At 73.4% G+C, this 57468-nt stretch carries 47 protein-coding genes, 1 pseudogene and 1 riboswitch (2 of these 49 cut by a window edge); of the genes and pseudogenes, 15 read left to right on the top strand and 33 right to left on the bottom strand.

All coding sequences use genetic code 11. The features are described 5' to 3' along the window. Positions 1–1017, top strand: partial view of an AAA family ATPase gene (locus ACSUPT_RS22905; protein WP_436945397.1) — the final stretch only. 1710 nt of this gene lie to the left of the window's left edge; only the last 1017 of its 2727 coding nucleotides appear in the window; its start codon lies beyond the left edge, outside the window; the stop codon is at positions 1015–1017. 238 nt (positions 1018–1255) lie between these two features. Here ACSUPT_RS22905 and ACSUPT_RS22900 read toward each other — a convergent pair whose 3' ends face one another. The 3 genes from ACSUPT_RS22900 to ACSUPT_RS22890 all read right to left on the bottom strand — a co-directional run bounded on the left by ACSUPT_RS22900 (position 1256) and on the right by ACSUPT_RS22890 (position 4516). Further along, positions 1256–1822, bottom strand: a complete 567-nt coding sequence (locus ACSUPT_RS22900) for an ester cyclase (protein ID WP_399219413.1) — start codon at positions 1820–1822, stop codon at positions 1256–1258. A 56-nt stretch (positions 1823–1878) separates the two neighbouring features. Beyond that, positions 1879–3360, bottom strand: coding sequence for an alpha/beta fold hydrolase (locus tag ACSUPT_RS22895; RefSeq protein ID WP_436945396.1), 1482 nt, complete (start codon positions 3358–3360; stop codon positions 1879–1881). Positions 3361–3484: 124 nt separating this feature from the next. Beyond that, entirely contained in the window at positions 3485–4516 is a 1032-nt protein-coding gene (locus tag ACSUPT_RS22890) for a medium chain dehydrogenase/reductase family protein (RefSeq protein ID WP_436945395.1), read from the bottom strand. Positions 4517–4694: 178 nt separating this feature from the next. Here ACSUPT_RS22890 and ACSUPT_RS22885 point away from each other — a divergent pair, with 178 nt between their 5' ends. After that, entirely contained in the window at positions 4695–5351 is a 657-nt protein-coding gene (locus ACSUPT_RS22885) for a TetR/AcrR family transcriptional regulator (protein ID WP_399219410.1), read from the top strand. 352 nt (positions 5352–5703) lie between these two features. On the opposite strand, the gene ACSUPT_RS22880 is transcribed toward ACSUPT_RS22885, so the two are convergent. Beyond that, the gene (locus tag ACSUPT_RS22880; protein WP_361662514.1) at positions 5704–7038 is read right to left on the bottom strand and encodes a class I SAM-dependent RNA methyltransferase; all 1335 of its coding nucleotides are present in this window, start codon (positions 7036–7038) and stop codon (positions 5704–5706) included. Between the two features lie 104 nt (positions 7039–7142). Beyond that, entirely contained in the window at positions 7143–9200 is a 2058-nt protein-coding gene (locus ACSUPT_RS22875; RefSeq protein ID WP_351964998.1) for an APC family permease, read from the bottom strand. Positions 9201–9418: 218 nt separating this feature from the next. Here ACSUPT_RS22875 and ACSUPT_RS22870 point away from each other — a divergent pair, with 218 nt between their 5' ends. Beyond that, a complete protein-coding gene (locus tag ACSUPT_RS22870; RefSeq protein ID WP_315878813.1) occupies positions 9419–10087 on the top strand; it encodes a potassium channel family protein in 669 nt (222 codons plus the stop codon). Beyond that, positions 10087–10767, top strand: a complete 681-nt coding sequence (locus tag ACSUPT_RS22865) for a potassium channel family protein (RefSeq protein ID WP_351964999.1) — start codon at positions 10087–10089, stop codon at positions 10765–10767. The genes ACSUPT_RS22870 and ACSUPT_RS22865 overlap by 1 nt, the downstream gene beginning before the upstream one ends. A 331-nt stretch (positions 10768–11098) precedes the next feature. Here ACSUPT_RS22865 and ACSUPT_RS22860 read toward each other — a convergent pair whose 3' ends face one another. The 7 genes from ACSUPT_RS22860 to ACSUPT_RS22830 all read right to left on the bottom strand — a co-directional run bounded on the left by ACSUPT_RS22860 (position 11099) and on the right by ACSUPT_RS22830 (position 17954). Then, positions 11099–11965: a DUF3159 domain-containing protein gene (locus ACSUPT_RS22860; RefSeq protein ID WP_436945394.1), complete on the bottom strand. Its 867-nt coding sequence runs from the start codon at positions 11963–11965 to the stop codon at positions 11099–11101. A 3-nt stretch (positions 11966–11968) separates the two neighbouring features. Further along, the gene (locus tag ACSUPT_RS22855) at positions 11969–12370 is read right to left on the bottom strand and encodes an OB-fold nucleic acid binding domain-containing protein (protein WP_351965000.1); all 402 of its coding nucleotides are present in this window, start codon (positions 12368–12370) and stop codon (positions 11969–11971) included. 108 nt (positions 12371–12478) lie between these two features. Then, positions 12479–13162: a response regulator gene (locus tag ACSUPT_RS22850; protein WP_351965001.1), complete on the bottom strand. Its 684-nt coding sequence runs from the start codon at positions 13160–13162 to the stop codon at positions 12479–12481. Then, positions 13159–15933, bottom strand: a complete 2775-nt coding sequence (locus ACSUPT_RS22845) for an ATP-binding protein (protein ID WP_436945393.1) — start codon at positions 15931–15933, stop codon at positions 13159–13161. The genes ACSUPT_RS22850 and ACSUPT_RS22845 overlap by 4 nt, the downstream gene beginning before the upstream one ends. Before the next feature lie 161 nt (positions 15934–16094). Continuing rightward, a complete protein-coding gene (locus tag ACSUPT_RS22840) occupies positions 16095–16865 on the bottom strand; it encodes a DUF3710 domain-containing protein (RefSeq protein WP_351965003.1) in 771 nt (256 codons plus the stop codon). A 1-nt stretch (position 16866) separates the two neighbouring features. Continuing rightward, a complete protein-coding gene (dut, locus tag ACSUPT_RS22835; RefSeq protein ID WP_023586127.1) occupies positions 16867–17379 on the bottom strand; it encodes a dUTP diphosphatase in 513 nt (170 codons plus the stop codon). Beyond that, positions 17379–17954 (bottom strand): PaaI family thioesterase, encoded by a 576-nt coding sequence (locus tag ACSUPT_RS22830; protein ID WP_351965005.1) that lies wholly within the window; start codon positions 17952–17954, stop codon positions 17379–17381. Before ACSUPT_RS22830 ends, dut begins: the two co-directional genes overlap by 1 nt. 58 nt (positions 17955–18012) lie before the next feature. On the opposite strand from ACSUPT_RS22830, the gene ACSUPT_RS22825 reads away from it, so the two are divergent. Then, entirely contained in the window at positions 18013–18495 is a 483-nt protein-coding gene (locus tag ACSUPT_RS22825; RefSeq protein WP_351965006.1) for a DUF3093 domain-containing protein, read from the top strand. A gap of 233 nt (positions 18496–18728) precedes the next feature. Here the strand turns inward: ACSUPT_RS22825 and ACSUPT_RS22820 are convergent, their stop codons facing one another. From ACSUPT_RS22820 to ACSUPT_RS22805, 4 genes are all read right to left on the bottom strand, one after another. Then, positions 18729–19637 carry a hypothetical protein gene (locus tag ACSUPT_RS22820; RefSeq protein WP_351965007.1) on the bottom strand — a complete coding sequence of 303 codons (909 nt, stop codon included), beginning with the start codon at positions 19635–19637 and terminating at the stop codon, positions 18729–18731. A 13-nt stretch (positions 19638–19650) separates the two neighbouring features. Beyond that, positions 19651–19947 carry a DUF4193 domain-containing protein gene (locus tag ACSUPT_RS22815; protein ID WP_010471668.1) on the bottom strand — a complete coding sequence of 99 codons (297 nt, stop codon included), beginning with the start codon at positions 19945–19947 and terminating at the stop codon, positions 19651–19653. A 394-nt stretch (positions 19948–20341) separates the two neighbouring features. Further along, complete coding sequence (locus ACSUPT_RS22810; RefSeq protein WP_351965008.1) at positions 20342–21580, bottom strand: sensor histidine kinase; 1239 nt, start codon at positions 21578–21580, stop codon at positions 20342–20344. A gap of 2 nt (positions 21581–21582) precedes the next feature. After that, positions 21583–22236 carry a response regulator transcription factor gene (locus ACSUPT_RS22805; RefSeq protein WP_023586132.1) on the bottom strand — a complete coding sequence of 218 codons (654 nt, stop codon included), beginning with the start codon at positions 22234–22236 and terminating at the stop codon, positions 21583–21585. Positions 22237–22574: 338 nt separating this feature from the next. On the opposite strand from ACSUPT_RS22805, the gene ACSUPT_RS22800 reads away from it, so the two are divergent. Beyond that, positions 22575–22742, top strand: coding sequence for a hypothetical protein (locus ACSUPT_RS22800; protein ID WP_351965009.1), 168 nt, complete (start codon positions 22575–22577; stop codon positions 22740–22742). A gap of 146 nt (positions 22743–22888) precedes the next feature. Here ACSUPT_RS22800 and ACSUPT_RS22795 read toward each other — a convergent pair whose 3' ends face one another. After that, on the bottom strand, positions 22889–23716 hold the full coding sequence (locus tag ACSUPT_RS22795) for an inositol monophosphatase family protein (RefSeq protein ID WP_351965010.1): 828 nt from the start codon (positions 23714–23716) through the stop codon (positions 22889–22891). A 9-nt stretch (positions 23717–23725) separates the two neighbouring features. Further along, entirely contained in the window at positions 23726–24853 is a 1128-nt protein-coding gene (locus ACSUPT_RS22790) for a ferrochelatase (protein ID WP_399219485.1), read from the bottom strand. 164 nt (positions 24854–25017) lie between these two features. Here ACSUPT_RS22790 and ACSUPT_RS22785 point away from each other — a divergent pair, with 164 nt between their 5' ends. From ACSUPT_RS22785 to ACSUPT_RS22770, 4 genes are all read left to right on the top strand, one after another. Then, the gene (locus ACSUPT_RS22785) at positions 25018–26340 is read left to right on the top strand and encodes an MFS transporter (RefSeq protein WP_351965011.1); all 1323 of its coding nucleotides are present in this window, start codon (positions 25018–25020) and stop codon (positions 26338–26340) included. Continuing rightward, positions 26297–27619, top strand: coding sequence for a D-arabinono-1,4-lactone oxidase (locus ACSUPT_RS22780; RefSeq protein ID WP_399219484.1), 1323 nt, complete (start codon positions 26297–26299; stop codon positions 27617–27619). Before ACSUPT_RS22785 ends, ACSUPT_RS22780 begins: the two co-directional genes overlap by 44 nt. A gap of 428 nt (positions 27620–28047) precedes the next feature. Then, a complete protein-coding gene (gene sepH / locus ACSUPT_RS22775; protein WP_351965012.1) occupies positions 28048–29112 on the top strand; it encodes a septation protein SepH in 1065 nt (354 codons plus the stop codon). Between the two features lie 75 nt (positions 29113–29187). Beyond that, positions 29188–29691: a GNAT family N-acetyltransferase gene (locus tag ACSUPT_RS22770; protein ID WP_436945392.1), complete on the top strand. Its 504-nt coding sequence runs from the start codon at positions 29188–29190 to the stop codon at positions 29689–29691. A gap of 126 nt (positions 29692–29817) precedes the next feature. Here ACSUPT_RS22770 and ACSUPT_RS22765 read toward each other — a convergent pair whose 3' ends face one another. Further along, entirely contained in the window at positions 29818–30681 is an 864-nt protein-coding gene (locus ACSUPT_RS22765; protein WP_436945391.1) for a sulfurtransferase, read from the bottom strand. Between the two features lie 237 nt (positions 30682–30918). On the opposite strand from ACSUPT_RS22765, the gene ACSUPT_RS22760 reads away from it, so the two are divergent. Continuing rightward, on the top strand, positions 30919–31692 hold the full coding sequence (locus tag ACSUPT_RS22760; RefSeq protein ID WP_436945390.1) for a VOC family protein: 774 nt from the start codon (positions 30919–30921) through the stop codon (positions 31690–31692). A gap of 260 nt (positions 31693–31952) precedes the next feature. Here the strand turns inward: ACSUPT_RS22760 and ACSUPT_RS22755 are convergent, their stop codons facing one another. From ACSUPT_RS22755 to ACSUPT_RS22740, 4 genes are all read right to left on the bottom strand, one after another. Beyond that, positions 31953–32615: a thymidine kinase gene (locus ACSUPT_RS22755; RefSeq protein WP_351965016.1), complete on the bottom strand. Its 663-nt coding sequence runs from the start codon at positions 32613–32615 to the stop codon at positions 31953–31955. A gap of 70 nt (positions 32616–32685) precedes the next feature. Beyond that, positions 32686–33891 carry an alkaline phosphatase family protein gene (locus ACSUPT_RS22750; protein ID WP_351965017.1) on the bottom strand — a complete coding sequence of 402 codons (1206 nt, stop codon included), beginning with the start codon at positions 33889–33891 and terminating at the stop codon, positions 32686–32688. Continuing rightward, the gene (locus ACSUPT_RS22745) at positions 33891–34475 is read right to left on the bottom strand and encodes a DUF5998 family protein (protein WP_351965018.1); all 585 of its coding nucleotides are present in this window, start codon (positions 34473–34475) and stop codon (positions 33891–33893) included. Before ACSUPT_RS22745 ends, ACSUPT_RS22750 begins: the two co-directional genes overlap by 1 nt. A gap of 291 nt (positions 34476–34766) precedes the next feature. Continuing rightward, the gene (locus ACSUPT_RS22740; RefSeq protein WP_436945389.1) at positions 34767–37766 is read right to left on the bottom strand and encodes a bifunctional acetate--CoA ligase family protein/GNAT family N-acetyltransferase; all 3000 of its coding nucleotides are present in this window, start codon (positions 37764–37766) and stop codon (positions 34767–34769) included. Between the two features lie 85 nt (positions 37767–37851). On the opposite strand from ACSUPT_RS22740, the gene ACSUPT_RS22735 reads away from it, so the two are divergent. Beyond that, positions 37852–38133, top strand: coding sequence for an HPr family phosphocarrier protein (locus ACSUPT_RS22735; RefSeq protein WP_028963724.1), 282 nt, complete (start codon positions 37852–37854; stop codon positions 38131–38133). Positions 38134–38506: 373 nt separating this feature from the next. On the opposite strand, the gene ACSUPT_RS22730 is transcribed toward ACSUPT_RS22735, so the two are convergent. From ACSUPT_RS22730 to ACSUPT_RS22715, 4 genes are all read right to left on the bottom strand, one after another. Further along, complete coding sequence (locus ACSUPT_RS22730) at positions 38507–39184, bottom strand: GntR family transcriptional regulator (protein WP_436945388.1); 678 nt, start codon at positions 39182–39184, stop codon at positions 38507–38509. Positions 39185–39406: 222 nt separating this feature from the next. Continuing rightward, the gene (locus tag ACSUPT_RS22725) at positions 39407–40180 is read right to left on the bottom strand and encodes a M23 family metallopeptidase (RefSeq protein WP_351965022.1); all 774 of its coding nucleotides are present in this window, start codon (positions 40178–40180) and stop codon (positions 39407–39409) included. Positions 40181–40193: 13 nt separating this feature from the next. Further along, positions 40194–40358: riboswitch (cyclic di-AMP (ydaO/yuaA leader) on the bottom strand. A 211-nt stretch (positions 40359–40569) separates the two neighbouring features. Further along, positions 40570–41937, bottom strand: a complete 1368-nt coding sequence (locus ACSUPT_RS22720; RefSeq protein ID WP_351965097.1) for a M16 family metallopeptidase — start codon at positions 41935–41937, stop codon at positions 40570–40572. 26 nt (positions 41938–41963) lie between these two features. Beyond that, on the bottom strand, positions 41964–43313 hold the full coding sequence (locus ACSUPT_RS22715) for a M16 family metallopeptidase (RefSeq protein ID WP_436946254.1): 1350 nt from the start codon (positions 43311–43313) through the stop codon (positions 41964–41966). A gap of 186 nt (positions 43314–43499) precedes the next feature. Here ACSUPT_RS22715 and ACSUPT_RS22710 point away from each other — a divergent pair, with 186 nt between their 5' ends. After that, positions 43500–45953, top strand: coding sequence for a DNA gyrase/topoisomerase IV subunit A (locus ACSUPT_RS22710; RefSeq protein WP_361657719.1), 2454 nt, complete (start codon positions 43500–43502; stop codon positions 45951–45953). 395 nt (positions 45954–46348) lie between these two features. Here the strand turns inward: ACSUPT_RS22710 and ACSUPT_RS22705 are convergent. After that, positions 46349–47419: pseudogene (locus ACSUPT_RS22705) on the bottom strand (CobW family GTP-binding protein); the annotation flags it as partial. 329 nt (positions 47420–47748) lie between these two features. On the opposite strand from ACSUPT_RS22705, the gene ACSUPT_RS22700 reads away from it, so the two are divergent. Continuing rightward, positions 47749–49479: a sensor histidine kinase gene (locus tag ACSUPT_RS22700; RefSeq protein WP_436945387.1), complete on the top strand. Its 1731-nt coding sequence runs from the start codon at positions 47749–47751 to the stop codon at positions 49477–49479. 64 nt (positions 49480–49543) lie between these two features. On the opposite strand, the gene ACSUPT_RS22695 is transcribed toward ACSUPT_RS22700, so the two are convergent. The 3 genes from ACSUPT_RS22695 to ACSUPT_RS22685 all read right to left on the bottom strand — a co-directional run bounded on the left by ACSUPT_RS22695 (position 49544) and on the right by ACSUPT_RS22685 (position 54233). Further along, positions 49544–51223: a solute symporter family protein gene (locus ACSUPT_RS22695; protein WP_436945386.1), complete on the bottom strand. Its 1680-nt coding sequence runs from the start codon at positions 51221–51223 to the stop codon at positions 49544–49546. Beyond that, positions 51213–51677 (bottom strand): DUF485 domain-containing protein, encoded by a 465-nt coding sequence (locus ACSUPT_RS22690; RefSeq protein ID WP_436946253.1) that lies wholly within the window; start codon positions 51675–51677, stop codon positions 51213–51215. The genes ACSUPT_RS22695 and ACSUPT_RS22690 overlap by 11 nt, the downstream gene beginning before the upstream one ends. Before the next feature lie 438 nt (positions 51678–52115). Continuing rightward, complete coding sequence (locus ACSUPT_RS22685) at positions 52116–54233, bottom strand: DNA gyrase/topoisomerase IV subunit B (protein ID WP_361657731.1); 2118 nt, start codon at positions 54231–54233, stop codon at positions 52116–52118. 438 nt (positions 54234–54671) lie between these two features. Between ACSUPT_RS22685 and ACSUPT_RS22680 the strand changes: the two genes are divergently transcribed. After that, positions 54672–54902 carry a DUF7455 domain-containing protein gene (locus ACSUPT_RS22680; RefSeq protein ID WP_023586158.1) on the top strand — a complete coding sequence of 77 codons (231 nt, stop codon included), beginning with the start codon at positions 54672–54674 and terminating at the stop codon, positions 54900–54902. Between the two features lie 225 nt (positions 54903–55127). Here ACSUPT_RS22680 and ACSUPT_RS22675 read toward each other — a convergent pair whose 3' ends face one another. Both ACSUPT_RS22675 and ACSUPT_RS22670 read right to left on the bottom strand, forming a co-directional pair. Then, positions 55128–55958 carry a S1 family serine peptidase gene (locus ACSUPT_RS22675; protein WP_351965028.1) on the bottom strand — a complete coding sequence of 277 codons (831 nt, stop codon included), beginning with the start codon at positions 55956–55958 and terminating at the stop codon, positions 55128–55130. Positions 55959–56120: 162 nt separating this feature from the next. After that, positions 56121–57468, bottom strand: the 3' portion of a protein-coding gene (locus ACSUPT_RS22670) for an RNA polymerase sigma factor (RefSeq protein ID WP_351965029.1). Its footprint extends 206 nt past the window's final position; 1348 of the gene's 1554 nt are visible here — the last part of the coding sequence; its start codon lies off the right edge, out of view — the gene reads right to left on this strand; it ends in the stop codon at positions 56121–56123.

Here is a 57468-nt window from a genome sequence, read left to right as displayed (position 1 = left end):
ACGCTCCTGCTGCCCCTGCTCGTCCAGGCCCAGCGGGCCGGGGACGCCGAGGGCACCGTGGACATCCTGCGCGGCCTCGCCGAGGTGGAGGTCCGGGCCGGACGGTGCGCCGGGGCCCTCGACTACGCCGCCCGTGCCCGGGCGCTCACCGACAGCGCCGGACTGCCGACCGGACCCGTCTGCTACACCTCCGCCCTCGTCGAGGGCACCGCCTCACGCGCCGACTCCGCCCTCGCCCTCGCCCGCCGCGGAGTCGACGCGTCCCGGCAGGAGGACAACCGGGTCTTCCTCTCCCGCAACCTCTTCGCCCTCGGCCATCTCCTCCTGGTCACCGGCCGCCCCAAGGAAGCCCTGGAGGCGCTGGAGGAGGTACGCGCCCTGGAGGAGCTCCAGCGGGTGCGCGACCCGTCCGTCCTGCGCTGGCACGCCGACCTGGCCGAATGCCTCGTCACGCTGGGCCGCTTCGAGCAGGCCCGCGAACTGCTGACCGGCACCCGGCGTACCGCGACCGAGCTCGGCAGAGACTCCGTCCTCCCGTCCCTCGCGCGCGTCCACGCCCTCCTGGACGCCGCACAGGGCGACTACGACACGGCCGCGCGCCGGCTCACCGACGCGGCCGACCGCCTCGCCCACCTCCCGATCGAACGGGGCCGCACCCTGCTGGCGCTCAGCCACACCGAACGACGCGGACGCCGGCGCGCGAGCGCCCGTGAGGCGGCGCAGGGCGCCGCCGACCTCTTCACCGCCCACGAGGCACACCCCTGGGCCGAGGCCGCCGCGGAGACCCTCGACCGGCTGGAGGGCAGCCCTCCGGACAGGAGCGCCCACCCCGGCCTGACCCGGGCCGAGGAGCGCTGCGCCCGACTCGCCGCCGGCGGAGCGAGCAACCGCGACATCGCCGCGGCCCTCTCCGTCAGCGTCAAGACGGTCGAGGCGACCCTCACCCGCGTCTACCGGAAACTCGACCTGCACTCCCGCGTCCAGCTGGCCCACGCGGTCACCCCGGCCCACGAGTGACACCAGAGGCCCCACGACGGCGCCGCCAAGCCACCCGCCGGCAGCCCTGGGCCCTCTTGTTGTCCGACGACAAGCGGTGGTGGACATCGGACGCCGCGTGCGTCACCCGGCACATGCCGCCAGAGCGTGGCAGGGCTCGGGACCCGACGAGGCCGAGTGCACTGCCGATGTACAGCGCCCCGCCGCCGTCGCCGGCCATGTGGTCGGTGAGGGCGGCGGGGCAGCGGGCGGGTGGTGCTTACAGTGCGTGGAGCTGGGTGAGGAGCTGGAGGGTGTCGGAGTTGAGCCAGTACTCGACGAACTTGCCGTCTTTTATGCGGAGGGTGTCGGTGCCGGTGAAGGTGACGGTGGTGCCGGGCTGGGCTTTGGCGCCGGGGAAGCCGCCGGCGTAGGTGCCGGTGGCCGTCCAGCGCACGGAGGCGCCGTTTCCGGCGATCAGGGGGTCGGTCTGGAGGGAGAAGTGCAGGTCGGGGAAGGCTGCGCGGGTCTGGGCGATCCAGGCCACGAGGCCGTCGGCGCCGCGGATGCCGCTGCCGTCGCCTCCGTCGAGGAGAGCTGCGTGGACGGTGAAGTCCGGGGAGATGATGCCGGGTGCCTGGGTGTAGTCGCCGTTCCAGAGGCGCAGCCAGGCGTCGAGCATCGTCTTGGGGCTCTTGGCGGGCGCCTGGTGGCCCGGTGAGGTGACCGGGTGAGCGGCAGGGGCGGCGGACGAGGTGGATGCTACGGCCGTTGTCGCGGTGACTGCCAGGGCGGCCACGGCGGCGGGGAGGAGCAGGCGGATCCGGGGGCGGCCGGTGGTGGTCATGGCGGTTCCTCGCCTATCTGTGTGAGGGAGAACGGTGGCGGTGGCCGGCTGTGGTGTCAGTCGGTGCAGGTGGTGCCGGGTGCGGGCAGGCGGCGGCTGGTCAGGTAGCGGTTGGTGGCGTCGCGCACGCACTGGGAGAGCAGGAACATGCTGTAGTCGTCGCCTTCGCGGCTGAGGACGACGCTGCCGGGCAGTTGTGCCGCCATGGCGAAGCCCGCGCTGTGCGGGGCGAGCGCCTGGCGGGTGGACTGCACGATCAGGGCGGGGGGCGCGCCGTGGACGGGGGTCCCGGCCGCGATGGGGCGGGCGGGGACGGGCCAGCCGAGGCAGCCGGTGAGGGCAGTCCAGGAGCGCACGGCGCCGCCGAGGTGCGGGGAGATCCGTGCCAGGTCCTTGCGCAGGCGGGTGAGCTGGTCGAACGTCGTCGCCGGGCGGGGGCTGTCCAGGCAGGCGGGGACCTGCACCTGAACGGGGTCGAGGGTGTCGTCGGGTTCGTCGGTGAGGTCGCTCGCATCGCCCGCCTTGGCCCTGACGACGGCTTGGGCGAGGGCCGGCCAGGTGACGCCGGAGAGGGTCAGGTAGTCCTGGGTGGCGGTGCGGATGTCCTCCCCGTTCAGGGCCGGGCCGTCGGCGGTGGGGATCGGTGTGCGGTCGGCGCGGGCGACGAGGGCGTCGTACTCGGCCGCGGCATCCTTGCCGTGCAGGGCACAGTCCGCTGTCGCGGCGCACCAGGCGGAGAAGCGGTTGAACGCCTCTTCCGCCGTGGCCGCTTCGCGGCGGATCCTCTCGGTGGGTGTGGTGGTGTCGTCCAGCGCCGTGTCCAGGACCATGGTGCGCAGGCGACCGGGGTACAGGTCGGCGTAGGTGCGCCCGAGCAGGGTGCTGTAGTGGATGCCGTACCAGTTCAGCTGCTTCTCGCCCAGGCCGGTGCGTACGGCTTCGAAGTCCCGTGCCGTGCTGGTCAGGTCGACGTGGGCGACCAGGGGGCCGTTCTCACTCAGGCAGCGCTGGGCGAAAGCGCGGTTGTGGGCGACGAGCGCGTCGAACTGCCGCCGGTTGCGCGGAAAGTGGGTGACGGCGGCCGGCTTGAGGGGTGTCGTACAGCGGATCGGCGTGCTGTGGCCCACGCCGCGCGGGTCGACGGCGACCAGGTCGAAGTTCCGGCTCATGGCGCCCGCGAACGACGGGAAGCCGATGCGCATCGCCAGGCGGAGCTGTTCGATCGACGATCCGCCGGCTCCGTCGTTCAGCAGGAGGGTGCCCTGGCGATGGGGCTGGTCGTCGGCGGGACGGCGGACCAGGGCGAGGCTGAGGCTGCCGGCGCGGGGGTGGGCGTAGTCGACCGGGACCCGGAGGGTGCCGCACTGCATGCCCTGGAATTCCGTGTCGGAGCAAGCGCTCCAGTTGATCCGGCTCGTGGGGGCGGTGGTCTGGGGCTGTGCGGGGGCGGCGACTGCCGGGGTGGCGAGGGTGGCCGTGGCGACGAGAACGGCGGTCAGAGTACGCGGGACATGTGTCCGCAGGCTGGATCTGGGCATGACGGGATGCTCCTGAGGCTGTTGGCGCCGTGGCGCGGCGCGGAAGCGATGCGGGGAGAGCGCGGCAGGTGCGCGAACGCTGCGAGCGTCGACCATGCGTGGATGCGGGTTTCCGCATGAGGGGTCAGGCGTACAGGACGATCTTTCCGGCGACGGTGCCGGACTCGGCCAGCCGCATCGCCTCGGCAGCCTGGGCCAGGGGCAGTTCGGCGGCGATGTGGGCGGTGATGTCACCGCGGCGCAGGGCTTCGAAGACCTCGGTGAGGTCGGCGTGCAGCCTGGCCTGGAAACGGCCGCGGTTCAGGGCTCGGCCGGCCCAGACGTTGAAGAAGTAGGCGCGGCGGCGGTTGGGCAGCGCGTTCCACAGCCACACCCGCCCGAGGAGCTTGAGGACGGGCCACTGCCTGGAGCCCTCGTCGTCGCGGGTGGAAGCGCTGCCGTAGGAGACGAGCGTGCCGCCGGGGGCGAGCAGGCGCCAGGAGTCGACGATGCCGCGGCCGCCGACGTGGTCGAAGACGGCGTCCACCCCCCGCGGGGCGAGTTCACGGACGCGGGCCGGGATGTTCTCCGTGCGGTAGTCGATCGGGGTCACGCCCTGTTCCTTCAGCACGGCGTGGTGACGCGCGGAGGCGGTGCCGATCACCTGGGCGCCCGCGGCCCGGGCGAGCTGGACCAGGACCGATCCCACTCCCCCGTTGGCTCCGTGCACCAGGACGGTCTGCCCGGCGCGGACACGGGCCTTGCGGTGCAGCATCTGCCAGGCCGTGATGCCGTTGATCACCACCGTCTCCGCCTGCGACGCGCCGACGCCGTCCGGGACCGGCACCAGGTCCGCGGCGTCGACGACGACGTGACTGGCCCAGCCGCCGACCTTCAGCAGCGCGGCCACCCGCGTCCCGACCAGCCCCGCGTCGACCCCCTCACCGGTCGCCGCCACGGTGCCGACCAGGTCGTATCCGGGGACGAAGGGGAAGGGCGGCTGGTCGTAGTAGCGGCCCCGGCGCATCTGCTGCTCCGCGAAGGAGACGCCGGTGGCTTCCATGCGAACCACGACCTGGCCCGCCCGGGCGCTCGGGACAACACCCTGCCGCACCTGAAGCCCCTCCGGCTCGACCTTGCCCGGCAGCACGACCTCGACCATCGCTGCGGCGTTCATGGTGTCCCTCCCTCGACAGGCACCAGCCCCGTTAGCGGCTGGCGCGTTCGTTAGAAGTTATAACTACACCGGCGAGTGACAGTCAAGTGCGTTCGTAATAGGGTCTAACTAAAGCGGTTGACCAGCCGCTCCGCCGACTCCCGAAAGCCGGCGGACATGACAGGGAAGGGATGAGCCCATGGCCATCGCGGGGAAAGAGACACCGCGCGAGCGCTACCGCGCCCAACTGCGGGCCGAGATCAAGCAGCGCGCCTGGGAACAGATCGCCGCCGCCGGGGCAGCCGGGCTCTCCCTGAACGCCATCGCCAAACAGATGGGGATGAGCGGCCCCGCGCTCTACCGGTACTTCGCCAGCCGGGACGAGTTGATCACCGAGCTGATCCGGGACGCCTACCGCAGTCTCGCCGGCACCCTGCGCACCGCCGCGGCATCGGGTGCCGATCTCGCCGGACTCGGGCACGCGCTGCGCGCATGGGCACTGGACGACCCCCAGCGCTACTTCCTCATCTACGGCACACCCGTCCCCGGCTACCACGCCCCCGACGACATCACCATGATCGCCTCGGAGATCATGGACGCCCTCCTGGACGCCGCCCGGGCGACCGCAGACTCTGCCCCGGCCGCGGTGCAGGACACTTCGCTCGAATCCCACCTTGCCGAACACCGGCAGTGGGCCGGCGATCACCCCGCCTCCCCAACGGCCCTACGCCTCGCTCTGCACTTCTGGACCCGCCTGCACGGCGCCCTCTCCCTGGAGCTGGCAGGCCACTTCACCGGCATGGGATTCGACCCCGACGAGCTGTACGAGAACGAACTGCGGCACCTGACACAGTGAGGGGACGACCACGGCGATCACCCAGAGCCGCAGGCCGCATGTGACGACCACGGCAGCCGCGGGGCTGAGCCGCCCCCCTCCTCGGTTGGTCGCACCGCCCTTCGGGCAACCGGTCCAAGCAGCCGGCGTACGCTCAGCGTCTCGAACCGGCCGCTCACAGGGGCCCCCAGACCTCGGACCGCTGGTGCAGCTGACGCTGTACCAGCGCCACGGACGCCGGGGTCGGGCACGCGACCGGCACGGTCGGCCAGGTGACGCATCATCAGAACGAGCGTCAAATGAGCGTCACTTCAGCGTCGAGACATCGCCCCCAACGCCACACCCGCATAGGGCGCACCCGCGCAACCCCAGGTCAGGCGTCCTTCTTCACCGGCTCCAGGATCGCCACGCACTCCACGTGGTGGGTCATCGGGAAAAGGTCGAACGCCCGCAGCGTGCGCGGCTTGTAGCCGGCCTCGTGGAAGTACGCCAGGTCGCGGGCGAGGGCGGCCGGGTCGCAGGCGACGTACGCGATGCGGCGGGCGCCCAGGGCCGCGAGGTGGCGGACGACCTGCTTGCCGGCGCCCGCGCGGGGCGGGTCCAGGACGATCAGGTCGACGTCCGTGATGCCCGTGCGCGGCAGGACCTGGTCGACCTTGCCCTGCTCGATGCGTACCCGGTCGAAGCCCTGCAGGTTGTGGCGGGCGTCCTCGACGGCGCGCTTGCCCGACTCGATGCCGAGCACCGCGCCCTTGTCGCCGACGCGGTCCGCGAGGGCGCCCGCGAAGAGGCCGACGCCGCAGTACAGGTCCAGGGCCGTGTCGCCCTTGCGGGGCAGCAGGCCCTGCATGACGGCGCGGACCAGGGTGTCGGCGGCCTTCGGGTGGACCTGCCAGAAGCCGCCGTTGCCGACGCGGTACGTGCGGTCGTCGGCGCGCTCCCGGACGAACGGGCGGCCGTGCACCCGGTGGACGCCGCCGTCCTTCTCCTCCACGCGCAGCACCGACACCGGCTTGTCGAGCTCGACCAGCGGCAGCCGGGCGCCGGGGCGCGGGGTGAGGATGACCTGGCGGTCCTGCGACCCGGTCGCGGCGATCGCCTCCACGGACGCCATGCCCGGCCACTCGCGCTTCTCGACGCCCAGTTCGCTCACGCCCTCGGCGGCGATCATGCAGTGGTCGATCGGCTCCACCTCGTGGGAGCGGTGGCGGCGCAGGCCCGCGCGGCCGGAGGCGTCGACGGCGTACTGCACGCGCGTGCGCCACTGCGGGACCTCACCGGCCGGCAGCTTGTCGCCCTCGGCGGGGACGACCGTGCCGTCCCAGCCGGCCTCCTCGGGCGTCAGGCCCGCGAGGCGGCGCAGCTGCTCCGCGATGACCTCGCCCTTGAGGCGGCGCTGGGCGCCCGGCTTGGCGTGCTGCCAGTCGCAGCCGCCGCAGCGGCCCGGCCCGGCGTACGGGCAGGGCGCCGGGATGCGGTCCTTCGACGCGTCGAGGACGGTCACCGCGTCCGCGCGCAGGAAGCGGGACGTCTCGTCGCCCTCCGTGACGCGGGCGACGACCCGCTCGCCCGGCAGCGCGTGCCGGACGAACAGGACGCGGCCCTCCTCCGTGCGGGCGATGCAGTGGCCGCCATGCGCGACGGGGCCGACCTCGACCTCGTACTCCGCACCGATCAGCGAGGGGGTCTCGGGTGCGTTCTTCGGCATGGCGGGCTGACTCCAGGGAGAGGGGGAAGGGGACGGAGCGGCTTGCGGCCGGCCCGGCCTGGCGGCCGGGGGTGACCAGCCCACCAGTCTACGTCCCCGCGCCGTCAGTCCTTGCCGTTCGGCCGGGACGGCCGCTTGGGCCCGGTCTCGACCAGGCCGCGCCGGACCGATCCGGGGGCGTTCCACTCCTGGTTCTTCTTCGCCCGCTGCTTCGCCGCCTCCGAGGAGCGCAGCTGGTACGGGACGGAGGTGACCATCACGCCGGGCGTGAACAGCAGGCGGCCCTTGAGGCGCAGCGCGCTCTGGTTGTGGAGGAGGTGCTCGTACCAGTGGCCGACCACGTACTCCGGGATGATCACGCTGATGACGTCGCGCGGGCTCTCGCGGCGCAGGCTCTTGACGTACTCGACGACGGGCCGGGTGATCTCCCGGTACGGGGAGTCGAGGATCTTGAGCGGGACGTCCAGGCCGCGGCGCTCCCAGTCCTCGGTGAGGGCCTTGGTCTCGGCCGGGTCCACGTTGATGCTGAGCGCCTCCAGCTTGTCGGAGCGCATCAGCTTGGCGTAGGCGACGGCGCGCAGCGTCGGGCGGTGGATCTTGGACACCAGGACGATGGAGTGGACGCGGGCCGGGCGGACGCTGTCGTCGCTGGGTCCGTCGGGGGCGGCGAGCTCGGCGGCGACCCGGTCGTAGTGCTTGCGGATGGCGGTCATCGTCACGTAGAAGATCGCCATGCCGAGCAGCGCCACCCAGGCGCCGTGGGTGAACTTGGTGACGAGGACCACGATCAGGACGAGGCCGGTGAAGAACGCGCCGAAGGCGTTGATCGCGCGGGAGCGGATCATCCGGCGGCGCGCGGCCGGGTCGGTCTCGGTGCCCAGCAGCCGGTTCCAGTGGCGGACCATGCCGATCTGGCTGAGCGTGAACGAGACGAAGACACCGACGATGTAGAGCTGGATGAGGCGGGTGACCTCGGCGTCGTAGAGGTAGACGAGGACGGCGGCGGCCGCGGCGAGGAGCACGATGCCGTTGGAGAAGGCGAGCCGGTCGCCGCGGGTGTGGAGCTGGCGGGGCAGGTAGCGGTCCTGGGCGAGGATCGAGCCGAGCAGCGGGAAGCCGTTGTACGCGGTGTTCGCGGCGAGGAACAGCACGAGCGCGGTGGCGGCGGCCAGGAGGATGAACGGGATGCTCCCGTGGCCGAAGACGGCGGCGGAGACCTGGGAGATCACCGGTTCCTGGTGGTAGTCGGCGCCGACCGGGCTGCCGTCGCGGAGGAGGTCGTGGGCCGGGTTCTCGGCCATCTTGACGTCGGTGGCGAGGGCGAGGGCGATGATGCCGCAGAACATGGTGACGGCGAAGCCGCCCATCAGCGCGAGGGTGGTCGCGGCGTTGCGGCTCTTGGGCTTGCGGAAGGCGGGGACGCCGTTGCTGATGGCCTCGACGCCGGTGAGCGCGGCGCAGCCGGAGGAGAAGGCGCGCAGCAGCAGAAAGAACAGCGCGAACCCGGCGAGGCCCTGGTGCTCGGCCTGGATCTCCAGGTCGGCGGTGGGCGCCCGCATGGTGTCGCCGAGGACCAGGCCGCGGTAGGCGCCCCAGAGGATGAGGGCGAAGACGCCGGTGATGAAGACGTACGTGGGGATGGCGAAGAGGCGGCCGGACTCCTTGACGCCCCGCAGGTTCATCAGGGTCAGGAGCACGATGATCGCGATGGCGGACGCCGTCTTGTGCTCGACGACGAACGGGATGGCGGAGCCGAGGTTCTCCACGCCGGAGGAGATGGACACGGCGACGGTGAGGACGTAGTCGACCAGCAGCGCGCTGGCGACGCCGAGCCCGGCGCGCGGGCCGAGATTGGTCTGGGCGACCTCGTAGTCGCCGCCGCCGCTGGGGTAGGCGTGGACGTTCTGCCGGTACGACGCGACGACCGTGAACATCAGGATCACGACGGCGGCCGCGATCCAGGGGCTGAACGCGTACGCCGAGGCACCCGCGATGGACAGGACCAGCAGGACTTCGCCAGGCGCGTACGCCACGGAGGAGAGCGGGTCGGAGGCGAAGACGGGGAGCGCGATGCGTTTGGGGAGGAGGGTCTCTCCCAGCCTGTCGCTGCGCAGGGCCCGGCCGATCAGGATGCGTTTCGGCACGTCGGTCAGTTTGGACACGCAGAGGATCGTAAGCGGTCCAAACGGACGGAAGGCGTCTGCGGGTGGCGCGTTTACGCATGCTTGACGCGCGCACGGCTGCCGGACGCGGATGAGGCCTACTGACTGGTCGGGGCATAAGCTCGTCCGGTACAGCACCGCACGCAGGCTGAGAGAGAAGAGTGAGCAGGGTGTTTTCGCGGGTCAGCAGGGTGACCAGGAGTGCGGGGTAGGCGGACGTGCATATCGTGATCATGGGCTGCGGCCGTGTCGGCGCCGAACTGGCGCAGACCCTGGAGCGGCAGGGTCACACGGTCGCCGTCGTCGACCAGGACCCCACGGCCTTCCGGCGCCTCGGCTCGGGCTTCGGTGGCCGGCGTGTCACCGGTGTCGGCTTCGACCAGGACACCCTGCGCGAGGCGGGCATCGAGGAGGCCGGGGCGTTCGCCGCGGTCAGCAGCGGTGACAATTCCAACATCATCGCGGCCCGCGTGGCGCGTGAGATGTTCGGCGTCGAGAACGTCGCCGCCCGCATCTACGACCCCCGGCGCGCCGAGGTGTACCAGCGGCTGGGCATCCCGACGGTCGCCACGGTCCGGTGGACCGCCGACCAGATGCTGCGGCGGCTGCTGCCGTCCGGCGCCGAGGAGCTGTGGCGTGACCCGAGCGGCGGGGTGCAGCTCGCCGAGGTGTACATCTCCCCCGCGTGGATCGGCCACAAGGTCAGCACCATCCAGGAGGAGACGGGCGTCCGCGTGGCGTTTCTCACCCGCCTGGGCGAGGCGATCCTGCCCACGTCGCAGACGGTCCTCCAGGACGGCGACCTGGTGCACGTGATGATGCGGACGGACGAGGTCGAGCAGGTCGAGGCGGCCTTCGCCCACGGCCCCGAGGGGAGCGGTCACTGATGCGGGTCGCCATCGCCGGCGCGGGCGCGGTGGGTCGTTCCATCGCGGGCGAGCTGCTGGAGAACGGGCACGAGGTGCTGCTCATCGACAAGGCGCCGACCGCCATCTCGGTGGAGCGGGTGCCGCAGGCGGAGTGGCTCCTGGCCGACGCCTGCGAGATCACGTCCCTGGACGAGGCGGCGCTGCAGCGGTGCCACGTCGTGATCGCCGCGACGGGCGACGACAAGGTGAACCTCGTCGTGTCGCTGCTCGCGAAGACCGAGTACGGGGTGCCGCGGGTCGTCGCGCGGGTCAACAACCCGAAGAACGAGTGGCTGTTCACCGAGGCGTGGGGCGTGGACGTCGCCGTGTCGACGCCGCGCCTGATGTCGGCGCTGGTGGAGGAGGCGGTGAGCGTCGGCGATCTGGTCCGGCTGCTGCGCTTCAGCCACGGCGACGCGAACCTGGTGGAGCTGACCCTGCCGCCCGAGTCGGCGATCGCGGGGACGCGCGTCGGGGACGTGGCCTGGCCGCAGGACACCTCGCTCGTCACGATCATCCGCGGCTCGCGGGTGCTCACGCCGAGCGCCGAGGAGACGCTGGAGGCCGGCGACGAGCTGCTGTTCGTGGCCGCGCAGGCGCGCGAGGAGCAGCTGGAGGACCTGCTGTCGGTCCGCCGCGAGGACACCGCGACCGACTGAGCCGGGCCCACGACCACCGTACGTCCGCCGGCCCCGGAGCATGTGCCCCGGGGCCGGCGGACGTACGTGCGTGCGGGGGCGTACGTCCGTACGAGGTCGTTTGACGGCCGGGCGGGTACGGGGCGCCGGGCACGTACGAGGGCGAGGTACGGGCGCCGGGTACGTACGAGGGCGTGTGACGACCGGGCGGGTACGGGCGCCGGACACGTACGAGGGCCGGGGACCGATCGTGGTCCCCGGCCCTTCGCCGTACGTCTCCGGGCTCCGCGCCCGGCGCCGGGCGCGGAGCCCGTACAGGGCGGGCGCCCACGCGGGCAGGCGGCCTGGCGGCTCAGGCGTTGGCCTGGCGCTCCCGCTCGGCGGCGCGCTCGGCCTTGGCGGCCTTCTCCGCGCGCTCGGCCTCCTCCATCTCCGCGAACACGTCGATCGGCGGCGGCGCCTTGGCGAGGAACACCCACGTCAGGTAGACGGCCAGCAGGAACGGCGGGATCTTCAGCGCCACGAGCACCCAGCCGAGCTGCGTCGTGTCGGCCCACCAGTACAGGGGGAAGAGGATCGCGCACTTGCCGAGCAGGATGAAGCCCCACGCGTAGCTGGCCTTGGCGTACGCCTTCTTGCGGCCCGGGTTGCGGGTGCGCCAGGAGAGGTTCTCCTTGAAGACCGGGCCGAGCATGAGGCCGATCAGCGGGGCGCCCGCCAGCGTCGTGATGATGTACGCGAGGCCGAGGCCCAGCGTGTACAGCATGCCGGGCAGGTAGAAGTCCTTCGCGTCGCCGGTCATCATCGCGAAGACGACGCCGAAGCCGACGCCGAAGACGCCGCTGAAGGCGTGCTTCACCGTGTCGCGGCGGATCAGCCGGACGACGACCAGCAGCAGGGACACCGCGAGCGCCGCGAGGGCGGAGGCGTGCAGATCCTTGTTGATCGTGTAGATCGTGACGAAGAGGAGGCCGGGCAGGACGGTCTCCACCATGCCGCGGACGCCGCCGAACGCGTCGAACAGCGCGGCCTCGGTGACGGCCTTCACATCGTGGTCGCCACCCGGCCCGTCCTGGCCGGGCCGGGCCTCCGCGCCGTCCGGTCCGGCCGGGGAGCCGGCGGCGGAGGGGCCGGCGAGGCCGGTGTGTCCTGCGGTTTCGTGGCCGTCGTGGCCCCACGGGCCGCCAGCGTCGGTGGTCGGCTTGTCGGTTGACGTCACCGGCTACTCCTGTCCGAGCGGTCGCAGCTCGTATTTCGGATTGAACAGGACCCTGCGCCCCTGGCTCATGGAGATGCGGCCGGAGGCTATGAGCTTGCGGCCCGGTTCGATGCCCACGATGGACCGCCGTCCCAGCCACACCACGTCCAGCGGGGCCGTGCCGTCGAACAGCTCGGCCTCCAGGGCCGGCACTCCGGCCCTCGGACGGAGGGTGACCGTCCGCAAGGTACCAGTCACCTTCACGATCTGGCGGTCCCCGCAGTCGCAGATACGCGTGCAGCCCGCCGCCTCGGCGTCCTCCTGGAGCTCCTCGGACTCGAGCTCGCCCTGGGAGCTCGACAGCCGGTCCAGCATGCGGCGGAAGCGGCCGCCGGACTTCCCGGTACGCGGTGGTACAGCACTCATACGCAAAAGCCTACCGGGCTGCCCCGTCAGGCGGCGGGCCCTCGCACCCCGGCCCCGCCCCGGCTCCCCGCGCCGCTCCGGCCCGGCGCCGAGCGGGGACGCCGCAGGTCAGCGCTCGAACCGGTATCCCATGCCCGGCTCGGTGATGAAGTGCCTCGGGTGCGACGGGTCGGCCTCCAGCTTGCGGCGCAGCTGCGCCATGTAGACCCGCAGGTAGTTGGTCTCGGTGCCGTACGAGGGGCCCCACACCTCCTGGAGGAGCTGCTTCTGGCCCACGAGCCGGCCGCTGTTGCGCACCAGGACCTCCAGCAGATGCCACTCGGTCGGGGTGAGGCGGACGTCCTTGCCGCCCCGGTTGACCTTCTTGGCGGCGAGGTCGACGGTGAAGCCCTCCGTCTCCACGACGACGACGTCGCCCTCCCCGCCGACGGGCTCGGCGCGCCGGACCGCGGCCCGCAGCCTGGCCAGCAGCTCGTCCATGCCGAACGGCTTGGTGACGTAGTCGTCGGCGCCCGCGTCGAGGGCCTCGACCTTCTCGTCGGAGGTGTGGCGGGCGGAGAGCACGAGGATGGGGACGCGGGTCCAGCCGCGCAGCCCCCTGATGACGTCGACGCCGTCCATGTCGGGCAGCCCCAGGTCGAGGATGACCACGTCGGGGTGGCGCTGGGCGGCGAGGGTGAGGGCGGTCGCCGCGTCCGGCGCGGAGTCGACCTCGTACTTGCGCGCCTTCAGGTTGATCACGAGGGCGCGTACGATCTGCGGCTCGTCGTCGACCACGAGCACCCGCGTCATGAGGGGCCTGCTTTCTGTAGGAGCGGTGAACCGTGCGCGGTACGGGCGTCCGCGACGGGGACCGGAGCGGTGACGGCGCCGCCCCGGCGCGCCTCGGGCGCACGCGCGTCGGCCGCAGCGGCGTCCACGCCGGGGCCCGCGGTCGTACGGGCGTCCACCCCCGCGGCGTCCACGCCGGGGCCCGGAGCCGTACGGGCATCCGCCCCCGCGGCGTCCACGGCGGGGCCCGCGGTCGTACGGGCGTCCGCCGCGCGGAGGGTGAGGACCATGGTGAGCCCGCCGCCCGGGGTGTCCTCCGCGGTCAGGGTGCCGTGCATGGCCTCGGCGAAGCCTCGGGCGACGGCCAGGCCCAGGCCCACACCGGAGCCGCGCGGGGCGTCGCCGTACCGCTGGAAGGGGGCGAAGATCCGTTCCTTCGCCTCGTCGGGGACGCCGGGGCCGCGGTCGATGACCCGCACTTCGACGCGGTCCGCGTGGGCGCTGGCGGTGACGAGGACGCGGCTGCCGTCGGGGGCGTACTTCACGGCGTTCTCGACCAGGTTGGCGACGGTCCGCTCCAGCAGGCCCCGGTCGACGGTGACCATGGGCAGCGACTCGGGGATGTCCAGGTCGACGCTGCCCTCCGGGACGCCGCCCAGCGCCATCGGGACCACCTCGTCCAGGTCGGTGACGCGCAGCAGCGGCGTGACCGTGCCGGTCTGGAGGCGGGACATGTCCAGGAGGTTGCCGACGAGGTGGTCGAGGCGGTCGGCGCCGTCCTCGATGCCTTCGAGGAGGTCGGCGCGGTCCTCGTCGGACCATTCCACGTCGTCGGAGCGGAGCGAGGAGACGGCGGCCTTGATCGCGGCGAGCGGGGTGCGCAGGTCGTGGGAGACGGCGGCGAGCAGCGCCGTGCGGATCTTGTTGCCCTCGGCGAGCCTGCGGGCCTCCTCGGCCTCCCCCACCAGGCGCTGCCGGTCGCGGACGACGGCGGCCTGCGCGGCGAAGGCGCCGAGGACGCGGCGGTCCTCCGCGGGCAGGACGCGACCGGTCAGGGCGAGCGCCAGGTGGTCGCCGACGGGCATGTCGACGTCGGCGTCCTCGGGTCTCGTGGGCGGGCGGCCCGGCCCGGCGTGGGCGGCGCAGGTCCACGGGGCGCGGTCGTCGGACCGTTCGAGGAGGGCGACGGACTCCATGGCGAAGGTCTCGCGGACCCCCTGGAGGAGCCCGTCGAGGGTCGTGTCGCCGCGCAGGACGCTGCCGGCGAGAAAGGAGAGGATCTCCGATTCGGCGCGCAGCCGGGACGCCTGATGGGTGCGGCGGGCGGCGACGTCGACGACGGAGGCGACGGACGCGGCGACCGCGAAGAACACGGCGATGGCGACGATGTTCTCCGGGTCGGCGACGGTCCAGGTGCGGGTGGGCGGGGTGAAGTACCAGTTCAGGAGGAGGGAGCCGGCGGTCGCCGAGGCGAGCGCGGGGAACAGGCCGCCGAGCAGGGCCGCCGCGACGGTGAGCGTCAGGAACAGCAGCATGTCGTTGGCGAGGCCGGGTCCCGCGCCGAGGCCGATGCCGAGGCCGGCGCCCGCCTCCAGACCGGCGACGATCCAGGTGAGGAGGCAGGGGCCGATGACGCCGACGCCCCAGCCCCAGGCGCTGCGGGCGCGGCTGAGGCGGGCCCGGCGCGCGGCGGGCAGTCCGCGGCCGCGCCCGGCGGCGTCGTGGGTGACGATGTGGACGTCGAGGTCGGGTCCGCAGTCGCGGGCGACGGTTCCGCTGACGCCGGGCCCGAAGACGTACTGCCAGCTCTTGCGGCGGCTCGCGCCGAGCACTATCTGCGTGGCGTTGTGGGCGCGGGCGAACTCCAGCAGCGCGGCGGGGATGTCGTCGCCGATGACGTGGTGGAAGGTGCCGCCGAGGTCCTCGACGAGGGTGCGCTGGAGGGCGAGCTCCTTGGGGGAGGCGGAGGTCAGGCCGTCGCCGCGGGCCACGTACACGGCGAGGACCTCGCCGCCGGCGCCCTTCTCGGCGAGGCGGGCGGCGCGGCGGATGAGGGTGCGGCCCTCGCAGCCGCCGGTGAGGCCGACGACGATGCGCTCGCGGGAGCCCCAGATCGCGGAGACGCTGTGGTCCCTGCGGTACTGCTGGAGGTACTCGTCGACCCGGTCGGCGGTCCACAGCAGGGCCAGTTCGCGCAGGGCGGTGAGGTTGCCGGGGCGGAAGTAGTCGGCGAGGGCGGCGTCGACCTTGTCGGGGGCGTAGATGTTGCCGTGGGCCATGCGGCGGCGCAGGGCCTCGGGCGACATGTCGACCAGTTCGATCTGGTCGGCGCGGCGGACGATCTCGTCCGGGACGGTCTCCTCCTGCCGTACGCCGGTGATCGCCTCCACCACGTCGCCCAGCGACTCCAGGTGCTGGATGTTGACGGTGGAGACCACGTCGATCCCGGCGGCGAGCAGGTCCTGGACGTCCTGCCAGCGCTTGGTGTTGCGGGAGCCGGGGGCGTTGGTGTGGGCGAGCTCGTCGACGAGGGCGACGGCGGGGCGCCGGGCCAGCACGGCGTCGACGTCCATCTCGCGGAGGGTGGCGCCCCGGTGCTCGACGCTCCGGCCGGGGACCTGTTCGAGGCCGGCGAGCAGGGCCTCGGTGCGGGGCCTGGAGTGGTGCTCGACATGGGCGACGACGCAGTCGGTGCCGCGTTCGACGCGGCGGTGGGCCTCGGAGAGCATCGCGTACGTCTTGCCGACGCCCGGCGCCGCGCCGAGGTAGATCCGTAGCTTGCCGCGTCCCATCCTCATCCTCTTCCGGACGACCCTCTTCCGGACTGTGCGCTTCGCGCAGCACCGACCTTACGGCGGGGGATGAGGCGAAACCGGACGGGGGCGGTGTTTCCGGGCGGTCTTGACAGGACTCTGACACCCGTCACCCGGCGGCCGCCCCCTTCACGGCACGGTCAGCGGACCTCGGTGATCTCCGGGCCGCGCTGGAGCTGCCCCATGTCGCCGGAGAAGCGGGAGCCGGCCGGCTCACCCTCGGTCTGGACGCCCTCGGGGACCATCTGCGCGTCGTTGGGCAGCTTCAGGACGATCGGGTCGCGCGGGGCCATCGGGCCGTCGCCGCGTACGACGACCGTGTCGCGGAAGATCTGCTCCAGCAGTCCGGCGGCCTCCGGCTGCACGGCGCCCTGGCCGGAGATGACTCCGCGCAGGAACCAGCGGGGGCCGTCGACGCCGACGAACCGCACCAGCTGGACACCGCCCGTGCCGTCCGGCAGCTGCACCGGCACCTGGGCGCGCAGCTCCCAGCCGAGGGGGCCCTCGACCTCGTCGATGACACCGCCCTGCTGGGTGATGCCGGAGGCGATCTCCTCGCGGACCTCGCCCCAGATGCCCTCCTTCTTGGGGGCGGCGAAGGCCTGCAGCTGGATCGCGCTGTCGCGCAGGACGACCGTCGCGGCGACGATGGCGTCACCGGCGACCTCGACCCGCAGCTCCATGCCCTCGACGCCCGGGACGAAGAGGCCGCCCAGGTCGACGCGGCCCTCCTCGGGCCGGGACACCTCGGAGATGTCCCACGGGCCGTCCGGCCGGGGCGCGGGCGGAAGGTTCACCCGGCGCGGGCCGTCCTCCTCCGCCGCCTCGTCGGTGTCGACCTCGTCGACGACCTGCTCGGCCTCGCCCGCCGCGTTCTCGGCGGCACTGGCCTTCTTGCGACGTCCGAACACGTCACTGTCCTTCCCGGTCGGTTACGACCGCTGCGTATGGATTCCCACCCGTCCAGCCGCCCACGGCGGCATGCCCGCCCGTGGACCCGAAGCCCCCCTCGCCCCGTGCCGAGCCGGGAAGCTCCGCCACCTCGTGGAAGCGGACCTTCTCGACCTGCTGGACGACCAGCTGGGCGATCCGGTCGAACCGTTCGAACCGGACGCTCTCGCGCGGGTCGAGATTGACCACGATCACCTTGATCTCTCCACGGTACCCGGCATCGACCGTCCCCGGGGCATTCACGAGCCCGACTCCCAGCCGGGCGGCCAGCCCGGAGCGGGGGTGCACGAAGGCGGCGTACCCGTCGGGGAGGGCGATCGACACCCCGGTCGGGAGGACCGCGCGCTCGCCGGGAGCCAGGTCGACGGCCTCGGTGGTGACGAGGTCGGCGCCGGCGTCGCCTGGGTGCCCGTACGAGGGGAGGGGCACCTCCGGGTCGAGGCGGCGGATCAGTACGTCGACGGGGGTGCGCATCAGGGGTTCACCTCGAAGGCGCGGGCGCGCCGGATCTGGTCGGGGTCGGCCATGGCGGCCTGGATCTCCTCCGGGCGGCCGTTGTCGACGAAGTGGTCGACCTTGACCTCGACGAAGAGGGCGTCGGCGCGGACGGCGACGGGGCCTTCGGGCCCGCCGATCCGGCCGGTGGCGGTGGAGTAGATCTTCCGGCCGTGGACGGCGGTCACCTCCGCCTGGAGGTGGAGGACGGTGCCGACGGGCACGGGGCGCGTGAAGTCGGTCTCCAGGCGGCCGGTCACGGCGATCACGCGCAGCATCCAGCCGAGGGCGCCGAGCGTCTCGTCGAGCGCGGTGGCGAGCACGCCGCCGTGGGCGAGGCCGGGGGCGCCCTGGTGGTCGGGGGTGACGGTGAACTCGGCGGTGACGGACACGCCCTCGCCGGCCCTGGCCTCCAGGCGCAGTCCGTGCGGCTGGTTGCCGCCGCAGCCGAAGCAGTACGCGTAGTGGGACCCGAGCGGTTCGCCCGGCGCGGGCGCGTCGGGGTGCCGTACGGGCGGCCGGGCCTCGGCGGGCGGGGTCAGTGCAGTGCTCACAGCCGCAGACCTTACCCGCGCGGCGGGGCGGTGGCCGCACCGTGCCAAGCTTGGGTGTATGCAGCCTTCCGACCGCCCTACGGCTCCGCAGTACGACGAACGTCTCACCGCCCCCGGCCCCTGGTGGGTGATCGCCGCCCTGCTGGGGCTGTCCGGCGGCCTGGTGGCCATGCCGCTGGGCGTGGTGCCGATGCTGGGCGGGCTCATCGCGGCGGGGGCGCTCGCCGCGATCGCGGTCAGCTCGTACGGCTCCGCGCGCGTGCGGGTGGTGGCCGGTTCGCTGGTCGCGGGGGACGCGCGCATCCCCGTGGAGGCACTGGGCGAGCCGGAGGCGCTGGACGCCGACGAGGCGCGGGCGTGGCGGACGTACAAGGCGGACCCGCGCGCGTTCATGCTGCTGCGCGGCTACATCCCGCGCGCGGTGCGCGTGGAGGTGACGGACCCGGACGACCCGACGCCGTATGTGTACGTGTCGACCCGCGACCCCGAGGGCCTGGCGGCGGCGATCCGCGCGGCCCGGGCGGCAGAGGTCGCGGAGTAGCGGCGACCGGCTGCCGGCCGGCACCGGGCTCGTACGTCCCGGCGGGCCCGGTACCGGCCGACTGCGCGGGGCGCGGCCGGGACGGGGCCCCAAGGACGTGGAGGCAGGGCGCGAGGGCACGCCGGGCTCGGGGGCCCGGGAGCAGGTGCCCGGGTCCGGTCCGCGGCCCCGGGCGCGGCGGCGTTCCCGCGGCCGGGCGGGGCCGCGGCGGCGGGGTGGTGTGGGTCGGGCGGCTAGAAGCCGAGCTCCTTGGGGTTCTCCGGCTGCTCCAGCGGGGGCAGGTCGGGGAGGGCGTCCCAGGGCACCTGGCGGGTGCGCAGGTCGTTGCGGACCTGCTCGGCGAGCTTCTTCGTGTCGCGGCGGTTCATCACGGCGCCGACGGTGGCGCCGACCATGAACGGCAGCAGGTTCGGCAGGTTCCGCACGGTGCGCTTCATGATCTGCTGGCGCAGTTCGCGCTTGACCCGGCCGCCGAGTGCCGCGTTGACGGTGGTGGGCTTGGTGAGGTCGATGCCGCGCTCCTCGGTCCAGGCCGTCAGGTAGGCCATGGAGCGCTCCTTGAGGTTGCCGGGCGGCCGCTGGCCGTACACCTCGTGGAGCTCGGCGACGAGCTTCAGTTCGATGGCGGCGACGCCGGTGACCTCCGCGGCCAGCTCGGCGGGCATCGCCGGGGGTACGGGCAGCATCGCGGCGGCGCCCACTCCGGCGCCGACCGTCGCCGACGCCGTCGCGGCGCCCGCGATCAGCTTGTCGGCGAGCTCCTCGGGCCCCAGGCCCGGGAACTGCCTGCGCAGGGTCGCCAGGTCCCGCACGGGCACGCGGGGGGCGGCGTCGATGATCCGGTCGGCCAGGTAGGCCAGGCCGGCCTTGGCGCCCGCGCTGCTCTTGAGCACGCCGCGCTTGACGAGGTCCACGCCGCGGGAGCCGGCCGCGGCCAGCGTGCGGCGTGGCCTCGTGTCGCCGGCGGGTTCGAGCGAGGCCGGGCGGCCTCGCTCGTCGTCACGCGCGTCGGGGGAGGGCAGGTGGGCGGAGGGTCCGGCCGGCGCCTCGTGAGCGCCGTCCGCCGACCCCGGGCCGCCCTCGGCGGCCTCCGGCTTCCCGGGGAAGCGGAGCCTTTTCCTGAACGGGTTCTCGCCTGCCACGACCGACCCGTCCTCAGTCGCAGTCTCGGCAGATCGGCTGGCCGTTCTTCTCCCGGGCCAGCTGGCTGCGGTGGTGCACGAGGAAGCAGCTCATGCAGGTGAACTCGTCGGCCTGCTTCGGCAGGACGCGGACGGCCAGTTCCTCGTTGGAGAGGTCGGCACCCGGCAGCTCCAGGCCCTCGGCGGCCTCGAACTCGTCGACGTCGACCGCGGAGGTCGACTTGTCGTTCCGCCGGGCCTTCAGCTCTTCGAGACTGTCCTGGTCGACGTCGTCATCGGTCTTGCGTGGGGTGTCGTAGTCCGTAGCCATGTCACTCTCCCCCTCTGGGTGTTTGCGGTGTCTCCAGCGCACGTAACGCGTGAGAGGCCGGACTTGTGCCCGACCTGAGGCGGAGATTTTGCCTCACATCAAGGTCTGTTACTCAATCGACACCCAACCGGACCCCTCTTGAGTGATCGGGTTTGGGTGGCGAACGGGACCGTACACGGTCGGGATCGTGCGCTTCACAGGCACCACCCCGTGTACTTCCCGTGATCCATGGGCCTGGAAACCCGGACTTTTCATGGTTTTCCAGGGCCAAATTCCCTCACGGACCGTGACCGAAGGAAGGTCTACACCTGTGATCGATCACACAGAGTGCAAACGTGGCCCGCCTGAGGAAATTCCGCGTACAGCGAACACGGAGCCGCGCCCGGCGCCCGGCTCACCTCGGCAGAGTGACGCGCATCACGAGCCCCCCGCCCTCACGCGGCACCGCCGTGATCCGTCCGCCGTGGGCGCGGGCCACCGACCGGACGATCGACAGCCCGAGCCCGACGCCCCGGTCGCTTCCCGTCCGCTCCTCGCGCAGCCGCCGGAACGGCTCGAAGAGGTTGTCGATCTCGTACGCCGGGACGACCGGGCCCGTGTTGGACACCACCAGCACCGCCTGCGCCCCCTCCACGGCCGTGGTGACCTCCACCCAGCCGTCCTCGGGGACGTTGTAGCGGACGGCGTTCTGGACCAGGTTCAGGGCGATGCGCTCCAGGAGGACGCCGTTGCCCTGCACCACCGCCGGCGCCCGCTCGCCGCGGATCTCCACGCCCTTCGCCTCGGCCTCGCCGCGCACCTGGTCGATGGCGCGGGAGGCCACCTCGGCGACGTCCACGGGCTTGCGCTCCACGATCTGGTTCTCGCTGCGGGCGAGCAGCAGCAGGCCCTCCACCAGCTGCTCGCTGCGCTCGTTGGTGGCCAGCAGCGCCTTGCCCAGCTCCCGCATCTCGACGGGCGCCGCGGGGTCGGAGAGGTGCACCTCCAGCAGCGTGCGGTTGATCGCCAGCGGTGTGCGCAGCTCGTGCGAGGCGTTGGCGACGAACCGCTGCTGGGCGGTGAAGGCCCGCTCCAGCCGGTCCAGCATCTCGTCGAAGGTGTCGGCCAGCTCCTTCAGCTCGTCGTCCGGGCCCGCCAGCTTGATGCGGCGGCTCAGGTCCGAGCCGGCGACCTGCCGGGCGGTGCGGGTGATCCGGCCCAGCGGCGACAGGACGCGGCCGGCCATGGCGTACCCGAAGGCGAACGCGATGACGCTCAGGCCCAGCAGCGCGAACAGCGAGCGCCGCAGCAGGTCGTCCAGGGCCAGATCGCGCTGGTGCTGGAGGCAGGCGGCCATGGCGTCGTTGAACTGGGAGGGCGTCACGCCCTCCGCGGGCAGCCGGCACCAGTCGAAGTTCGGTTCGACCTCCCCCTTGAGCAGGCTGAAGGGCAGGTCGTCGGTGCTGATGTACAGCGCCTGGCGGGTGAGCAGGTAGATGATCGACAGCAGCAGGACCCCGGCGATCAGGAACATGCCGCCGTACAGCAGCGTGAGCCGTATCCGGATGGTCGGCCGCAGCAGGGGGCGGGCGGGGATCTGGGGGTCCCAGGTGGGTTTGGGGGGCGCCGGGGGCGGCGCGGGCGTGCCTGTCACGGTCAGATCCGGTAGCCGGAGCCGGGCACGGTGATGATGACGGGCGGCTCGCCGAGCTTGCGGCGCAGGGTCATGACCGTGACGCGGACGACGTTGGTGAACGGGTCGGTGTTCTCGTCCCAGGCCTTCTCCAGGAGCTGCTCGGCGGAGACGACGGCGCCCTCGCTGCGCATCAGCACCTCCAGGACGGCGAACTCCTTCGGGGCCAGCTGGATCTCCCGGCCGTCGCGGAAGACCTCGCGGCGGTTGGGGTCGAGCTTGATCCCGGCGCGCTCCAGGACGGGCGGCAGCGGCACGGTCGTCCGCCGGCCGAGCGCCCGGACGCGGGCGGTCAGCTCGCTGAACGCGAACGGCTTGGGCAGGTAGTCGTCGGCGCCCAGCTCCAGGCCCTCGACGCGGTCGCTGACGTCGCCGGACGCGGTGAGCATCAGCACACGGGTCGCCATGCCCAGCTCGACGATCCGGCGGCAGACGTCGTCCCCGTGGACGAGGGGCAGGTCGCGGTCCAGGACGACGACGTCGTAGTCGTTGACGCCGACGCGCTCCAGAGCGGCGGCCCCGTCGTACACGACGTCGACCGCCATGGCCTCCCGGCGCAGTCCGGTGGCCACCGCATCGGCGAGCAGCTGCTCGTCCTCGACGACGAGTACGCGCACGGCGCTGTTCCTTCCTCCGAGCCCGCATTCGGGCAGATCTTGGACAGCGGCGGGTCTGCCGGTGTCCTGGCCATCCTGCCCCTTACGCGCGTAAACCGGCTGTAAGGCGGCCCGCGGGCGGGCTCACCGGGGCGGTGCGACCGGACGCGATCACGACACTCACGGGTGTTTGAGGTTTCCCTGAGGTTCCGGTTGGGGAGGACGACTGCACACCCGAGATCACGCCGTGTATGTGGCACGCCACGAGCCGCTCTGTCCCCCAGAGGCGCTGTGCGTGGTCCGGAAACCTCACCCTCGGCACACCCCCGTGCCGCCGACCCATGACGAGGGGGCGCATCATGGACGCTTTCACCGCAGGACTGCTGCAGCGCATAAGGGCGACCGAAACCGACCTGACGCGGGCCCGGGAGACCGGGGACGACTTCCTGGCCGACGTCGAGCAGGCGGAGCTGGACGACCTGCGCCGCCTGGCGGCGGAGCACGGCGTGGAGCTCTCCACGGTCTGACGTCCGACGGCCCGGCCGCGAAGGCCCCGGCGTCCCTCCCAGGGGCCCGGGGCCTTCGCACGCGCACGCCGCCCGCCGGACCCCGTCGCCAGGGCCGTACGCCCCCGAGGGCTCCGGCCCGGGCGGCGCGTGTCCCGGTGGGGCGGTCAGTCGTGCCAGGCGCCGAAGTCCTCCAGGAGGGTCTGGAGCGGCTCGAAGACGCCCGGGACGCCCGCGACCGTCAGGTCGTCGGACGCGGGCCCGCCGGGCCTGCCGCCGGTCAGGGCGCCCGCCTCGCGCGCGATGAGCGCCCCGGCGGCCCGGTCCCAGGGCCGCAGGCCCCGCTCGTAGTAGCCGTCCAGTCGGCCGGCGGCCACGTCGGCGAGGTCCACGGCGGCCGAACCGCTCCGGCGAATGTCCCGCACGAGGGGCAGCAGCCGGTGGGCCACCTCCGCCTGGTGCGCGCGGACGGTCGTGACGTAGTTGAACCCGGTCGCGACGAGCGCCTGGTCCAGCGGCGGGGCCGGCCGCACGCGCAGCCGCCGCTCCCCCAGCCACGCGCCCCGGCCGCGTACGGCGTGGAAGGTCTCGCCGCGCGTGGGGATCTCCACCACGCCCACGAGCGCTTCGCCGTCCCGTTCGGCGGCGATGGAGACGGCCCAGGTCGGCAGGCCGTACAGGTAGTTCACCGTGCCGTCCAGCGGGTCGACGACCCACCGGATGCCGCTGGTGCCCTCCGCGTCGGCGCCCTCCTCGCCGAGCAGGCCGTCGTGCGGGCGGTGCTTCGCGAGGTGCTCCGTGATCAGCTTCTCGGCGGCGATGTCCATCTCGGTGACCACGTCGATGGGGCTCGACTTGGTCGCGGCGACGCCCAGGTCCGCCGGGCGCCCGTCGCGCAGCAGGGCGCCGGCGCGGCGGGCGGCCTCCAGGGCGACGGCCAGCAGTTCGTCCCGCAGCGGGTCGTCGGACGGGTCGGGCGGGAGCTGCTCGGTCACGGGGCCTCCTCAGGCGTACGGGCTGTCGGCGCCGGCCGCGGCGGGCCGCTCCGCGCGGGCGGGGCAGCAGCCGACGGGGCACAGGTCGTGCGAGGGTCCGAGCGCGCCCAGGGCGCACCGCTCGACGGTGGCGCCGCGCTCGGTGGCGGCCCGCTCCAGGAGCAGCTCGCGGATGGCGGCGGCGAAGCGCGGGTCGGCGCCGACGGTGGCGGAGCGGCGTACGGGCAGGCCCAGCTCGGCGGCCTTGGCGGTGGCCTCCGTGTCGAGGTCGTACAGGACCTCCATGTGGTCGGAGACGAAGCCGATGGGCACCATGACGGCGGCCGGGGCGCCCTCCTTGTGCAGCTCCTCCAGGTGGTCGCAGATGTCGGGCTCGAGCCACGGGATGTGCGGGGCGCCGCTGCGGGACTGGTAGACGAGCCGCCACGGGTGGGCGGTGCCGGTGCGCTCGCGGACGGCGTCGGCGATGAGGCGGGCCACGTCGAGGTGCTGCTTCACGTACGCGCCGCCGTCGCCGTGGTCCCGGACGGGTCCGGAGGTGTCGGCGGCGGAGTCCGGGATGGAGTGGGTGGTGAAGGCCAGGTGGGCGCCGGAGCGGACGCCCTCGTCCAGCTCGGCGAGCGAGCGGAGGACGCCTTCGACCATGGGCTCGACGAAGCCGGGGTGGTTGAAGTAGTGCCGCAGCTTGTCGACCTTCGGCAGGGACAGGCCCTCCGCCTCCAGCGCGGCGAGCGCGTCCGCGAGGTTCTCGCGGTACTGCCGGCAGCCGGAGTAGGAGGCGTAGGCGCTGGTGGCCAGGACGGCGATGCGGCGGCGGCCGTCGCGGACCATCTCGCGCAGGGTGTCCGTCAGATAGGGCGTCCAGTTGCGGTTGCCCCAGTAGACCGGCAGGTCGAGGCCGGCCGCCGCGAAGTCCTCGCGCAGCGCGGCGAGCAGGGCCCGGCACTGGGCGTTGATCGGGCTGACGCCGCCGAACCGGAAGTAGTGCTGCCCGACCTCCTTGAGGCGCTCCTTGGGGATGCCCCGGCCCCGCGTCACGTTCTCCAGGAAGGGGACCACGTCGTCGGGTCCCTCCGGGCCGCCGAAGGAGAGCAGCAGCAGCGCGTCGTACGGGGCTGGGTCGAGCTGGTCGGACACAGGCTGATCGGACATGGTCCCGATCCTGCCACCCGGCACTGACAGCGGGAAAACCGGTGGTGCGCCCTCCCCCGTTCGGCCGTAACCTGTGAAGGCTGTCCCTACGGCTTACCTCGCCGGCTCTCCCCGCCGGCCGCGCCACACCCCCCGCTCCGGAGTGCTCCTTGCCCAGTCCCTATCGTGCGATTTTCGCCGTCCCCGGCACCCGGGGGTTCTCCGCCGCCGGTCTCATCGGGCGGATGCCGCTGGCCATGATGGGCGTGGGCGTCCTGACGATGATCACGGAGCTGTCGGGCCGGTACGCGCTCGCGGGTCTGCTGACGGGCACGCTGGCGCTGTCGGCCGCGGTCCTGGGCCCGCAGGTGTCCCGGCTGGTGGACCGGTACGGGCAGCGGCGGGTGCTGCGTCCGGCGACGCTGGTGTCGGTGGTGTCCGGCGGGGCGCTGGTGGTGTGCGCGCAGTGGGGGCTGCCGGACTGGACGCTGTTCGTGTGCACGCTGGGCGCCGGGTGCGTGCCGAGCGTCGGGGCGATGACCCGCGCGCGGTGGGCGGAGATCCTCCGCGGCCGTCCGCAGGACCTGCACACGGCGTACTCGCTGGAGTCCATCGTCGACGAGCTGTGCTTCATCCTGGGGCCGCCCCTGTCGATCGGCCTGTCCACGGCCTGGTTCCCGGCCGCCGGTCCGGTGCTGTCGGGTGCCTTCCTGCTGGTGGGCGTCTGGTGGCTGACCGCGCAGCGGGCGACGGAACCCGCGCCGCACCCGGTCGAGAAGCACGCTCCGGCGCGGACGAGCGCGCTGCGCTCCCCCGGGCTGCAGGTGCTCGTGGTGGCGTTCGTCGCGACCGGCGCGATCTTCGGTGCGGTGGACGTGGTGACCGTGGCGTTCGCCGAGGAGCAGGGGCACAAGTCGGCTTCGAGCCTGGTGCTGGCGGTCTACGCGGGCGGTTCGTGCCTGGCGGGCGCGGTGTTCGGGACGCTGCGGCTGAAGGGCGCCCCCGCGCGGCGCTGGGTCGTGGGTGTGCTCGCGATGGCCGTGAGTATGATCCCCCTCCAACTGGCCGGGAACCTGTCGTTGCTGGCCGTGGCGCTCTTTGTCGCGGGCCTCGCCATCGCGCCGACGATGGTGACGACCATGGCCCTGGTGGAGGCGCACGTACCGCGCGGCAAGCTCACCGAGGGCATGACCTGGACCGGAACCGGGCTCGCGGTCGGTGTGGCGCTCGGCACGTCGGTCTCCGGCTGGGTGGTGGCCGAGCACGGGGCGGACGTGGGGTACGTGGTGCCCGGCGTGGCGGGGGTGCTCGCGGCCGTGGTGGCGTTCCTGGGGTACCGCCGGCTGAACAGGCCGGTGCCGACGCGGGAGGGGCAGCGTGCGCAGCAGGACCCTGAGCAGTCTGAAGGCATGGACGGGACCGGGCGGGACGAGCCGGCTGAGCGGGCTCGTGAGGAGGAGCGGCCCGGCCGGAGCGAGCGGCACCTGGCGTAACTGGGCGGGGAACGTCTCCGTCCGGCCCGAGCGGGACGTCATGCCGGCGTCCGTGGAGGAGCTGGCCGACGCGGTCCTGACGGCCGCCCGGGAGGGCCTGCGGGTCAAGACGGTGGGGACGGGCCACTCGTTCACGTCGATCGCCTCGACCGACGGGCTGCTGATCCGCCCGGATCTGATGACCGGCATCCGGCGGGTCGACCGTACGGCGATGACGGTGACCGTGGAGTCGGGGACGCCGCTGAAGCGGCTGAACGCGGCGCTGGCCCGCGAGGGGCTGTCGCTGACGAACATGGGCGACATCATGGAGCAGACCGTCGCGGGCGCGATCAGCACCGGGACGCACGGCACGGGACGGGACTCCGGTTCGCTCGCCGCGCAGGTGCGCGCGCTGGAGCTGGTGACGGCGGACGGACGGGTGCTCACCTGCTCCGCCAAGGAGAACCCGGAGGTCTTCGCGGCCGCCCGGATCGGCCTGGGCGCGCTGGGCGTCATCTCGGCGGTGACGTTCGCGGTCGAGCCGATGTTCCTGCTCACCGCGCGCGAGGAGCCGATGGGCTTCGACCGGGTGACGGCCGAGTTCGAGCAGCTGCACGCCGAGAACGAGCACTTCGAGTTCTACTGGTTCCCCCACACCGGCAACTGCAGCACCAAGCGCAACAACCGCAGCCAGGGCCCCGCCGATCCGCCCGGCGCGGTGAGCGGCTGGTTCGAGGACGAGTTCCTGTCCAACGGGGTGTTCCAGGTGGCCAACTCCTTCGGGCGGGCCGTACCGGCCGCCGTCCCGGCCATCGCGCGGATCTCCAGCCGGGCGCTGTCGCCGCGGACGTACACCGACATCCCGTACAAGGTGTTCACCAGTCCCCGCCGGGTGCGCTTCATGGAGATGGAGTACGCCGTGCCGCGGGAGGCGGCGGTCGCCGCGCTGCGGGAGCTGCGGGCGATGGTCGACCGGTCACCGCTGCGGGTGAGTTTCCCGGTGGAGGTGCGGACGGCCCCGGCGGACGACATCACGCTGTCCACCGCGTCGGGCCGGGACACCGCGTACATCGCGGTCCACATGTACCGGGGGACCCCCTATCGGGCGTACTTCACGGCCGCGGAGCGGATCATGACGGCGCACGGGGGGCGCCCCCACTGGGGGAAGGTCCACACGCGCGACGCCGCGTACCTCGCGGAGGCGTACCCCCGTTTCGGGGAGTTCGCGGCGCTGCGGGACCGGCTCGATCCCGACCGCCTCTTCGGCAACCCCTATCTGCGGCGGGTGCTGGGTGACTGACCGCTCGTCCGGAGGAACACACGGGAGGGGGCGCGGTTCGCTCCTTTTGGTCTGATTTCCCGCACCGCCCGCCCGGGGGCCGGGCCATGTCGGGGCGTCATATACCGGACACCGCGAGAACTTCGACGGCGCGCCGGTGCACCGACATGGCCCGAATGGAGTACTGTGACGAACCCTGGGCATCGGTCCCTTACGGATGTCCGGGATCAACGGGAGGGGCCGGAAATGGCACTCGATCCGGCGGCGCCGCCATACCGCACGGGGGCCTGCGACGGAGCGTGACCGACCAGTCACGTAAGGTCGTGAAATAGGTTACCGTGCCATGACGGCGTTCCAGGGCCCATGCCCGACACGCCGGTCAACACGGCAAGGTTGTGGCAGGCTGCACCCGGGCAGGCCACACTCGACTAGCGGAAGCAGCGACGCACGTGACGTCGGCAGGCACCACCCGGGAGGTCCCCATGCCCGAACTGCGTGTCGTGGCCGTCTCCAACGACGGCACACGACTGGTGCTGAAGGCTGCGGACAACACGGAGTACACGCTTCCGATTGACGAGCGGCTGCGCGCCGCCGTCCGCAACGACCGGCCCCGCCTCGGCCAGATCGAGATCGAGGTGGAGAGCCACCTGCGGCCCCGTGACATCCAGGCGCGGATACGGGCCGGTGCCTCCGCCGAGGAGGTCGCCCAGCTCGCGGGCATCCCCGTCGAGCGGGTCCGCCGCTTCGAGGGCCCCGTGCTCGCAGAGCGCGCCTTCATGGCCGAGCGGGCCCGGAAGACCCCCGTCCGCAGGCCCGGCGAGAACGCGGGCCCGCAGCTCGGCGAGGCGGTGCAGGAGCGGCTGCTGCTGCGCGGCGCCGAGAAGGACAGCGTGGCCTGGGACTCCTGGCGCCGCGACGACGGCACCTGGGAGGTGCTGCTCGTCTACCGGGTGGCCGGCGAGGTGCACACGGCGAGCTGGACGTACGACCCGCCGCGGCGGCTCGTCCAGGCCGTGGACGCCGAGGCGCGCGCGCTCATCGGCGAGACCGACGACGCCGTCGCCGTGCCGGAGCCCAGCTTCCCGTTCGTCCCGCGCATCGCGCGGCTGCCGCGCGAGCGGGCCGTCGACCGGGCGGCGCCGCCCGCGCCGAGCGCCGAGCCCGCGGAGGAGTCGGAGCGGGACTCGCTGACCAGCCTCCTGGAGGCGGTGCCCAACTTCCGGGGCGACATGGTCGTTCCCGACCGCGCGACCGGCACGGACGGCGGCTCGTCGGCCGCCGAGCCGGACAGCGAGCCGGACGCCGAGGAGCCCCCGGCCCCCGCCGCGTCGGCGGGCGCCGGATCGGCGTACGCCGACGTCCTGATGCCCCGTTCGGTGACCGGCCACCGCGACCGGCTGATCGGCACGACGGACCGGCAGGCGGAGGCCGACGGGGTGCGCCCGGGCCGCCGCGCGGCGGTGCCCAGCTGGGACGAGATCGTCTTCGGCACCCGGCGCAAGAAGCAGGAGTAGCGCGGCGCCGCGGCAAGAGCCCCTCACCTCCGGTGGGTGCCTGCGCCGCGGCCCGGGGATCGCGAGGAGGCACACGTGGCGCGCCCGTCCGTACCGGACCTGCCCACGCGGACGCCGGGCCTGGTGCTGAGCGAGCTGACGCTCCGTGACGCCGAGGCGTACCACCGGCTGCTCGACATGAACCGCGCGCATCTGAGCCGCCTGGGCGACTACCAGGAGGAGAGCCGGGCCACGCCCGCCTGGGTCCGCCGCCACCTGGCCGAGGACCCCGGGCCGGACCTGCGCTACGGGATCCGTCTGCACGGCGAGCTGATCGGCCGCGTGGACCTCGTCGCCACCGACCCTCCGCGCTACGGCACCGGTTACTGGCTCTGCCGGTCCCGGGTCGGCGCCGGCCACGCCACGGCCGCCTGCGAGGCCCTCTACGGCCACGCGGCCCGCGTCCTGGGAGCCACCGACGTGTTCGCCGGAGTCACCCACGGCAACGACAGGAGCACCGCCCTGCTCACCCGCCTCGGTTTCGAACCGGTGGCGGTCTTCGAGCAGTACACCCGCTTCCGCCTGCGCCTCACCCGGTAGGCGCCGGTCCGGCGGCCCGCCCCGCGCGTCCGGGTCCGCGGGGCGTCCGGCCGGCCGGGCTCGACGGCCCGTGGGCCGCGGCTCCGGTCGGGTCCCGCTCGGGGCACGCGGGCCGCGGCCGTCCGGTCAGCCCCGCTCGGGGCCCGTGGCGACCGGGCGGGAAGGGTCGCGGGTCCAGTCCGACCAGGAGCCGGCGTACAGCGCGGCCCGTACGCCCGCCGTCTCCAGCGCCAGCACCTCGTGCGCCCCCGACACGCCCGAGCCGCAGTAGACGCCCACCTCGGGCGCGTCCAGGGCGCCCAGCTCCTTGAACCGCGCCGCCAGCGCCTCGGCCGGCAGGAACCGGCCGTCCGCCGCGACGTTCTCCGTCGTCGGGGCCGACACGGCGCCCGGGATGTGGCCACCCACCGGGTCGATCGGCTCCACCTCGCCCCGGTACCGCTCCCCCGCCCGCGCGTCCAGCAGCAGCCCCGTCCGGGCCAGGGCCGCCGCGCCGTCCGCGTGCAGCAGCGGCAGTCCGCCCGGTACGGGGACGAAGTCGCCCGGCACCGGCTCCGGCACCGCCGTCGACAGCTCGCCCCGCCACGCGGCCAGCCCGCCGTCCAGCACCCGCACATCGGCGTGACCGGCCCAGCGCAGCAGCCACCAGGCCCGCGCGGCCGCCCAGCCCTGGCCGCCGTCGTACGCGACGACCCGCGAACCGGACGACACCCCGGCCGCACGCATCGCCGCGCCGAACGCCTCCGGGTCCGGCAGCGGATGGCGGCCGCCCTCGCCGGGCGGGCCGGCCAGCTCCGTGTCGAGGTCGACGTACACGGCGCCGGGGATGTGCCCCGCCTCGTACGCGGGACGGCCGGGCGGGCCGCCCAGCTCCCAGCGGACGTCCAGCAGCACGAGGCCGGTCCCGCCGGGCTGCGGGGACGCGAGCTCGGCCGCCAGGTCGGCGGCGGACACCAGGGGGTGCGAGTCGGTGCTTGCGTTGCGGTTCATACGTGCCATCCTCGCGCAGATACGGCCCCCGCCGGGAGGACTGACGGCGAGAACCGGGGATGGGACCGGGAATTTTCGGGCATCCTCCTGCGGGATCGCGCCGATCCGCGGCGCGGCCGGGGCGCACCGCGCGGCCTGCGGTGCCGGCATCTGACGAGGTGTGATGCCGCCGCGCCGGCGCGGTCCGCGCCCGGTTCCCCCGCACGGCCACGACGATGGTCCGAGGAGAATGTGACGATGACCGAGGCGGCCCGGTGCGAGCCGGGTACACCCTGCTGGGTGAGCTTGATGGTGCACGGCCTTGACGCGACGCGGGAGTTCTACGGGGAGCTGTTCGGCTGGGAGTTCGCGCCCGGCCCCGCCCGGCTCGGCCCGTACGTGCGGGCGCTGCTCGACGGCAGGGAGGTCGCGGGCATCGGCCTGCTGCCGGCCGGGAGCGGTCTGCCGGGCGCCTGGACGCCGTACCTGGCGACCGACGACGCCGACGGCACGGCCGAGTCGGTCCGCTGCGCCGGCGGGACGGTGGCGGTGGGCCCGCTGGACGCGGGCGACACGGGACGGCTCGTGATCTGCTCCGACCCGTCGGGCGCGGTCTTTGGGGTGTGGCAGGCGGCCGCGTTCGCGGGGACGGAGGCGGCGGGCGCGCCGGGCACGCCGTTCTGGAACGAGCTGCTGACGCACGACGCCGAGCCGGCCGGGAAGTTCTACCGGACGGTCTTCGGCTGCGAGCCCGCGCCGATGGGCGCGAAGGACACGGACCGGGTGGCGCTGCGTGCCGGGGGGCGGCCGGTCGCTTCGGTGCGCGGGGCCGGCCGGGCCCTGCCGCGCGACCGGGGCGCGCACTGGACCACGTGGTTCGAGGTGGCCGACCCGGATGCCGCCGCGCGGCGGGTGGTGGAGCTGGGCGGCCGCGTCGTGGAGGCGCCGGAGGACGGCGCCGAGGGGCGGCGGGCGACGGTGGCGGACCGGGAGGGCGCGGTCTTCACGGTCGTACGGCCGAAGGGGCGGTGAGGGCGGGCGGTCGGCGGACGCCGGTCGCCGCGCCGGGGGCGGTCGGCGGGCGCGGTGCTCACGGTGGTGCTCACGGCGGGGGCGGTCGGCGGGCGCGGTGCTCACGGTGGTGCTCACGGCGGGGGCGGTCCGCGGGCGCGGCGCTCACGGCCGGGGCGGCCGGGCAGGCCCGGGTGCTCACGGCGCGGCGGTGAGGACCGGGGGCGGTCGGCGCGGCGCTGAGGGCCGGGTGGTCGGGGCGGGAGCCGGGGCGGAGGGGGCTACGGCCGCGTGCCGAGGGGCGGCTCGACGGGGAGGACGTCCGGGGAGAGGGCGGCCGCGCGGGCGGTGGCGGCCGTCATCCTCCGCCGGTGGTGGCGCCGGCACAGCACCTCGTACCCGACCTCGTTCCCGGCGTTGACGTCACCCACGACGACCTGGGCGCCCTCGACGACCATCACCCCGCCGACCGTGCGCGCGTTGTGCGTGGCCCGCGCGCCGCACCAGCACAGCGCCTCCACCTGGAGGACCTCCACGCGGTCGGCGAGCTCCACCAGCCGCTGGGAGCCGGGGAACAGCTTGGAGCGGAAGTCGGTGGTGATGCCGAACGCGAACACGTCCAGCTCCAGGTCGTCCACGACCCGGGCGAGCTGGTCTATCTGCTCGGGTGCGAGGAACTGCGCCTCGTCCGCGATCACGTAGTCGCAGCGCCCGCCGCGCGACAGGTGGTCGACCAGGTACGCGTAGAAGTCGAACTCCTCGGCCGCCTCGACGGCCTCCGTCACCAGTCCGAGGCGGGAGGAGAGCTTGCCCGCGCCGGCCCGGTCGTTGCGGGTGAAGATCATGCCCTGGAGGCCGCGCGCGGAACGGTTGTGCTCGATCTGCAGAGCGAGGGTGCTCTTTCCGCAGTCCATCGTTCCGGAGAAGAACACGAGCTCGGGCATGGGAAAGTGACGACCTTTCGGGTCTGCGGTCTGCGATCTGCGGGCGGGGGGCGGGTGCCGGGCGTGCCGACTAGGTGCGGACTTCGAGCAGCGGTACGAGCTGTTCGGCGGGGGTCATCGAGCCGTGCATGCCCGCCATCGCGGACTCGTGCGGCTCGGCGAGGGACGCCGTCAGCGCCACGTCGTCGTGCGCGGCGGCGACCACGTCGCCGATCCGGCCGAGGACCCGCTCGTCGATGTGCGGCCCGAACCAGCCCGCGTCGATCGCCTCGTCGCGCCCCGCGACCCAGAAGCGGTCGCCGAGCACCTCGCGCCAGACGGCCAGCACATCGGCCTCGGCGCCCGGTACGGCGTAGACGTGGCGGGCCCGGCCCTCGCCGCCCAGCAGGGCGACCCCGGCGCGCAGCTCCCAGTCCTCGTCGAAGTCGATGCGGGACTCCTCGTCGAAGGGGATGTCCACCATGCCGTGGTCCGCCGTGACGTACAGCGCCGAGCGCGCCGGCAACTGCTCGGCGAGGCGCTGCACGAGCTGGTCGGCGTGCATCAGCTGGCCGCGCCAGGCGTCGGAGTCCACGCCGAAGCGGTGTCCGGCGCCGTCGACCTCGCTGTAGTACGTGTAGACGAGCGACCGGTCTGCGGCGGCGAGCTGGCGCGCGGCGAAGTCCATCCGCTCCTCGCCGGACAGCCGCCCGTGGAACGTGCCGCCGCTGAGGGCGACCTTGGTGAGCGGGGTGTCCTGGAACGCCGGGGACGACACCTGCGCGGTGTGGACGCCCGCGGCGTCGGCCAGCTGGAAGACCGTCGGGTACGGCTGCCAGACGTGCGGGGCGGTCCAGGGGCGCCAGCGCAGCTGGTTCATCAGCTCGCCCGTGTCCGGGTCGCGGACGGTGTAGCCGGTCAGGCCGTGGGAGCCGGGCGGCAGCCCCGTGCCGACGGACGCCAGCGAGGTGGCCGTGGTGGCGGGGAAGCCGGAGGTGAGGGGCCGGCCCGTGCCGCCGCGTGAGGAGTCGAGGAGCGAGGCGAGGAAGGGGGCCTCGGCGGGGTGCGCCTTGACCTGCTCCCAGCCGAGCCCGTCGATGAGGAAGACGCACACCCGGTCGGCGGGGGCCAGCTCGGCGATGCGCGCCTCGAAGCCGGGTACGCCGAGTCCCGCGGCGAGCGTCGGCAGCAGGTCGGCGAGGGAGCCGGAGCCGTACGCCGGGACGGGCGCCGTGTCGAGGGACAGCGGCACCGGCTCGTCGGGCCAGGCGGAGGCCGTGGTCGTCGGCTGGACCATCAGCGCGTGGCCGCGGTGGCCTCGGAGAGGGCCTGGGCGAAGTGGAGGGCCTGGCGGACCGTCTCGGGGCCGTCGCCGGCCTCGCTGACGCGCAGGCTCAGGTCGTCGGCGGTGGAGTTGCCCGTGTAGCCGTGGTCGGCGTCGCAGTTCGGGTCGCCGCAGGCGGCGGGCTCCAGGTCGATGCGGGAGACGGCGCCCCAGCCGACCGTGAGGACGATCTCGCGCGGGAGGGTGCCGGGCTGGTAGGACTCCGGGTTCGCGACGACGCGGCTGACGACGACGGACGAGATCCGGCCGAGCTTCACGGACTCCGTGGAGGTCGTGGCGTACGGCGTCGGGGAGCTCGTGTCGGCGTTCTGCTCGTCGGTGTGGCTGACGATGAAGCGCGTCGCGGTGAGGACGAGGACGGTCACATGCCGCCGGACCTCGTTCGCGTCGAACGTGGTCTCCTGGTGCACGAGGTACGACGCGATCGGCTCGCCGCCGACGGCGGCCTCCACCGCCTCGGCCACGAGGGCCGGGTAATAGCCGCTGCGCTCGATCGCCGCGCGCAGCCCCTGGGTCGTCGTACCGGTCTTCGCCATGGACTCCATCCTAATCCGTGGGCAGGCACGGCTCGGCCGCTTGCGACGGCGGCCCAGGCCGCCGGAGGGCGCCGGGGCTGTGACATCCGACTCGATCGGGGCCGCGCGGGGCGGGTCGGCTCTGCCGGGCCGGCCCGCTCAGCTGGGCCCTGGAGGTCCGTCTGGCCCGCGCCGTGGGCCGCGGCGTCACGTCGGTGACGGTCGCCGGGGCCGGGTCGTCCGAGCTGCGCGTCAGGGCCGTCACGCTGCTGTCCGCGTACGCGCGCGCCGACCCCGCCTGAGCGGTGCCGGTCAGTAGCTGGGCAGGCGGCGGGGGCCTAGGTCGGTGTGGGTGGGCGGCGGGGCGAGGCGCACGGTCGCGTCCAGGACGGCCAGGCCGCGGTGGGCGACGACGACCGGTTCCAGCGCGACGGCGACGATCTCCGGGTGGTCGTCCACCAGGCGTGACACGCGCAGCAGCAGCTCCTCCAGGGCGGCCGTGTCGACGGGCGCCGAGCCGCGCCAGCCAAAGAGGAGCGGCGCGGTCCGGATGGAGCGGATCTGCTCGGCCACGTCGCGGTCGGTGGCCGGCACGAGGCGGTGCGCCATGTCGCCGAGCAGTTCGGAGGGCGCGCCCGCGAGGCCGAACGACAGCACGGCGCCGACCGCCGGGTCGATCGCCGCGCGGACCACGGTGTCCACCCCGCGCGGCACCATGGCCTGGACGACCGGCCGCAGCTCGGCGGGGCTGCCCAGTGCCTCGGTGAGCTCGGCGTACGCGGTGCGCAGCTGCTGCTCGGTGGCCAGGTCGAGCCGTACGCCGCCGAGGTCGGGGCGGTGGCGCAGGTGCGGCGCCGTGGTCTTCAGGGCGACCGGGTAGCCGAGGCGGGCGGCGGCGCGTACGGCGGTGTCGGGGTCGGGCGCGGGGAGGACGGGGCGTACGGGGATGCCGTAGCGGGCGAGCAGCTCGCGGGCGGCGTCCGGGGGGAGGGTGACGCCGTGCGGCTCGGGGGCGGGGCCCGTGCCGCCGGCGGGGGGCGGGCCGAGGAGCCGGTCGATCTGGGCGGCGGCGCCGCTCTCGTCGATGCCCTCGTACTCGGGTACGCGCCCGGGGTCGGCGGCCTCGCGGCGCCAGTCGGCGTACCGGACGGCCTCGGCCAGCGCCCGCACGGCCCGCTCGGCGGCCGGGTAGGCGGGGATGTGGGCGGGGGGCGCCTCCGGGGCGGTCTCCTCGCCGGGCCCGGCGGGTGCGGCGGGCCCGGCGGGCCCGGCGGGTGCGGGGCGGGGGCCGCCCTGGCCGTCCTCACGGCCGTGGTCGGCCGCGGGCGGGGGCGGTGTGCCGGGTGCCGTCGAGGCGGTGGCCGTGGGGGCGGTGGGGTCCGCGGCGCCGGTGGTCGCGATGGCCGCCGGGTGCTCGCGGGCCGGGGCGGTGCTCGTCGCGGCGGCCAGCGCGTCCGCGAGCGCGCCCAGCTCGACGTGGACGACCACGACGGGCTTGGCCGGGGAGGTGGCGCACGCCTCGCGCAGCGCGGCCGCCAGCACCTCGCCCTCGCCGGTCAGCTCCGCCGTGCCCTGCGGGCCGACCCACGGGATGGCGGTGACCACGACCGCGTCGCAGGCGTCGTCCCGCAAAGCCTCGGCGAGCGCGGCGCGGAAGTCCTCGGGGGTCGCGGCGGTGGTCAGGTCGCGCGGCGGCAGCGGCCGCAGCCCCTCGGTCAGGCAGGCGTCGTACGAGAGCAGGCCCAGCGACTCGGAGTTGCCGAGGATCGCCACGCGCGGCCCCTTCGGCAGGGGCTGGCCGGCGAGGAGCAGGCCCACGTCGACCAGTTCGGTGACCGTGTCGACGCGGATGACCCCGGCCTGGCGGAGCAGCGCGGACACCGTCGTGTGCGGGATGCGGGTGGTGGGCACGGCGTGGCCGGGCGGCGCGCTGCCGCTGTGCCGGGCGCCCTTGACGACGACGACCGGCTTGACCGCGGCGGTGCGCCGGGCGAGCCGGGCGAACTTGCGGGGATTGCCGATGGACTCCAGGTACAGCAGGACCACGTCCGTGTCGGTGTCCTCGTACCAGTACTGGAGGAGGTCGTTGCCGGAGACGTCGGCGCGGTTGCCGGCCGAGACGAACGACGACACCCCGGCGCCGCGCTGGTGCAGCCCGGACAGCAGGGCGATCCCGATGGCGCCGGACTGGGTGAACAGGCCGATGCGGCCGGTGGCGGGCAGCTGCGGGGCGAGGGAGGCGTTGAGCCGGATGCCGTCCGCGGTGTTGATCACGCCGAAGGCGTTGGGGCCGATGACCCGCATCCCGTACGAGCGGGCCTGCCGCACCAGGGCGCGCTGGCGCTCCCGCCCCGCGGGGCCGCTCTCGGCGTACCCGGCGGACAGGACGACGACGCCGCGCACGCCGTGCGCGCCGCAGTCGGCGACGGCGTCCGGGACGTGCTCGGCGCGTACGGCGATGACGGCCAGGTCGACGGGGTCGCCGCCGACGTCGCCCAGGGAGCGGTGGGCGGGGACGCCGTCGAGGGTGGCCGCCTCGTCCGGGAGGGCGCGGTTGACGGCGTGGAGGGGGCCGGTGAACCCGGAATCGGCGAGGTTGCGCAGGACGGTGCGGCCGACGCCGCCGGGCGCGCGGCCCGCGCCGACGACCGCGACGGAGCCGGGCGCGAGGAGCCGCTGCACCGACCGGGCCTCGGCGCGCTGCTCGCGGGCGCGCTGCACGGCCAGGGAGCGGTCGGTGGGCTCCAGGTCCAGGTGGAGGCGTACGGCGCCGTCCTCGAAGCTGCGCCTCTGGGTGTAGCCGGCGTCCGTGAACACCTTGATCATCTTGGTGTTGGCGGGCAGCACCTCCGCGGCGAACCGCCGGATGCCCCGCTCGCGGGCGACGGCGGCGATGTGCTCCAGGAGGGCGGAGGCGACGCCGCGCCCCTGGTGGGCGTCCTGCACGAGGAAGGCGACCTCGGCCTCGTCGGCGGGGGCGGTGGCGGGGCGGCCCAGGGCGTCGATGCGGTCGTAGCGGACCGTCGCGATGAACTCGTCGCCGATCGTCGCGGCCAGACCGACCCGGTCCACGTAGTCGTGGTGGGTGAAATGACGCACGTCCTTGGCGGAGAGCCGGGGATACGGGGCGAAGAACCTGTAGTACTTCGACTCGTCCGAGACCTGCTCGTAGAAGCTGACCAGGCGCTCGGCGTCGTCCGTGGTGATCGGCCTGATCCGCGCGGTGCCGCCGTCGCGGAGCACCACATCGGCTTCCCAGTGGTCGGGGTACGCGTGCGCCGAGTGCGCCGACTGGTCGGACGGGTTCAGCATGGGGCAAGGGTACGGCGCCGTTCCGGCACCGCGCCGGACATGAGACACTGGTCTAGACAACCGCTAGCACTTGAAGGGCAACACCATGGCTGAGCGCCGCGTCAACGTCGGTTGGGCCGAGGGCCTGCACGCCCGCCCCGCCTCCATCTTCGTCCGTGCCGCCACGGCCTCCGGCGTCCCGGTGACGATCGCCAAGTCCGGTGGCAACCCGGTCAACGCCGCGTCGATGCTCGCGGTGCTCGGCCTGGGCGCGCAGGGCGGCGAGGAGATCGTTCTCGCCTCGGACGCCGAGGGCGCGGACGTGGCGCTGGACCGCCTGGCGAAGCTGGTCGCCGAGGGTCTCGAGGAGCTCCCCGAGACCGTCTGACGGCCGCCGCCGGCACCGAGGAGCCGCACCGCCCGGACCACGGGGGTGCGGCTCTTTGCTTACGCGCCCGCGTTCGCGGGCTTCGGGCTTCGGGCTTCGGGCTTTCGCTGCACCGGGCTTTGCGGACACCAGGCTTTGCGGACACGGGGATTTTCGGACGCGCCTTACCGTCGGCGGGCTATTCCCGCCGGCGCCCCATTCCAGGCGGAGGCCCTTTCCGACTGGCACGCCTTCAGGGAGATACCGGTCGGCGCATTATCCGGGCAGCCCGCCTTCCGGGGAGCCGCCTTCCCGAACGCCGGCCTTACCCGGCTTTACGGGCAGCGGGAAAAGGCACCGACTATTCCGCTGCCCCTTGTATACGGCCCGCGTGTTAATTCCGCGCTCCCGCGCTGTGTACGGGATGTTGCGTACCCCTCACACGCTCCGCGCGGCGCAGCCGGTGCGCGCCGCGCCACCGTTCCACGTGGTGGGCCGTGAGCGTCCTGGCGCGCTCGGCGTCGCCCCGCGCCACGGCGTCGACGATGGCGCCGTGCTCGGCCCACACGTCCGCCGGGCGGGCCGGCTCCTCGACCGCGTACATCCAGGCGATCTTGTGGCGGAGCTGGCCGAGCAGCGCGGTCAGGCCGGGGCTCCCCGACGCCTGGGCGAGCGTCTCGTGGAACCAGTCGCCCAGTGAGCGCAGGTCCTCGCTCCGGCCGCGGCGGGCCCGCTCCTGGCCGAGGCGGACCAGGCCGCGCAGCACCTTCAGATGGGCCTCGGTGCGCCGCTGCGCCGCGCGGGCGGCGCCCAGCGGCTCCAGCAGCACGCGCATCTCCAGCAGGTCGGCGGCGTCCTGCTCGGTCGGCTCGGCGACGCACGCGCCGACATGGCGGCGGGAGACGACGAAGCCCTCGGACTCCAGGGTGCGCAGCGCCTCGCGGACCGGGACGCGCGAGACCCCGTAGCGGCGGGCGAGCTGCTCCTCGGTGAGGCGGCTGCCGCGCGCCAGCACCCCGGAGACGATATCCGCCCGGATCGCCGTGCACACCGAGTGCGCCGGAACGCGCATGACCGACCTCCGAATCGCTCCGCCCGCCGATTTCCACGCGGTTTTTCCGCGCGACACCCATCAGTTCGACGTTGTTCGGTGACTCTATGGCAACGCGGCAGATTTTGAGATACCGGGCGGGAATTCATGGTCGATTCTTGGCCGACGCGGGGAGCCGGAGAACACGCGGACGCGCGAAGGCCCCGGCTCTGGAAGCCGGGGCCTTCGCGGAAGCGGGGTGGGTCAGACGTTGACGCCGCGCGCCCGGAGGTAGGAGACCGGGTCGATGTCGGAGCCGTACTCGGCGGTGGTGCGGGCCTCGAAGTGGAGGTGGGGGCCCGTGGAGTTGCCGGTCGAGCCGGAGACGCCGATCTGCTCGCCGGGCATGACGGTCTGGCCGACCGAGACGCTGACGGAGGCGAGGTGGCCGTACTGCGTGTACGTGCCGTCGTGCATGCGGATCACGACGTTGTTGCCGTACGCGCCGCCCCAGCCGGCCTCGACGACCGTGCCGCGGCCGACGGAGACGACGGTGGAGCCGTACGGGGCGTGGAAGTCGACGCCCGAGTGGCTGCCGGAGGACCACAGCGCGCCGCCCGACTGGTAGCCGGTGGAGACGTACGAGCCGGCCACGGGCAGCTGGAAGGAGTTGAGGCGCTTGCGCTCGGCCTCGCGGGAGGCGCGCTCCTCGGCCGCGCGGGCGGCCTCCAGGCGGGCCTCGGCCTGGCGCTCGGCGGCCATCTCGGCCATGGCCTGGCGCTCGGCGACCTCGGCGGCCAGCTCCTGGGCGGCGGCCTGGTCCTCGACCTGGTCGGCCAGTTCGTAGCCGGCGATGGCCTGGTTGACGCCGGTGTCCTCCAGCGACGCGGCGCGCTCGGCGTCGGCGGCGAACGCCGGGGAGGTGAGGGTTCCGATGACTCCGGAGGTGGCCAGGGCGGCGGCGCCGGCGACGTGGGCGCTCCTGCGGCTCATACGGCTCGGGGCACGGTGCTTCCCGGTGGAACGGGTGAACGCCATGAAGTGGACGTGTCCTTTCCTTCCCTCTCGCCTACCGGGTTAGCTGACGGGTTCGGAGCAGGAAGGTCTCCTACGGACCCCTCCGCGTGGTGCGAAGGCGCCCGATTCACCCCAGGGGACGTGGTGGGTCCCCGGCTCCCCAGGCTCGCGCCTGACGGGGATTCGGCGATCGCTGCCCGATGCCGCGGGTGCGGCGAGTACAGCGGGCGGACAGCGACCAAGACGCTATGCCGCTGATCTTTCAATCACCAAACGGACACGGTTTTTTGTAGCGCACGCCACAGAACAGATCCCCCGCCTCTCCAGCAAATCGGACATAAGTCCGTGAGAAAGGGGAACCCCGCCCTCCGCGTGCGGAGGGCGGGGTTCCCCTTCGTACACCGTGTCAATCAGCCCGTGACGACGGTCACTTCGCCCAGGCCCAGCGCCTCGACGGGCGCCTTGATCTGGCCGGCGTCGCCGACGAGGACGGTGACCAGGCGGTCCGGCGGGAAGGCGTTGACGACGGCCGCCGTCGCCTCCACCGTGCCCGTCGCGTCCAGGCGCCGGTACAGCTGCGCCTGGAAGTCGTCCGGCAGGTGCTGCTCGACCTGGTCGGCGAGCGTGTCCGCGACGGACGCCGCCGTCTCGTACTTGAGGGGCGCCACGCCCACCAGGTTGTGCACGGCGGCGTCGCGCTCGGCGTCGGTGAGGCCCTCGGCCGCGAGGGTGCGCAGCACCTTCCACAGGTCGTCCAGCGCGGGACCGGTGTTGGGCGTGTCGACGGAGCCGCTGATGGCGAGCAGCGACGCGCCCGTGCCGTCCGGCATGGAGCGCAGGACCTGGCCGAAGGCGCGCACGCCGTACGTGTAGCCCTTCTCCTCGCGCAGGACGCGGTCCAGACGGGAGGTCAGCGTGCCGCCGAGGCAGTAGGTGCCGACGACCTGCGCGGGCCACACGCGCTCGTGCCGGTCCGGGCCGATGCGTCCGATGAGCAGCTGCGTCTGCACCGCGCCCGGCCGGTCCACGATGACCACGCGGCCCGTGTCGTCGGCGGTGATGGGCGACGCGGTGCCGGGGCGGGGGGCGTCGCCGGTCCACGCGCCGAGCGTGTCGCGGAGCAGTCCGTCCAGGTCGACACCGGTCAGGTCGCCGACCACGACGGCGGTCGCGGAGGCGGGGCGGACGTGGGCCTCGTAGAAGGCCCGTACGGCCGCGGCGTCGATCCGGGCGACGGTGTCCTCGGTGCCCTGGCGGGGGCGGGACATCCGGGAGGCCGCCGGGAACAGCTCCGCGTAGAGCTGCTTGGCGGCGCGCCGCGCCGGGTTGGCCGTCTCGTGCGGGATCTCGTCGAGGCGGTTGCGGACGAGGCGCTCGATCTCGTCGTCGGCGAACGCCGGTGCGCGCAGGGCGTCGGCGAGCAGGCCGAGGGCCTTGGGCAGCCGCGAGGCGGGCACTTCGAGGGAGACCCGCACGCCGGGGTGGTCCGCGTGCGCGTCCAGCGTGGCGCCGCACCGCTCCAGCTCGGCGGCGAACTCCTCGGCGGTGTGCTTGTCGGTGCCCTCGGACAGGGCGCGCGCCATGATGGTGGCGACGCCGTCGAGGCCGTCCGGCTCGGCGTCGAGCGGGGCGTCGAGGACGATCTCCACGGCGACGACCTGCTGCCCCGGGCGGTGGCAGCGCAGCACCGTCAGGCCGTTGTCGAGGCGGCCGCGCTCGGGGGCGGGGAAGGCCCAGACGCGGGGCGTGCCGGGCTTCGGCTGCGGGTGGAACTCCATGCTGGTCAGAGACACGGCAGCGTCGCTCACTGGTCCGTCCCCTCTTCCTCGTCGCTGTCGGTCTGGTCGCCGTCGTCGGCCTTGGTCGGTTCGTACACGAGGACCGCGCGGTTGTCGGGGCGCAGCTGCCGGGCGGCGATCTCGCGGACCTCGTCGGCGGTGACCTCCAGGACGCGCTCGACGGCGGTGAGGGCGAGCTGCGGGTCGCCGAACAGGACGGCGAAGCGGCACAGTTCGTCGGCGCGGCCGGCGACGGTGCCGAGGCGGTCCAGCCACTCGCGCTCCAGCTGGGCCTGGGCGCGCTCCATCTCCTCGGCCGTGGGGCCCTCGGCGGCGAACCGGGCCAGCTCCTCGTCGACGGCGGACTCGATGTCCGGCACCTCGACGCCGGCGGAGGTCTTCACGTCCAGCCAGCCCATGGAGGGCGCGCCGGCCAGCCGCAGCAGGCCGAAGCCGGCGGCGACGGCGGTGCGGTCGCGCCGCACCAGGCGGTTGTGCAGGCGGGACGACTCGCCGCCGCCGAGGATGGTGAGCGCGATGTCGGCGGCGTCGCACGCGCGCGTGCCGTCGGCGGGCAGGCGGTAGGCGGCCATCAGCGCGCGGGCGGGGACGTCCTCCACGACGACCTCGCGCAGCTGCTCGCCGATGACCTCCGGCAGCGTCCCGTCGCGGGGGGCGGGCTTGCCGTCGTGGGAGGGGATGGAGCCGAAGTACTTCTCGATCCAGGCGAGCGTCTGCTCGGGGTCGATGTCGCCGACGACGGACAGGACGGCGTTGTTCGGCGCGTAGTACGTGCGGAAGAACTCGCGGGCGTCCTCCAGCGTGGCCGCGTCGAGGTCCGCCATGGAGCCGATCGGCGTGTGGTGGTAGGGGTGGCCGTCGGGGAAGACCATGGCGGTCAGCTTCTCGAACGCCGTGCCGTAGGGCACGTTGTCGTAGCGCTGGCGGCGCTCGTTCTTCACGACGTCCCGCTGGTTCTCCATCGACTCGTCGTCCAGGGCGGCGAGGAGGGAGCCCATGCGGTCGGCCTCCAGCCAGAGGGCGAGCTCCAGCTGGTGGGCGGGCATCGTCTCGAAGTAGTTGGTCCGCTCGAAGCTGGTCGTGCCGTTGAGGGAGCCGCCGGCGCCCTGCACCAGCTCGAAGTGGCCGTTGCCCTTGACCTGCTTCGAGCCCTGGAACATCAGGTGCTCGAAGAGGTGGGCGAGGCCGGTGCGGCCCTTGACCTCGTGGCGGGAGCCGACGTCGTACCAGAGGCACACCGCGGCGACCGGGGTCAGGTGGTCCTCCGAGAGCACCACGCGCAGGCCGTTGGCCAGCCGGTGCTCGGTCGCTGTCAGCCCGCCGGAGCCGGCCTGGGCTGTGGCCGTGTGACCCATGGGCATGTACGTCCCTTCGATCGCGTCATGGAAAGTCCTGCCACCCTATGCAAGCGCACACGTGCCCGGCGAAGTTCCCGGGAAGCCGGGACGTCCCTCTTCCGGGTCGCGGTCCGTGCTGTCAGTGGGACGGTCCACAATGGTCGGCGTCAGATCAACCTTGTTGGTGAAGGAGCCGCAGCAGCGATGGCCCGCCGCAGCACGAAGACCCCGCCGCCCGACGACTTCGAGGAGCGGATCCTCGACATCGACGTCGTCGACGAGATGCAGGGCTCCTTCCTCGAGTACGCCTACTCGGTGATCTACTCCCGCGCCCTGCCCGACGCGCGCGACGGCATGAAGCCGGTGCACCGCCGGATCGTGTACCAGATGAACGAGATGGGCCTGCGCCCCGAGCGCGGGTTCGTCAAGTGCGCCCGCGTCGTCGGCGAGGTGATGGGCAAGCTCCACCCGCACGGCGACGCGTCGATCTACGACGCGCTGGTGCGCATGGCGCAGCCGTTCTCGATGCGGCTGCCGCTGGTCGACGGGCACGGCAACTTCGGCTCCCTCGGCAATGACGACCCGCCGGCCGCGATGCGGTACACCGAGTGCCGGATGGCCGACGCGACATCGCTGATGACCGAGTCGATCGACGAGAACACGGTCGACTTCGTACCGAACTACGACGGGCAGGAGCAGGAGCCGGTCGCCCTCCCGGCCGCCTTCCCGAATCTGCTGGTGAACGGCGCCTCCGGCATCGCGGTCGGCATGGCGACCAACATGCCCCCGCACAATCTGGGCGAGGTCATCGCGGCCGCGCGGCACCTGATCAAGCACCCGGGCGCCGACCTCGAGACGCTCATGCGGTTCGTCCCGGGCCCGGACCTGCCGACCGGCGGCAAGATCGTGGGCCTGTCGGGCATCAGGGACGCGTACGAGTCGGGCCGCGGCACGTTCAAGATCCGCGCCACGGCGACGGTGGAGAACGTCACGGCCCGCCGCAAGGGCCTGGTGGTGACCGAGCTGCCGTTCGCGGTCGGCCCGGAGAAGGTCATCGCCAAGATCAAGGACCTGGTCAACGCGAAGAAGCTCCAGGGCATCGCGGACGTCAAGGACCTCACGGACCGGGAGCACGGGCTGCGCCTGGTCATCGAGATCAAGAACGGCTTCGTGCCCGAGGCCGTCCTGGAGCAGCTGTACAAGCTGACGCCGATGGAGGAGTCCTTCGGCATCAACAACGTGGCGCTGGTCGACGGGCAGCCGCTCACGCTGGGCTTGAAGGAGCTGCTGGAGGTCTATCTGGACCACCGCTTCGACGTGGTGCGCCGGCGCAGCGAGTTCCGGCGCGGCAAGAAGCGGGACCGCCTGCACCTGGTGGAGGGCCTGCTGGTCGCCCTCGTCGACATCGACGAGGTGATCCGGCTCATCCGGTCCAGTGAGAACTCGGCGCAGGCCAAGGAGCGGCTGATCGAGCGCTTCTCGCTGAGCGACGTGCAGACGCAGTACATCCTGGACACGCCGCTGCGGCGGCTGACCAAGTTCGACCGGCTGGAGCTGGAGAGCGAGCGGGACCGGCTGAACAGCGAGATCGAGGAGCTGACGAAGATCCTCGAATCGGACGCGGAGCTGCGCAAGCTCGTCTCGTCCGAGCTGGCGACGGTGGCGAAGAAGTTCGGCACGGAGCGGCGCACGGTGCTGCTGGAGTCGGCCGGTTCCCCGGCCGCCGCGGTGCCGCTGGAGGTCGCCGACGACCCGTGCCGGGTGCTGCTGTCCTCGACGGGGCTGCTGGCCCGCACGGCGAGCGGCGAGCCGCTGCCGGAGCACGGCGGGAAGCGCGTCAAGCACGACGTGATCGTGTCGGCGGTGGCGACCACCCAGCGGGGCACGGTCGGGGCGGTGACGTCCGCGGGACGGCTGCTGCGCATCTCGGTGATCGACCTGCCGCAGCTGCCGGACACGGCGTCGGCGCCGAACCTGTCGGGCGGGGCGCCGCTCGCGGAGTTCGTGACGCTGGAGAAGGACGAGACGGTCGTGTGCCTGACGACGCTGGACGAGTCGTCGCCGGGCCTGGCCCTGGGCACGCTGCAGGGCGTCGTGAAGCGGGTGGTGCCCGACTATCCGGCGAACAAGGACGAGCTGGAGGTCATCACCCTCAAGGAGGGCGACCGGATCGTCGGCGCCGTGGAGCTGCGGACGGGCGAGGAGGACCTGGTCTTCATCACCTCCGACGCGCAGCTGCTGCGCTACCCGGCGTCGCAGGTGCGCCCGCAGGGCCGGCCCGCGGGCGGCATGGCGGGCGTCAAGCTCGGGGCGGGCGCCGAGGTGATCTCGTTCACCGCGGTGGACCCGGCGTCGGACGCGGTCGTGTTCACGGTCGCGGGCGCCACGGGCCAGCTGGACGCCTCGGTCGGCACGTCGGCGAAGCTGACGCCGTTCGACCAGTACCCGCGCAAGGGCCGTGCCACGGGCGGTGTGCGCTGCCACCGCTTCCTGAAGGGCGAGGACGTGCTGGTGCTGGCCTGGGCGGGCCGCGCGCCCGCCATGGCGGCCCAGAAGAACGGCGCCCCGGTGGAGCTGCCGGACGTCGACCCGCGCCGGGACGGTTCGGGAACGCCGCTGGTCAAGCCGGTGGCAGTGGTGGCGGACCCGCTGGCGTAGCCGGCACGTGACGCGCCAGGGGGGGGCGCGCCCTGCCGGGTGGCGGGGCGCGAGGGCGAGGGCGCCCGCCGGGTGGCGGGCGCCCTTCTCCGTGGCGGTCAGCGGCGGCCGGGCGCCGGGGCGGCGGGACCGCCGTACGGTTCGCCGTCGGGATCCCCGTACGGGTCCTCGCCGGGATCCCCGTACGGCGCGGCGTACCGGTCGTCGTACGGATCGTCGTACGGGTCCTCGTCGGGCTCGTCGTCCGGGACGGTGTCGTCGACGGGCACGGTCTCGTCGTACGGCGCAGCCTCGTCGTACGGGGTGGGCGCGGCCGGCTCCGCGGGGTCGCCGTACACCACCGCACCGCCCGCACCCGCCGTGTCCTGCGGGCCGCCCGCGGCGTCCGCCTCCACCGTGCCGGGGGCCCGCGCGGCGTCCTCGTGCGGTTCGGGGACATAGCGCAGGACGCCCCACAGGGCGTGGTCCTCCGGGACGTCGTCCGGTCCCGCCACCCGGCACCCGTCCAGCGCGCCGAGCAGTGCCTGACCGTCCGTGCCGGAGCCGATCAGCACCAGCTGCGTGAGCCGCTCGCCGTCCACCGGCCACGGCTCCGGGTAGAACCGCAGGAACCGGCCGACCGCGTGCACGGAGTACCGGTGGTCCGGGTCGGCCGGGCCGAAGTCCACGAACCCCTTGATCCGGTACAGCCCCTCGGGCCGCGAGTCGAGGAAGTCCATCAGTCGGCGCGGGTGCATCGGCTCGGCCGAGGTGAACGAGACCGTCTCGTAGGCGGCGTGCGGATGGTCGCGGTGCTCGTGCTCGTACGCGTCGGCGTACAGGTCCTCGAAGGAGAGCTGCCGGGTGCCGTCCCCGTCCTCGTCGGCGCGGGCGGCCCGGTCGAACAGCAGCTCCGGGTCGACGCGCCCGTACGCCGCCGTGACGACCGCCGCGCGGCCGGCGAGCCCGGTCACCGTCTCCCGCACCCGGCGCAACTCGTCCTCCGGGACGCGGTCGGCCTTGTTGACGACGACCAGGTCGGCGATGCGCAGGTGCCGGTCGGTCTCGGGGTGGCGGGTGCGCGTCGCGTCGAACTCGGCCGCGTCCACGACCTCGACGAGCCCGCCGTACACGATCCGCTCGTTGTCGCTGGCGAGGATCATCCGCACCAGCTCCTGCGGCTCGGCCAGGCCGCTGGCCTCGATGACGATGACGTCCAGGCGGGAGGAGGGGCGGGTGAGGGTCTCCAGATAGGTGTCCAGCTCGCTGGTGTCGACGGCGCAGCAGAGGCAGCCGTTGCCGAGGGAGACGGTCGAGCCGACCTGTCCCGCGACGGTCATGGCGTCGATCTCGATGGACCCGAAGTCGTTGACCATCACGCCGACGCGGGTGCCCCGGGCGGTGCGCAGGAGGTGGTTGAGCAGGGTGGTCTTGCCGGAACCGAGGAATCCGGTGAGGACCACGACGGGGATCTGCTGCGCGCTCAAGTGGCACCTTTCTCGCTGGGGGCTTCTTCGCCGGGCGGCTTCCCGGCCGGGCTGGGCTGCCCGGCCGCGCTCCGGCTTCCCGAACACGCCCGGGCCCTTCGGGACTCCCGGCTTTCCGGTTCCCCGGCTTACCGGCTTACCGGCAGGGCAACCGGCTTCACGGCCGGGTCCGGGTCCGGGAGGCCGGATCACCGGAACTTCCTCAGGATAGGCGGGGGCGTCTACGGTTTCCGGCCATGAGACCGGTTTCCGCCTCTCCCACCGCCTCCGCCCCCGGTGCCCGTACGGGCACACGCCGGGCCTGGCCTTTTCCAGGCCGTCCGCGGCGGATGTTCTCGCAGCTGCTGCTGATCCAGGTGGCGGTGGCGGCCGGGGTGACCGCGCTGGTCACGGGGTTGTTCCTGGCGCCGCTGAGCGGCCAGCTGGACGATCAGGCGATGCGGCGGGCCCTGGCCGTCGCGCAGACCACCGCGTCGCCGCGGCTCGCCGACGACCTGCTGGTCTCCCGGCCGGCGCCGGACGGCCCCGTACAGGCGGAGGCGGAGCGGGTACGGCGGGCCACGGGCTCCGAGTACGTCGTCGTGATGGATGTGCGCGGCGTGCGCTGGTCGCACCCGAACCGGGCGAGGATCGGCCAGGTCGTGTCGACCGACCCCAGCGGCGCGCTCGCCGGGCGGCAGGTCATGGAGATCGACAGCGGTACGCTCGGCCGTTCGGCGCGCGGGAAGGTCCCGCTGCGCGACGCCGACGGCACGATCGTCGGCGCGGTGTCCGTCGGCATCGCGTACGACAGCGTGCGCGCCCGGTTCCTGGCGGCGATCCCGGGGCTGCTGGCGTACGCGGGCGGGGCGATGGCGGCGGGGGCGCTGGCCGCGTGGCTGATCGCCAGGCGGGTGCAGCGGCAGACCCGCGACCTGGCGTTCTCCGACATCGCGGCGCTGCTGGCGGAGCGCGAGGCGATGCTGCACGGCATCCGCGAGGGCGTCGTCGCGCTGGACGGGGCGGGGCGGGTCCGGCTGGTCAACGACGAGGCGCAGCGGCTGCTGGACCTGGGGCCTGAGGCCACCGGGCGGCCGCTGGACGAGGTGCTGGACGGCGGGCGTACGGCCGATGTGCTGGCGGGCCGGGTCACCGGCGAGGACCTGGTGGCCGTGCACGGGCGGCGGGTCCTGGTCGCCAACCGGATGCCGACGCACGACGGCGGCGCGGTGGTGACGCTGCGGGACCGGACCGAGCTGGAGCGGCTGGGCCGCGAGCTGGACGCGACGCGCGGGCTGATCGACGCGCTGCGGGCGCAGGACCACGAGCACGCGAACCGGATGCACACGCTGCTGGGCCTGTTGCAGCTGGAGTTGTACGAGGAGGCGGTGGAGTACCTGACGGAGGTCGTGGGGGTGCACCGGACGACCGCCGAGCAAGTCACGGAGAAGGTGCGCGACCCGCTGGTGGCCGCGCTGCTGGTGGGGAAGGCGACGGTGGCGGCGGAGCGGGGCGTGGCGCTGCGGATCGCGCCCGGTTCGCTGCTGCCGGACCGGCTGGTCGCGCCGAGCGAGCTGGTCACGGTGGTGGGCAATCTGGTCGACAACGCCGTGGACGCGGCGGCCGGTTCGCGGGACGCCGCCGTGGAGGTGGAGCTGGGGGTGCGGGGCCGTACGGCGGTGCTGCGGGTCGCGGACAGCGGGCCCGGCGTGCCGGCCGACCGGCGGGAGGCGGTGTTCACGGAGGGCTGGTCCACCAAGCGCCGCCCGTCGCACGGGGCGGGGCGGGGCCTCGGCCTGCCGCTGGTCCGCCGCCTCGCGGAGCGGCACGGCGGGCGGGTCGAGGTCGGTACGGCGGCGGGCGGCGGCGCCGAGTTCACGGTGGTCCTCCCGGAGGCCCTGGCGGAGGCGCCGCCGGCCCCGCACCACGACGCGGCGAGCCGCGCGCGGGGCGGCGACCCGATGGACCCGGCAGGCGGCGACCCGTCGGACCCCGCACCGGCCGGTGACCGGACGGGTCCGGCACCGGACAGTGACCAGGCGGGCCCGGCACCGCATGGGGTGCCCGGCGCCGGACGGTGACCGCACGGGCCCGCACCGGACCGTGGCCGACGACAGGGGCGCGTACCGTCCGGTGCGCGCCCGCTCAGGCGGCGCCCGCGCCGGTCAGGGCGCGCACCTCCGTCTCCGCGTGCCGCGCCTCGTCCGGCGGCTCCGGCGAGGTGACCGTGCCCAGCCACCCGGCGAGGAAGCCGAGCGGGATGGAGACCACGCCCGGGTTCTGGAGCGGGAACACATGGAAGTCCACGCCCGGCAGCAGCGCCCCCGGCCCGCCCGACACGACCGGTGACAGCGCGACCAGCAGCACGGCCGGCACCAGGCCGCCGTACACCGACCAGACCGCGCCGCGTGTGGTGAAGCGGTGCCAGAACAGCGAGTACAGCAGGACCGGGAGGTTCGCGGACGCGGAGACGGCGAAGGCGAGCCCGACGAGGAACGCCACGTTCAGATCCTGGGCGAGCAGCCCCAGGCCGATCGCCACGGCGCCGACGGCCACGGCCGACACCCGCGCCACGGCCACGTCCCCGAACCGCCGCCGCCCGCCGCCCCCGTCCGCGCTCCGCCCCGGGCTCGCGCCCGCTTCGCCGCCCCGGTCGCCGGAGCCGTTCCCGGCCACGCCCCCGTCGCGGCGCCGTACGAACGACGCGTACAGGTCGTGCGCGATGGAGGCGGACGAGGCGAGCGTGATGCCCGCGACGACGGCGAGGATCGTCGCGAAGGCCACCGCCGCGACCACCGCGAAGAGCACGGTGCCGCCGGTGGAGCCCGCTCCCCCGCCGAGTTCCAGAGCGAGCAGCGGTACGGCCGTGTTCCCCGCGGTGTTGGAGGCGCGTACGGCGTCGCTGCCCACGATCGCGGCGGCGCCGAAGCCGAGGACGATCGTCATCAGGTAGAAGCTCCCGATGAGGCCGATGGACCAGACGACCGAGCCGCGGGCGGCCCGTGCGGTGGGCACCGTGGAGAAACGGGCGAGGATGTGCGGCAGTCCGGCCGTGCCGAGCACGAGAGCGAGGCCCAGGCTGACGAAGTCCGCGCGTGCGGTCCAGTCGTCGCCGTAGCCGAGGCCCGGCGCCAGGAAGTCCCGGCCGTGGCCGCTGCGCTCGGCGGCGGTAGTCAGCAGCTCCCCGAAGTCGCCGTGGAAGCGCAGGAGTACGAGCGCGGTGAGGGTGAGCGCCCCGGCCATGAGCAGGACGGCCTTGACGATCTGGATCCACGTGGTGGCACGCATTCCGCCCAGCGCCACGTAGACGACCATGAGCGCGCCCACGCCGACGACGGTCCAGGAGCGCGCGGCGCCGCTGGTGCCGCCCAGCAGCAGGGCGACCAGGCTGCCGGCGCCGACCATCTGCGCGACCAGGTACAGCACGGACACGGTCACGGACGAGGCGCCCACCGCCGTGCGCACCCGGCGCTCGCCCATGCGGGCGGCGACCACGTCGGCGAGGGTGAACCGGCCGCAGTTGCGGACCAGTTCGGCGACGAGGAAGAGGACGACCAGCCAGGCCACGAGGAAGCCGACCGAGTACAGCATGCCGTCGTAGCCGTTGAGCGCGATCAGTCCGGAGATCCCGAGGAAGGACGCGGCGGACATGTAGTCGCCGGAGATGGCGAAACCGTTCTCCATGGGCGAGAACAGCCGCCCGCCGGTGTAGAACTCGTCTGCGGAGCCGTGGCGCCTGCGGCCGGCCCAGGTGGTGATGGCGAGCGTCACCGCGACGAACACGCCGAACAGCAGGAGGGCCAGGGTCTGGTGGTCACCGGTCAACGCCGGCCTCCCGGATCATCTGCTGGGTGTCCCAGCGCAGTTCGAGCGCGGCGCGGTCGCGGTGGACGCGCGCGTGGCGGGCGTACGCCCAGGTCAGGCCGAAGGTCGTGAGGAACTGGCCCAGACCGGCGACCATCGCCACGTTCAGCGCGCCCACGACGGGGCGGGCCATCAGGCCGGGCACGGCGGTCGCGGCGACCACATAGCCGAGGTACCAGGTGAGGAAGGCGAGCGTGGCGGGTGCGACGAACCGGCGGTAGCGGCGGCGCACTTCCTGGAAGGCGGGGCTGCGCCGCACCTCCAGGTAGATCTCGGCCGCGTCGGGCCGCCGCCGCTCGCCGTGCGCCGTGCGGGCCGGGCGCGGAACCACGTCGTCCGGACCGCCGGGCACCGCCACGTCCGCCGCATCCGTCCCGACCGCCACCGCCGTCCCGGTCGCGCCGGTCGCCGACACGGCCCCGGTGGCGATCTCCGCGGCGCGCCCCGTGCCCGTCACCCCCCGTGCCGCCTCCCCGCCCGCTCCGGCCGCCGTCGCGGCGGCGTCCGGACCCGGCTCACCCCACCCCGAGGCCAGTGCGTCGTACCAGGGGTCGTCCCCCCGCGTCGCGGCGGCGTCGCGCCCTTCCCAGTTGTCCACCCGTGACTCTCCTTGTCAGCGGTCCTTTTCGGCCGCGTGGCCAAGCATGGGCAGAGCGGGAAGATCCCGGACTCTCCTCCTGTCGACTTCACCCCATCAGGTGATGCGGGCACACGGCGGAACCCACCGGCGGAACACATTCCGGCCGGTGGGTTCCGGTGGACGCGGCACCCCGAGCGGGGCACGGCACCGCGAGCGGGGCGCACCCGCCCTCGGCCACGGGCCCACGGGCGGTGCCGGGTCGGGAGGACGAGGTCAGGCGTCGATGCGCGAGCGGTCCAGCGTCGCCGCCGAGCTGGTGATGAACTCCTTGCGCGGCGCCACGTCGTTGCCCATCAGGAGGTCGAAGACCTGCTCCGCCGCCTCCAGGTCGCCGATGTTGATCCGGCGGAGCGTGCGGTGGCGCGGGTCCATCGTGGTCTCCGCCAGCTGGTCGGCGTCCATCTCGCCGAGGCCCTTGTAGCGCTGGATGGAGTCCTTGTACCGGATGCCCTTGCGCTGGAACTCCAGCAGCGTCTGCCGCAGCTCGTTGTCCGAGTACGTGTACACGTACTTGTCCTGGCCCCGCTTCGGCTGGACCAGCTCGATGCGGTGCAGCGGCGGTACGGCGGCGAAGACGCGGCCCGCCTCGACCATGGGGCGCATGTACCGCTGGAACAGCGTGAGCAGCAGGCAGCGGATGTGCGCGCCGTCCACATCGGCGTCGACCAGCAGGACGATCTTGCCGTACCGGGCGGCGTCGAGGTCGAAGGTCCGGCCGGAACCGGCTCCTATGACCTGGATGATCGCGCCGCACTCGGCGTTCTTCAGCATGTCCGACACGGACGACTTCTGGACGTTGAGGATCTTGCCCCGGATCGGCAGGAGCGCCTGGAACTCGCTGTTGCGGGCCAGCTTGGCCGTACCGAGCGCGGAGTCGCCCTCGACGATGAAGAGCTCGCTGCGCTCCACGTCGTCGCTGCGGCAGTCGGCGAGCTTCGCCGGCAGCGACGAGGTCTCCAGGGCGGTCTTGCGGCGCTGGGCCTCCTTGTGCTGGCGGGCCGCGATGCGTGTACGGGCGGCGGCGACGGCCTTCTCCAGCACGGCGCGGGCCTGCGCCTTCGCGTCCCGCTTGGTGGAGGTGAGGAACGCCTTCAGCTCCTTGGCGACCACATTGGCGACGATGCGATTGGCGGCGGACGTGCCGAGGACCTCCTTGGTCTGGCCCTCGAACTGCGGCTCGGCCAGCCGGACGGTGACGACGGCGGTGAGGCCCTCCAGGGCGTCGTCCTTGACGATGTCGTCCTCGGCGACGCGCAGCAGCTTGGTGGCGCGCAGCACCTCGTTGACGGTCTTGGTGACGGCCCGCTCGAAGCCGGTGACGTGGGTGCCGCCCTTGGGGGTGGCGATGATGTTGACGAACGACCTGACCGTCGTGTCGTACCCGGTGCCCCAGCGCAGCGCCACGTCGACGCCGAGCTCGCGGGTGACCTCGGTGGGCGTCATGTGGCCGAGCTCGTCGAGGACCGGGACGGTCTCCTTGAACGTGCCCTGGCCGGTCAGGCGGAGCACGTCGCAGACAGGCTTGTCGGTGGCGAGGAACTCGCAGAACTCGCTGATGCCGCCGTCGAAGCGGAAGATCTCCTGGCTCTTGCCGATGCCCTCCAGGTCCCGGTCGTCGCGGACGACGATGGTCAGGCCGGGGACGAGGAAGGCGGTCTGGCGGGCGCGCTGGTGCAGCGTCTCCAGGGTGAGCTTGGCGTCCTTGAGGAAGATCTGCCGGTCCGCCCAGTACCGCACGCGGGTGCCGGTGCGGGTCTTGGGGACGCGCTTGGTCTTGCGCAGGCCGTTGGCCGGTTCGAAGGGGGCGTCGGGCCCCTCCCCGGCGAAGACCCCGGGGACGCCGCGCCGGAAGCTGATCGCGTGGGTGTGGCCGTTGCGGTCGACCTCCACGTCGAGGCGGGCGGACAGCGCGTTCACCACGGAGGCGCCCACGCCGTGGAGGCCGCCGGAGGCCGCGTACGAGCCGCCGCCGAACTTGCCGCCGGCGTGCAGCTTGGTCATGACGACCTCGACGCCGGACAGGCCGGTCTTGGGCTCGACGTCGACGGGGATGCCGCGGCCGTTGTCCCGGACCTCCACGGAGCCGTCGTCGTGCAGGACGACCTCGATGTGGTCGCCGTAGCCGCCGAGCGCCTCGTCGACGGAGTTGTCGATGATCTCCCAGAGGCAGTGCATCAGGCCGCGGCTGTCGGTTGACCCGATGTACATGCCGGGGCGCTTGCGAACCGCTTCGAGCCCCTCGAGTACGAGCAGGTGCCGCGCGGTGTAGTTGGAACCGTCACGGTCTGCGGTCAGCAGCGCACTGGACGGAACGGACGTCTCGGCGGTCACGCGGTTCGCTCCTCGCTGAATTTGAGTTCTTGCCCATGCGGGTAGGGGGGTCGGCCTCTGTGCCGGTCCGAGCGTACAGAGCCCTGGTAGAGCGGTTGTCACGCCACCCTCGTGAAGGGCCATGCTAGTCCAGCCTCGCATGTCTGTTCGATCACCCGAGCGGGTGACGTGGACATCACGTTCCCTTCGAGGCATGAACCATTTAGGCTCCGGGCACGTCCTCATGAACAACCGGCAACCCAGCCGGGGGGACATACGACACAAGCAACGCGAAACCCGTAACGCACAGCGACACCGCAATACGGCTCATTCGCCGCCAACCGGCAGCAGACAGCCCCTTGGAAAAAGTTTCGAGGAAAAGCCGCGAGCGGGAACGTTTTCGGCCTGGTTGGATGTTGACCCTGGTACGACAGCTCGTCGAGCTAGAGAAGAGGCGACGTGACTACTGTTCTGACCCCCGCGAGCCCGCTGACGGCCGCCGACCGCTGCGACCGCTGCGGCGCCCAGGCATATCTGCGCGTCGTGCTGACCAGCGGTGGCGAACTGCTCTTCTGCGCCCACCACGGCCGCAAGTTCGAGCCGGAACTGAAGAAGATCGCCGCGGAGATACAGGATGAGACGGACCGGCTCACCACCGTGCCGGCCGGAGCAGCCGACGAGGACCGCTGACACGCGCATCCACGACGAGCGAAACCGGCCGGTCCAGGACCGGCCACCGGGCGGCCACCCCTGTCACCACGGGGGTACGGCCGCCCGCCGCTTCCGTACCCCGTAGCCGTACGACGGAGGGCGGCACCCCGTGTGACGGCGGGGTGCCGCCCTTCGCCGTACGGCCGGGGGCGGGGGCCCGGCTCACCAGCCGGAACCTCCGCCCACCTGCCGCCGAAGGTCCGCTCACGACTGCGGCAGCACCGCCGAGACCCGCGTGTAGACGCCGGGGCTCTCCGCGAGCCCGCAGCCACTCCCCCAGGACACGAGACCGATGAGCTTGCCGCGCGCGATCAGCGGTCCGCCGCTGTCGCCCTGGCAGGCGTCCCGGCCGCCCTCCCGCGTCCCCGCGCACAGCATCGTCGCGGGGACGTACCGCGCCTGGCCAGGCGCCGCCGGGTAGGCGCGGGCGCAGTCCTCGTCGGGCAGGACCGACACGTCGGCGGCGTTCAGCGTGTGCGCGTACGTCCCGAGACCCGTCGTGTCGCCCCAGCCGTACACGGTCGCGTCCGTGCCGGGCCGGTACGCGGCGTCGCCCGCGGGCGCCACCGGGATCACGTACGAGCGCGGCAGCGGCCGGGCCAGCGTGAGGACGGCGGCGTCACCGCCGTTGGTCTCGGCGTCGTACGCCGGGTTGATCCACATGTCCTTGACCGGGATCTCGTGCCCGCCGCTGCCGACGAGGTCGCTGCGGCCCGCGATGACCTTGAGGTCCCGCAGCTCCTCCGCCCGTACGCCCAGCACGTCCTCCCGCAGGCAGTGCGCGGCGGTCGCCACCTTCGTCGGGGCGATCACGACGCCCCCGCAGAACTGACCGGCCCGCATACGGCCGAACCGGTCAACGCTGGAGAGCGCCACCACCCAGGGGGTGTCGGGCGCGTTCGCCGTCCGGCCGCCCACGACGCCGCTGTCGGCGGCCGCCGGGGCGGGTGAGACGAGTGGCGCGACGGCCGCCGCTGCGGCCAGGGCCACCAGGGCCGCCCGCTTCCTGCTGATGGGATGACGCGTATCGCGCATTCGGCCTCCTGACTCAGGGATGCATGTCGCTCACTCAGCGTCAGCCACAGGGAGTCCGGCCGCACCCGCGCAACGCCGGAAGGCCCGGCTCCTTTTGCGGAACCGGGCCTTCCGGGGTGGCGCGTACGGGCGAGCGTGTTCGAGCCTCGCTCGGCCGATGGATCAGTCGAGGTAGTCGCGGAGGACCTGCGAGCGCGACGGGTGGCGCAGCTTCGACATGGTCTTCGACTCGATCTGGCGGATCCGCTCACGGGTCACGCCGTAGACCTTGCCGATCTCGTCCAGCGTCTTGGGCTGGCCGTCGGTGAGGCCGAACCGCATGGAGACGACGCCGGCCTCACGCTCGGAGAGCGTGTCGAGCACGGAGTGCAGCTGCTCCTGGAGGAGCGTGAAGCTCACCGCGTCGGCCGGGACGACCGCCTCGGAGTCCTCGATCAGGTCACCGAACTCGCTGTCGCCGTCCTCGCCGAGCGGGGTGTGCAGCGAGATCGGCTCGCGGCCGTACTTCTGGACCTCGATGACCTTCTCGGGGGTCATGTCGAGCTCCTTGGCCAGCTCCTCCGGGGTGGGCTCGCGGCCCAGGTCCTGGAGCATCTGGCGCTGGACGCGCGCGAGCTTGTTGATGACCTCGACCATGTGCACCGGGATGCGGATGGTGCGGGCCTGGTCGGCCATGGCGCGGGTGATCGCCTGACGGATCCACCAGGTGGCGTACGTGGAGAACTTGTAGCCCTTGGTGTAGTCGAACTTCTCGACGGCGCGGATCAGACCGAGGTTGCCCTCCTGGATCAGGTCCAGGAACAGCATGCCGCGGCCCGTGTAGCGCTTGGCGAGGGAGACGACGAGGCGGAGGTTGGCCTCCAGCAGGTGGTTCTTGGCGCGGCGGCCGTCCTCGGCGATGATCTCCAGCTCGCGCTTGAGCTTCGGCGCCAGCTTGTCGGCGTTCGCCAGCTTGTCCTCGGCGAACAGGCCGGCCTCGATGCGCTTGGCGAGCTCGACCTCCTGCTCGGCGTTGAGCAGGGGGACCTTGCCGATCTGCTTCAGGTAGTCCTTGACCGGGTCGGCGGTGGCACCGGCGACGGCGACCTGCTGGGCCGGCGCGTCGTCCTCGTCCTCGTCGGACAGGACGAAGCCCTTGGCCTCGCCTTCGGTCTCCTCTTCCTCGCCCTTGACCGCCGCGACGTCGTCGAGGAGCTCCTCGCCCTCGAGCAGCTCGTCGGCGTCCTTCTTGGCGGCCGTCTTCTTGGCCGTGGTCTTCTTGGCCGCGGTCTTCTTCGCGGTGGTCTTCTTCGCCGCGGTCGTCTTCTTGGCCGCGGTCTTCTTGGCGGGCGTACCGGCCTCGTCGGCCGGATCGTCCGCGCTCGGGGCCGCCGGAGCCGCCGGGGAGGACGCGGCCGTCTTCGCCGCGGTCGTCCTGGCGGTGACGGTCTTGGTGGCGGTGCGCTTTGCCGGGCTCTTCGCTGCGACGCTCTTGCGGGCGCGCTTCGGCGACTCCGCTGCACTGACCATC

Source organism: Streptomyces sp. SudanB25_2051, assembly GCF_964272635.1.
In the GTDB taxonomy this organism is placed as follows: Bacteria; Actinomycetota; Actinomycetes; order Streptomycetales; family Streptomycetaceae; genus Streptomyces.
Note: the sequence above shows the minus strand (reverse complement) of the source record. Positions and strands in the feature narration are given on the sequence as shown.

Coding starts and splice junctions, on each gene's coding strand:
- ACSUPT_RS22865 (WP_351964999.1), top strand. CDS start 10,087: ATGCGGGTCGCCATCGCCGGCGCGGGCGCGGTGGGTCGTTCCATCGCG.
- ACSUPT_RS22720 (WP_351965097.1), bottom strand. CDS start 41,937: ATGGAGTTCCACCCGCAGCCGAAGCCCGGCACGCCCCGCGTCTGGGCC.
- ACSUPT_RS22675 (WP_351965028.1), bottom strand. CDS start 55,958: ATGCGCGATACGCGTCATCCCATCAGCAGGAAGCGGGCGGCCCTGGTG.
- ACSUPT_RS22845 (WP_436945393.1), bottom strand. CDS start 15,933: ATGGGACGCGGCAAGCTACGGATCTACCTCGGCGCGGCGCCGGGCGTC.
- ACSUPT_RS22700 (WP_436945387.1), top strand. CDS start 47,749: ATGTTCTCGCAGCTGCTGCTGATCCAGGTGGCGGTGGCGGCCGGGGTG.
- dut (WP_023586127.1), bottom strand. CDS start 17,379: ATGCGCACCCCCGTCGACGTACTGATCCGCCGCCTCGACCCGGAGGTG.
- ACSUPT_RS22710 (WP_361657719.1), top strand. CDS start 43,500: ATGGCCCGCCGCAGCACGAAGACCCCGCCGCCCGACGACTTCGAGGAG.
- ACSUPT_RS22725 (WP_351965022.1), bottom strand. CDS start 40,180: ATGGCGTTCACCCGTTCCACCGGGAAGCACCGTGCCCCGAGCCGTATG.
- ACSUPT_RS22900 (WP_399219413.1), bottom strand. CDS start 1,822: ATGACCACCACCGGCCGCCCCCGGATCCGCCTGCTCCTCCCCGCCGCC.
- ACSUPT_RS22745 (WP_351965018.1), bottom strand. CDS start 34,475: ATGGCGAAGACCGGTACGACGACCCAGGGGCTGCGCGCGGCGATCGAG.
- ACSUPT_RS22715 (WP_436946254.1), bottom strand. CDS start 43,313: ATGGGTCACACGGCCACAGCCCAGGCCGGCTCCGGCGGGCTGACAGCG.
- ACSUPT_RS22895 (WP_436945396.1), bottom strand. CDS start 3,360: ATGCCCAGATCCAGCCTGCGGACACATGTCCCGCGTACTCTGACCGCC.
- ACSUPT_RS22815 (WP_010471668.1), bottom strand. CDS start 19,947: ATGGCTACGGACTACGACACCCCACGCAAGACCGATGACGACGTCGAC.
- ACSUPT_RS22750 (WP_351965017.1), bottom strand. CDS start 33,891: ATGGTCCAGCCGACGACCACGGCCTCCGCCTGGCCCGACGAGCCGGTG.
- ACSUPT_RS22740 (WP_436945389.1), bottom strand. CDS start 37,766: ATGCTGAACCCGTCCGACCAGTCGGCGCACTCGGCGCACGCGTACCCC.
- ACSUPT_RS22765 (WP_436945391.1), bottom strand. CDS start 30,681: ATGAACCGCAACGCAAGCACCGACTCGCACCCCCTGGTGTCCGCCGCC.
- ACSUPT_RS22730 (WP_436945388.1), bottom strand. CDS start 39,184: ATGCGCGTTCCGGCGCACTCGGTGTGCACGGCGATCCGGGCGGATATC.
- ACSUPT_RS22800 (WP_351965009.1), top strand. CDS start 22,575: ATGGACGCTTTCACCGCAGGACTGCTGCAGCGCATAAGGGCGACCGAA.
- ACSUPT_RS22890 (WP_436945395.1), bottom strand. CDS start 4,516: ATGAACGCCGCAGCGATGGTCGAGGTCGTGCTGCCGGGCAAGGTCGAG.
- ACSUPT_RS22755 (WP_351965016.1), bottom strand. CDS start 32,615: ATGCCCGAGCTCGTGTTCTTCTCCGGAACGATGGACTGCGGAAAGAGC.
- ACSUPT_RS22825 (WP_351965006.1), top strand. CDS start 18,013: ATGCAGCCTTCCGACCGCCCTACGGCTCCGCAGTACGACGAACGTCTC.
- ACSUPT_RS22760 (WP_436945390.1), top strand. CDS start 30,919: ATGACCGAGGCGGCCCGGTGCGAGCCGGGTACACCCTGCTGGGTGAGC.
- ACSUPT_RS22735 (WP_028963724.1), top strand. CDS start 37,852: ATGGCTGAGCGCCGCGTCAACGTCGGTTGGGCCGAGGGCCTGCACGCC.
- ACSUPT_RS22885 (WP_399219410.1), top strand. CDS start 4,695: ATGGCCATCGCGGGGAAAGAGACACCGCGCGAGCGCTACCGCGCCCAA.
- ACSUPT_RS22850 (WP_351965001.1), bottom strand. CDS start 13,162: ATGACGCGGGTGCTCGTGGTCGACGACGAGCCGCAGATCGTACGCGCC.
- ACSUPT_RS22880 (WP_361662514.1), bottom strand. CDS start 7,038: ATGCCGAAGAACGCACCCGAGACCCCCTCGCTGATCGGTGCGGAGTAC.
- ACSUPT_RS22855 (WP_351965000.1), bottom strand. CDS start 12,370: ATGAGTGCTGTACCACCGCGTACCGGGAAGTCCGGCGGCCGCTTCCGC.